Source organism: Lysobacter enzymogenes, from assembly GCF_023617245.1.
Classification (GTDB): domain Bacteria; phylum Pseudomonadota; class Gammaproteobacteria; order Xanthomonadales; family Xanthomonadaceae; genus Lysobacter; species Lysobacter yananisis.
Genome location: NZ_CP067396.1, coordinates 5,491,546 through 5,549,216, shown reverse-complemented (window position 1 = coordinate 5,549,216; position 57,671 = coordinate 5,491,546). Strand labels below are relative to the sequence as shown.

46 protein-coding genes and 1 pseudogene (2 of these 47 only partly in view) are annotated in these 57,671 nt (G+C 63.9%); 15 read left to right on the top strand and 32 right to left on the bottom strand.

Annotated features, from left to right (window positions below):
* The 11 genes from JHW41_RS23010 to JHW41_RS22965 all read right to left on the bottom strand — a co-directional run.
* Window positions 1-397: the 5' portion of a hypothetical protein gene (locus tag JHW41_RS23010; RefSeq protein WP_250447739.1), read on the bottom strand. The gene continues 74 nt to the left of window position 1, outside the view; 397 of the gene's 471 nt are visible here — the first part of the coding sequence; its start codon is at window positions 395-397; the stop codon falls past the left edge of the window.
* 33 nt (window positions 398-430) lie between these two features.
* Window positions 431-5,089, bottom strand: coding sequence for an RHS repeat-associated core domain-containing protein (locus tag JHW41_RS23005; RefSeq protein ID WP_250447737.1), 4,659 nt, complete (start codon window positions 5,087-5,089; stop codon window positions 431-433).
* Between the two features lie 454 nt (window positions 5,090-5,543).
* The gene (locus tag JHW41_RS23000) at window positions 5,544-6,122 is read right to left on the bottom strand and encodes a DUF416 family protein (RefSeq protein WP_250447735.1); all 579 of its coding nucleotides are present in this window, start codon (window positions 6,120-6,122) and stop codon (window positions 5,544-5,546) included.
* A gap of 77 nt (window positions 6,123-6,199) precedes the next feature.
* Window positions 6,200-6,433: a carbon storage regulator gene (locus JHW41_RS27640; RefSeq protein WP_428995419.1), complete on the bottom strand. Its 234-nt coding sequence runs from the start codon at window positions 6,431-6,433 to the stop codon at window positions 6,200-6,202.
* Window positions 6,434-6,439: 6 nt separating this feature from the next.
* Window positions 6,440-6,769, bottom strand: coding sequence for a hypothetical protein (locus tag JHW41_RS22995; RefSeq protein WP_250447733.1), 330 nt, complete (start codon window positions 6,767-6,769; stop codon window positions 6,440-6,442).
* Window positions 6,763-7,377, bottom strand: a complete 615-nt coding sequence (locus tag JHW41_RS22990; RefSeq protein WP_250447731.1) for a hypothetical protein — start codon at window positions 7,375-7,377, stop codon at window positions 6,763-6,765. Before JHW41_RS22990 ends, JHW41_RS22995 begins: the two co-directional genes overlap by 7 nt.
* A 114-nt stretch (window positions 7,378-7,491) precedes the next feature.
* Entirely contained in the window at window positions 7,492-7,986 is a 495-nt protein-coding gene (locus JHW41_RS22985; RefSeq protein ID WP_250447728.1) for a DUF4189 domain-containing protein, read from the bottom strand.
* Window positions 7,987-8,000: 14 nt separating this feature from the next.
* Window positions 8,001-9,110, bottom strand: coding sequence for a type IV secretion system protein (locus JHW41_RS22980; protein ID WP_250447725.1), 1,110 nt, complete (start codon window positions 9,108-9,110; stop codon window positions 8,001-8,003).
* 37 nt (window positions 9,111-9,147) lie between these two features.
* Entirely contained in the window at window positions 9,148-9,843 is a 696-nt protein-coding gene (locus tag JHW41_RS22975) for a hypothetical protein (RefSeq protein ID WP_250447722.1), read from the bottom strand.
* A 74-nt stretch (window positions 9,844-9,917) separates the two neighbouring features.
* Window positions 9,918-10,244, bottom strand: coding sequence for a hypothetical protein (locus JHW41_RS22970; protein ID WP_250447718.1), 327 nt, complete (start codon window positions 10,242-10,244; stop codon window positions 9,918-9,920).
* Window positions 10,245-10,256: 12 nt separating this feature from the next.
* Window positions 10,257-10,892, bottom strand: a complete 636-nt coding sequence (locus tag JHW41_RS22965; protein WP_250447716.1) for a response regulator — start codon at window positions 10,890-10,892, stop codon at window positions 10,257-10,259.
* 496 nt (window positions 10,893-11,388) lie between these two features.
* Here JHW41_RS22965 and JHW41_RS22960 point away from each other — a divergent pair, with 496 nt between their 5' ends.
* Both JHW41_RS22960 and JHW41_RS22955 read left to right on the top strand, forming a co-directional pair.
* Window positions 11,389-11,718, top strand: a complete 330-nt coding sequence (locus JHW41_RS22960) for a helix-turn-helix domain-containing protein (RefSeq protein ID WP_078995465.1) — start codon at window positions 11,389-11,391, stop codon at window positions 11,716-11,718.
* Window positions 11,719-11,842: 124 nt separating this feature from the next.
* Window positions 11,843-12,580: an EAL domain-containing protein gene (locus JHW41_RS22955; RefSeq protein WP_250447713.1), complete on the top strand. Its 738-nt coding sequence runs from the start codon at window positions 11,843-11,845 to the stop codon at window positions 12,578-12,580.
* A 265-nt stretch (window positions 12,581-12,845) separates the two neighbouring features.
* On the opposite strand, the gene JHW41_RS22950 is transcribed toward JHW41_RS22955, so the two are convergent.
* From JHW41_RS22950 to JHW41_RS22880, 15 genes are all read right to left on the bottom strand, one after another.
* Window positions 12,846-13,691 carry a TIGR03915 family putative DNA repair protein gene (locus JHW41_RS22950; protein WP_250447710.1) on the bottom strand — a complete coding sequence of 282 codons (846 nt, stop codon included), beginning with the start codon at window positions 13,689-13,691 and terminating at the stop codon, window positions 12,846-12,848.
* Entirely contained in the window at window positions 13,688-14,950 is a 1,263-nt protein-coding gene (locus tag JHW41_RS22945) for a putative DNA modification/repair radical SAM protein (RefSeq protein WP_250451197.1), read from the bottom strand. The genes JHW41_RS22950 and JHW41_RS22945 overlap by 4 nt, the downstream gene beginning before the upstream one ends.
* A 144-nt stretch (window positions 14,951-15,094) precedes the next feature.
* A complete protein-coding gene (locus JHW41_RS22940) occupies window positions 15,095-16,660 on the bottom strand; it encodes a cryptochrome/photolyase family protein (RefSeq protein WP_250447708.1) in 1,566 nt (521 codons plus the stop codon).
* A gap of 22 nt (window positions 16,661-16,682) precedes the next feature.
* A complete protein-coding gene (locus JHW41_RS22935; RefSeq protein ID WP_250447706.1) occupies window positions 16,683-17,195 on the bottom strand; it encodes a lipocalin family protein in 513 nt (170 codons plus the stop codon).
* Between the two features lie 349 nt (window positions 17,196-17,544).
* Window positions 17,545-18,108: a lipocalin family protein gene (locus tag JHW41_RS22930; RefSeq protein ID WP_250447703.1), complete on the bottom strand. Its 564-nt coding sequence runs from the start codon at window positions 18,106-18,108 to the stop codon at window positions 17,545-17,547.
* 9 nt (window positions 18,109-18,117) lie between these two features.
* Window positions 18,118-19,197 (bottom strand): SAM-dependent methyltransferase, encoded by a 1,080-nt coding sequence (locus JHW41_RS22925; protein ID WP_428995592.1) that lies wholly within the window; start codon window positions 19,195-19,197, stop codon window positions 18,118-18,120.
* A gap of 8 nt (window positions 19,198-19,205) precedes the next feature.
* Window positions 19,206-20,012: a DUF1295 domain-containing protein gene (locus JHW41_RS22920; protein ID WP_250447696.1), complete on the bottom strand. Its 807-nt coding sequence runs from the start codon at window positions 20,010-20,012 to the stop codon at window positions 19,206-19,208.
* Window positions 20,009-20,554, bottom strand: a complete 546-nt coding sequence (locus JHW41_RS22915; RefSeq protein WP_250447694.1) for a DUF2878 domain-containing protein — start codon at window positions 20,552-20,554, stop codon at window positions 20,009-20,011. Before JHW41_RS22915 ends, JHW41_RS22920 begins: the two co-directional genes overlap by 4 nt.
* Window positions 20,551-21,840 carry an SAM-dependent methyltransferase gene (locus tag JHW41_RS22910; protein ID WP_250447692.1) on the bottom strand — a complete coding sequence of 430 codons (1,290 nt, stop codon included), beginning with the start codon at window positions 21,838-21,840 and terminating at the stop codon, window positions 20,551-20,553. The genes JHW41_RS22915 and JHW41_RS22910 overlap by 4 nt, the downstream gene beginning before the upstream one ends.
* Window positions 21,837-22,625: a DUF1365 domain-containing protein gene (locus JHW41_RS22905; protein WP_250447688.1), complete on the bottom strand. Its 789-nt coding sequence runs from the start codon at window positions 22,623-22,625 to the stop codon at window positions 21,837-21,839. Before JHW41_RS22905 ends, JHW41_RS22910 begins: the two co-directional genes overlap by 4 nt.
* The gene (locus tag JHW41_RS22900) at window positions 22,622-23,929 is read right to left on the bottom strand and encodes an NAD(P)/FAD-dependent oxidoreductase (RefSeq protein WP_250447686.1); all 1,308 of its coding nucleotides are present in this window, start codon (window positions 23,927-23,929) and stop codon (window positions 22,622-22,624) included. The genes JHW41_RS22905 and JHW41_RS22900 overlap by 4 nt, the downstream gene beginning before the upstream one ends.
* A 2-nt stretch (window positions 23,930-23,931) precedes the next feature.
* The gene (locus JHW41_RS22895; protein ID WP_250447683.1) at window positions 23,932-24,885 is read right to left on the bottom strand and encodes an acyl-CoA desaturase; all 954 of its coding nucleotides are present in this window, start codon (window positions 24,883-24,885) and stop codon (window positions 23,932-23,934) included.
* A gap of 155 nt (window positions 24,886-25,040) precedes the next feature.
* Window positions 25,041-25,781, bottom strand: a complete 741-nt coding sequence (locus JHW41_RS22890) for an anti-sigma factor (protein ID WP_250447680.1) — start codon at window positions 25,779-25,781, stop codon at window positions 25,041-25,043.
* Window positions 25,778-26,353, bottom strand: coding sequence for a sigma-70 family RNA polymerase sigma factor (locus JHW41_RS22885; RefSeq protein ID WP_250447677.1), 576 nt, complete (start codon window positions 26,351-26,353; stop codon window positions 25,778-25,780). The genes JHW41_RS22890 and JHW41_RS22885 overlap by 4 nt, the downstream gene beginning before the upstream one ends.
* Window positions 26,354-26,478: 125 nt before the next feature.
* Window positions 26,479-27,252 carry a hypothetical protein gene (locus JHW41_RS22880; RefSeq protein WP_250447675.1) on the bottom strand — a complete coding sequence of 258 codons (774 nt, stop codon included), beginning with the start codon at window positions 27,250-27,252 and terminating at the stop codon, window positions 26,479-26,481.
* 173 nt (window positions 27,253-27,425) lie between these two features.
* On the opposite strand from JHW41_RS22880, the gene JHW41_RS22875 reads away from it, so the two are divergent.
* On the top strand, window positions 27,426-28,265 hold the full coding sequence (locus JHW41_RS22875; protein WP_284499513.1) for an outer membrane protein: 840 nt from the start codon (window positions 27,426-27,428) through the stop codon (window positions 28,263-28,265).
* 672 nt (window positions 28,266-28,937) lie between these two features.
* Window positions 28,938-31,190 carry a di-heme oxidoredictase family protein gene (locus JHW41_RS22870; protein WP_250447673.1) on the top strand — a complete coding sequence of 751 codons (2,253 nt, stop codon included), beginning with the start codon at window positions 28,938-28,940 and terminating at the stop codon, window positions 31,188-31,190.
* Between the two features lie 129 nt (window positions 31,191-31,319).
* Here JHW41_RS22870 and JHW41_RS22865 read toward each other — a convergent pair whose 3' ends face one another.
* Entirely contained in the window at window positions 31,320-32,276 is a 957-nt protein-coding gene (locus JHW41_RS22865) for a YrzE family protein (protein WP_250447670.1), read from the bottom strand.
* 241 nt (window positions 32,277-32,517) lie between these two features.
* Between JHW41_RS22865 and JHW41_RS22860 the strand changes: the two genes are divergently transcribed.
* The gene (locus tag JHW41_RS22860; RefSeq protein ID WP_250447667.1) at window positions 32,518-34,029 is read left to right on the top strand and encodes a helix-turn-helix transcriptional regulator; all 1,512 of its coding nucleotides are present in this window, start codon (window positions 32,518-32,520) and stop codon (window positions 34,027-34,029) included.
* 122 nt (window positions 34,030-34,151) lie between these two features.
* A complete protein-coding gene (locus JHW41_RS22855) occupies window positions 34,152-34,334 on the top strand; it encodes a CsbD family protein (protein WP_250447664.1) in 183 nt (60 codons plus the stop codon).
* Window positions 34,335-34,504: 170 nt separating this feature from the next.
* Here JHW41_RS22855 and JHW41_RS22850 read toward each other — a convergent pair whose 3' ends face one another.
* Window positions 34,505-34,879 (bottom strand): hypothetical protein, encoded by a 375-nt coding sequence (locus JHW41_RS22850; protein ID WP_250447661.1) that lies wholly within the window; start codon window positions 34,877-34,879, stop codon window positions 34,505-34,507.
* Between the two features lie 148 nt (window positions 34,880-35,027).
* Here JHW41_RS22850 and JHW41_RS27635 point away from each other — a divergent pair, with 148 nt between their 5' ends.
* The 5 genes and pseudogenes from JHW41_RS27635 (at window position 35,028) to JHW41_RS22830 (ending at window position 39,096) form a co-directional block, all read left to right on the top strand.
* A complete protein-coding gene (locus tag JHW41_RS27635; protein WP_428995418.1) occupies window positions 35,028-35,213 on the top strand; it encodes an EAL domain-containing protein in 186 nt (61 codons plus the stop codon).
* 367 nt (window positions 35,214-35,580) lie between these two features.
* On the top strand, window positions 35,581-36,009 hold the full coding sequence (locus JHW41_RS22845) for a hypothetical protein (RefSeq protein ID WP_250447659.1): 429 nt from the start codon (window positions 35,581-35,583) through the stop codon (window positions 36,007-36,009).
* Window positions 36,006-36,635 (top strand): annotated as a pseudogene (locus tag JHW41_RS26095) (RAD55 family ATPase); the annotation flags it as partial. The gene JHW41_RS22845 and the pseudogene JHW41_RS26095, both read left to right, overlap by 4 nt.
* Entirely contained in the window at window positions 36,609-37,481 is an 873-nt protein-coding gene (locus JHW41_RS22835; protein ID WP_428995591.1) for an ATPase domain-containing protein, read from the top strand. The pseudogene JHW41_RS26095 and the gene JHW41_RS22835, both read left to right, overlap by 27 nt.
* 67 nt (window positions 37,482-37,548) lie before the next feature.
* Window positions 37,549-39,096, top strand: coding sequence for a diguanylate cyclase domain-containing protein (locus JHW41_RS22830; RefSeq protein WP_250447652.1), 1,548 nt, complete (start codon window positions 37,549-37,551; stop codon window positions 39,094-39,096).
* Between the two features lie 186 nt (window positions 39,097-39,282).
* Here the strand turns inward: JHW41_RS22830 and JHW41_RS22825 are convergent, their stop codons facing one another.
* Both JHW41_RS22825 and JHW41_RS22820 read right to left on the bottom strand, forming a co-directional pair.
* Window positions 39,283-39,798 (bottom strand): fasciclin domain-containing protein, encoded by a 516-nt coding sequence (locus tag JHW41_RS22825; protein ID WP_250447650.1) that lies wholly within the window; start codon window positions 39,796-39,798, stop codon window positions 39,283-39,285.
* A gap of 562 nt (window positions 39,799-40,360) precedes the next feature.
* The gene (locus JHW41_RS22820) at window positions 40,361-40,603 is read right to left on the bottom strand and encodes a hypothetical protein (RefSeq protein ID WP_250447647.1); all 243 of its coding nucleotides are present in this window, start codon (window positions 40,601-40,603) and stop codon (window positions 40,361-40,363) included.
* A 273-nt stretch (window positions 40,604-40,876) separates the two neighbouring features.
* On the opposite strand from JHW41_RS22820, the gene JHW41_RS22815 reads away from it, so the two are divergent.
* A complete protein-coding gene (locus JHW41_RS22815) occupies window positions 40,877-41,182 on the top strand; it encodes a hypothetical protein (protein ID WP_250447645.1) in 306 nt (101 codons plus the stop codon).
* Window positions 41,183-42,876: 1,694 nt separating this feature from the next.
* Here JHW41_RS22815 and JHW41_RS22810 read toward each other — a convergent pair.
* Window positions 42,877-43,194, bottom strand: a complete 318-nt coding sequence (locus tag JHW41_RS22810) for a YkgJ family cysteine cluster protein (RefSeq protein WP_250451195.1) — start codon at window positions 43,192-43,194, stop codon at window positions 42,877-42,879.
* Between the two features lie 105 nt (window positions 43,195-43,299).
* Here JHW41_RS22810 and JHW41_RS22805 point away from each other — a divergent pair, with 105 nt between their 5' ends.
* Together JHW41_RS22805 and JHW41_RS22800 are read left to right on the top strand one after the other, a co-directional pair.
* The gene (locus tag JHW41_RS22805) at window positions 43,300-52,002 is read left to right on the top strand and encodes a glycoside hydrolase family 94 protein (protein WP_250447642.1); all 8,703 of its coding nucleotides are present in this window, start codon (window positions 43,300-43,302) and stop codon (window positions 52,000-52,002) included.
* Between the two features lie 956 nt (window positions 52,003-52,958).
* Complete coding sequence (locus JHW41_RS22800) at window positions 52,959-53,420, top strand: fasciclin domain-containing protein (RefSeq protein ID WP_057948726.1); 462 nt, start codon at window positions 52,959-52,961, stop codon at window positions 53,418-53,420.
* A 1,315-nt stretch (window positions 53,421-54,735) separates the two neighbouring features.
* Here the strand turns inward: JHW41_RS22800 and JHW41_RS22795 are convergent.
* A complete protein-coding gene (locus JHW41_RS22795; RefSeq protein ID WP_158229740.1) occupies window positions 54,736-55,962 on the bottom strand; it encodes a DUF4189 domain-containing protein in 1,227 nt (408 codons plus the stop codon).
* A gap of 1,418 nt (window positions 55,963-57,380) precedes the next feature.
* On the opposite strand from JHW41_RS22795, the gene JHW41_RS22790 reads away from it, so the two are divergent.
* On the top strand, window positions 57,381-57,671 hold the 5' portion of the coding sequence (locus tag JHW41_RS22790) for a GNAT family N-acetyltransferase (protein ID WP_158229739.1). 489 nt of this gene lie beyond the right edge of the window; only the first 291 of its 780 coding nucleotides appear in the window; it begins with the start codon at window positions 57,381-57,383; its stop codon lies off the right edge, out of view.

Genomic DNA, 57,671 nt, shown 5'->3' with positions numbered 1-57,671 from the left:
ACTCGAGACGCCAGCCGCTGATAGCAGTGGCGGATGGCGGGTTCTCTTCTGTCGGAAGCGGGGACGGAGTCTTGCTATCGGCTCGGTCCCATTTGACGGTAGTTGAGGGTCTGAGCGGCACGACCGCATTGAACAACTTGTCGTCGCCCTGGATGGCGTGATCATCCGTTGAAAAGTGGGCGTTGAATAACTGGTTGATCGTCTCAAGATCGCAGCCTTTGCAGATCAGACGCCTATTAATGGCCTCAATGCACGTCAGTAGTCGCTTAGCCTCGGTCGGAGCTTTGGCGTACTGAGATTTCAACTCGGCTATGTCCGCCTTGTTTGTGGAGGGTTGTGCGGAAGCGTCGTAGCCAATCGCGCACATGATCAGGCAGGAGAGAGCTAGGTTCTTCATTATGCGCCTCTAGCGACAGAGTGAATGGACAGGCTACTTGTTGTTCACTGAGCAAACTGTACAGAAAATCTGGTTGGGGTATGTGCTGTTAGGCGTGATCTGAGAATTATGTGAGGATCGAACTTCGATTAGCTGCGGACCATTGGCTGGTACATCCTCGATTCTGTAGTTCATGATGACGTACAATTCTTCGTCGGGCAGCCAAGTAATGTAGTTGAAAGCCTCGGATGGGTTGTTAGGGTCATTTCCCTTCTTTCCCATGATTGAGTGAGGGGTGATAGTGCTTTCATTCTTGTTGCGCCAAATGCCTTGCTTCACCCACACCATATCGCTTTTGCATTCCTTCGCCTTGCGATCAGCTTCATCTTGCGTCTTGAAGCACTGTGCTCCCGGCGCATTCTCCGGCATGTTGAACCCCATATTCTGATAGATCGAGGCCACGCCGACGCACCCGCGATCTAACTGACGCTCCACTTCACCAGTAAATGGGCCGAAACGCTCTGTAAATTCCTTTCGCGTGTAGATACGGCTAGCGCCAGGCGCCATTCGATCGAGAACCGGCGGTCTCGGGCGAGTCGGTGTGGCGGTGCGACCCGGCGGAGCTAGGCCGTAGGGATCGTACTCGGTAGCAGGTGCATTGAAGGCATAGGCGTAGGTGCTGATGCCGCCTTGAAGCCCGATCGGATCGCTCTGCAGGTAGCGGCCGACGCTCGGATCGTAATCGCGGAAGTAGTTGTAGATCAGACCGCTCGTCGCGTCATACCGCTGACCGGGGAAGCGCATATTGAACTCGAACGCGGTGCCATCCAGATCCGGGTCCTGATTCGGCGGGCTATTGCCGAACGCCTCGCTCTTGGCGTCCCAGGTCCAGATCGCGACGTTGCGGTTCGGGTCGATGACCGCTCGCGGCGTGCCCAAGTGGTCTGGCTGCACATATTGCAGCGTTTGCGTACTACCGCTGCCGACGACCAAACCGACCGGCGCGCTTCCGAACCACACGGCTTGTTGCTTGGCCGCGCCGGCGCTGTCGTAATCGCCGATCCAGTTGCCGCTCTCGTCGTACAGCGTGTAAGTGTCGATGGCGGTCGTCGTGGCGCCCGTCGTCGCCACCCGCTCGCTGATCGCGTTGTAACGGTAGCTGGCCCTGATGGCGCCAGCCTGCTTGAACTGGCTCAATCGGTCGTTGGCGTTGTAGACGTACTGCTTCGCCGTTCCCCCGACGCTCGTGGTGTTGCCGACCGCGTTGTAAGCACGCGCCACGCCGGCCACGCTGCTCAGCCGATGGTTGGTGGCCGGGTAGACGTAAGCATCGGTGATGCCGCCGTGCAGCAGGCTCTTGCGATTGCCGGTTTTGTCGTAGCTGTACGTCTCCATCGGATTCACCCCGTCGAGGGTCTTCGTCAGGCGGCCTAGCGTGTCGTACTCGTAGCCGGCGAGGCTGGCGCTTTGCAGGCCGTCCTTGAGCTCGATCAGCTCACCGATCGTGTTGTAGCCATAGCCCAGGGACAACCCGCCGCTGGCGGCGTCGAAGATGGTCTTCGGCCGATAGTCCAGGTCGTAGGTGCGGCTGAGGGTGCGGCCGTTGCCATACGTCCAGCCGGCGACCGGACCGAACGGTTCATAGGCCGCGTTGTTGAGCAGCACCGTGCGGGTCCCGCCGTACGGCCGGACACCGATCTCCTTGATGCGCGCCTGCGTATCGCGGGCGTAATCCACCGTGGTGCCGTCGGGGTAGGTGACGGTGTAGAGGTGGCCGCCGATGGTGTAGGCGTACTTCAGGGTGAAGCTCTTGCCGGAGACGATCTGCACCTTGCGCACGACCTGGCCGAAGCGGTCGTAGCAGTACTTCAGCTCGTTGCCTTCGGTCCGGCTCGCGGTCAGGCGCCCCAGGGCGAACGTCTGCCCCGCGGTGCATTCGGCATTGACCGTGTCGTAGTCGTACTCGACATCGGCCGGGCCGGCCGCGGTGTAGAAGATCGCTTTCGGGCGACCCAGCGCGTCGTAGGTGTAGCGGTTGGCCGCCGCGTCGTTGGCGTCCTTCTTGGTCGCCAGCAGGCCGGCTTCGTTGTAGGTGTAGTTGGTGATGCCGGTGTCCGGGCTGGTCAGCTTGGTCCGGTCGCCGAAACCGTTGTACACGTAAGCCGTGCTCAGGCCGTTCGGGTCGGTGACCTTGGCGATCTGATCGAGCGCGGTGTACTGCAGCTTGGTTTCCGCCGCCAGGCCGCCGGCGTCCTGCAGCGTCGTGCCGAGGCGGTCGAGCGGGTCGTAGGTCTGGGTCGTGACGCGCCCCAGCGCGTCAGTGGCCTCGCGGGGATTGCCGTTGTTGTCGTAGGCGAACCCGGTGGCGTTCTGGGCGGAATCCTTGAGCGTTTGCAGCTGTCCCAGCGTGTTGAACACCCGCGACAACGTGTGCTTAAGCGCACCGCTGGCGGTCTTGGTGTCCTGCTGCTTGATGTTGCCGGCCAGATCCAGGGTGTAGTGGATCGTGTTGCCGGCGTTGTCGATCACATCGGTGAGCTGACGCGCGGCGTTGTACGTATAGCGGGTGTACACGCCGCCGGGCAGCGTCACCTTCTTCACCAAGCCGTCGGGCTCGTGCTCGATGCGGGTGATGCGGTCGTCGGTCTCGACGGCATTGTCGGCACCACGCACCTTCGTGGCGGTCAGCCAGCCGCGCGCGGTGTACTCGTAGTCCGTTACCACGCCATTGGCATCCAGCACCGACAGCGGGCGGCCTTGCGGGTCGTACCCCAGCACTTCCGTCGCCCGGCCGAGCGCGTCGATGGTCTTGCGCAGGTCGCCCTTGCGGTAGGTGCACAGCGCCGGCGTGGTCGCGCAGGTGCTGTCGTCGCTGCCGTAGTACTCGAACGTCGTGACGTCGCTGACATCGGTGCGCGGTCCGTCCACGGATTTCAGCAGGCCCAAGATCGGGCAGGCGCTGTTGGCGGCGGAAACATCGGCCGATTCGCAGTACGCGTACGTGGTGGTGCGCGCCGCGTTGGTGGCGGTATCGCGCACGGTCACGGTGTCCGGCTGCATCCGGCTGTTGCGGTTGATCCGGGTCAGCCGGTTGCCGATCGTGGTCTGGCTGAGCCGGTTCGACTTGGTGTCGGTGACCACGGTGCGGACGCGCTGCTCGGGCTTGCCGTACGCCTCGGTGATGGTTTCGATCCGGTTGGGATCGTAGGTGTCCGGATCCAGGCCCTCGGCATAGGCGTAACGGGTTTCGGTCCCTTTGCGGTCGGTGATGCTCGCCACGCGCCGGCGGAAGTCCGTGGCCTCATCGTTATAGGTGGTGGCCGCGGTTCCGCTCGTGTTGTTGATGCCATTGATCTTGGGCGGTGCGGTGGTGTCGCCGGTCAGCCCGAAGGTCGTCACTTCGCCGAGGGCATCGGTGACGACGGTGCCACCTGTAGCGGGATAGCTCAGGGCGACGCCGTCGGCGCCGCCGGCATGCTGGCTGGAAATCACCCGGCCCTTGGCGTCGTAGGCGAAGGTGCTGTAACGCTGTTCGTCCTCGCCGGTGACGCCGGTCAGGTAACGCGGGAAGCGGGTGTCTTCGTAGTGGTAACGGCGGGTCTTGGCGTCGGCGTAGGTGACGGTCTCGACCTGGCCGGCCGTGGTGTAGGTGTAGGTCGCCAGGGCGGCGCCGGCCGAGCGGATCGCCGAAAGCGGCGCGACGCGATTGTCGCCGGCGTACTCGAACGTCAGGCTGCGGCCGCTGCTGTGGGTGATGGCGCTGAGGCGCGACATGCCGTCATAGGCATACGTCAGCCCGGTGCCATCCTCGAACTGCTGCTCCTTCAGGCGGCCGTCCGCATCGAACAACAGGACGCGATCGCCGCGATACAGGTACCAGAGGCCGCTGTCCTTCACCACGCGGTCGCCGCTGCCGTTATCGGCCTCGTACGCATTGCCGATCTCGGTGAACGACAGCTGCGAGCCGTCGGCTTCGATCAGGCCGACATGGATCGCCCCGCTGGAACTGGTCGGGTCCTCGCCCGCGGTCAGCCGCAGGTTATGCGAGTGGGTCCAGCCGTCGCCGAAGCTGCTCATCGGCGTCGTGGTGAGCGAGTGGAAGTAGCGGGTGAAGCTGATCCAGCCCAGGTCGAAGTCCGGCTCCGGCTGCATCTTGTCGCCGGTCGAGGGGTCACAGGGATTGCCGACGTCGCACTTGCTTGTGGGCAAGATTGGGCCGGAGTAGCGCTTGCGATGATCGAACGCCGTGCTGACGATGCCGACGCAGGCCTGCTGGCTCGCGTTCCAGATTGTGGCCATGGTGTTGGGGCAGGCGATGTCCCGACCCCGCATGATGTAGGTCAGGCTATTGCGCAGGGTGGTGCTCTTGCAGACGGTCCCGAAGTCCTTGACCTGGTACTTGACCGTGTACTTGCGCTCTTCCAGGGTAGTGTCGCCGTTCGGGCCAAAGGCCTGCGGCTGCCAGGTTTCCCAGACGAAGCTGGTGTTGGGTGCGCAACCGGCATCGGTGCTTTGCTTGTCGTACTTGGCCTTCTCGCGCGCTTCGGCTTCCTCGAACGTCGTGCCGCCGCCGATGTAGGTCCACGAGCCGGTGACGATCTTTTCCGGGCTCAGCTCGTACTTGTAGTCGACCCGGTTCTTGAAGACCACCATGCCGGCCACGTGATAGTTCAGCGGTCGGCTCTCGCGAACACCGGGCAGCAGATTGTCCAAGATCGCCTGCTGCGCCGCGGCCTCGCTTTGGTACGGGCCGTCGGGCGCGTCGTTGGTGCTCCAGACCTTGTTTATCTCCGCAGCGGAAGCCGCTAACGGAGCCGTGGCGGCGAGCAGCGCGAGGGCGAAGGGCCAAAGACGGTTTCGCCGGGGTGGACTTTGGCTGGGCGATGGTCTTTGCGCGATAGGGCGCTTCGATCTTGTGGTCACGAGACAACTCCTTTTGGCACGGTGCAGCAGCACAGGCAGGGGCCTGAGCTAGGGAGGAGAAAAAGAGAGGTACGGCGATGCGCCCCATAAAGTGAGGGGTGGTCGTAGATGAGGCCAAGATGGAGCATAGGACCGTTCCATGTCTAAGCTAACCGGCCGCCTGATCCGTGGAGCCATAGAACAATGCCTCGCAGGCACTGTCCCGAATAGGCATCTCGTACCACGAGATAGTGGCGGCCACAAGTCATGCCCGAACCAAAGTGGAGGGCACGCGCTGGGCGGAGCGGCGCAGCCGGGCAACGGCCTTCAGACGGTCGGATTCGGATGCCGCGCTCAAGCGCTCCAGGCTGTGCGCAAGGCGCATGATCTCAGTGCGCCGCAGGAACTCGCGATCCGACCTGGTCCGCTTCGTAAGAAATAGTTCGTTCCGGTAGTGCAGCTCAATGGCGTAGATCGCGGCGTCTGCGACGTCCAGCGCGTCCAGAATGTGAGGGCCGCGCAAGCTCCGCAGCGTATGGGAGATTGCGAAACAGGACTGGATCGCGGCTTGGGCGAACGAGTGCCCTTCGTCATGCCGAGACGGCGGTTGCAGGCGGCTCTGCTTGACCAACTCGTCGGCTTCCCCGTCGACGGTATCGTCGCTGGCGGTCTGCCAAACAAAGTCGAGTCCTCGCCGAAGCAGATCGGGCAAGCCCAACCGCGAGGCTTCGTGGTAAAGACGGAAGTTCAGCAGCATGGGCTCACAGCAGGGCGCCATGAACGCGAGGCGCTTCCATTCGCTCGCCGAGCCCAGGTGTCGGCAGATCAAGGGTTCGATGTTCATGGGACCGTCTGCTGTGGAAGGAATACGCGGAGCGCTGCCCGCCGGCCCCATTGCCGGCGGGCGCTGCCGCCACCGCCTTAGCGCTCTGCCGATTCAGGGGGGAAGCGGCGAGCGGCCGTCTCTCCTTGCGACTTGCCACACGGGTTCTCCGCTCGACGGAGGAGGTCCAGTAGCTCCGAACGGAAGATCAATACGTCGCGAGGGGCGGTGAAGCCAAGGCGCACGCTACCGTTCCGCACACGGAGTACGCGTACCTCGACGTTTTCGCCGATGTAGATGGCTTCGGAAGGCCTACGAGAAATCACTGGCATAGCTTGTCAACGCGTCGCCGGAGGAAACAGCGGGCCATAGGCGTAGCTGGCGCCGAGAAGATTGGAGTCCGGCGCCGCCAGTTGCAGAAGGTGCTCAAGGGCTTCCGGCTTCATGTAACGGATCTCGCACACATGCTCCCCGCCCAGACCGGGCGCCCAGACCTCAGTCGTTGAACCGCTGCGGGTATGTCGCTCGCGCGCGCGATTACACGCTGCGGCGACGCACGCAGCGCGAGTCGCGAACGCTGCGGGATCGTCTGCACCGTCTACGTAGATGCGCCAATCCAGGACGCCGCGGTACTTCACGTCGTAACGGACCACCACGGGAGTCACCATCCTTCGTACTCCTTTAGTAGCCCAAGGCTCCTGGCTACCCCTTCGCCGAGCCACTGGGGGTGGTAGCTGCGAGTCCCACCAAATGCCGGGTCGAGTAGGATGCCGTACGTCGAACGCTCGTCGCCTACTGCGAGCTTGGGAAACAGAGCCCAGAAGGTCGCATCAACGATTTCGTGGCTAGGGAGCGTGATCCAGACATGGAGTGGAAAGTCCGCATGCACGACGGTACCGGCACGAAGCAGCCTCTCCACCTGTTCGATCGGGGTGTAGTTGAGGCGCTCGCCTTGCTGGTAGACAAATCCCGCGGTCAGCAGTGCCGGTATTTGGAGCTCGCGCACAATAAGGTCGCGGATCAAAACGGTGAGCCCGAAGCGGTGGTCCGCCACCGTTCTGCGATCCAGATGGCCGAGCGTCCGGCGGAGGTGCTCGGAAACGACAGGCAGCGCAGCCTGCCTCAGCTTCGTAGGCGATGTCTCAAATCGGGGCAGCTTTGCCCCCCAGGCCAAGCTCAGCGTTCGTGCGGCCAGGAGCTTGGTCTCGTAGTTGAGAGCGCCGTAAGGCGCTGGCCTACCGGGTGTAAAAAGCCGGCGTAGCCAATAGGGCAGCATCCGTTGCATTGCCGGTGTATGAATTGGGGACACAAAGCCCTCCTGACCGCTCTTTCGAGAGCAGTGCGGCTGTGGTCTGGTTGAGGGGACTGCTTGGAGAATCTGGTAGAGCGGCTACCGAACTTGCTCTGGGTAACTGCACGCTTCGTAGAACACTTCGCAGGCTTGGTCGTGCTGGCGACAGTCATCCATCGCCAGTCGTGTCGCCTCGTCCTGGGTCGGGGCGGTCATGGACCGGGTGTAGTTGCTACCCCAGGCCGTCGCGACGCACTGGTTCTTGAACGAGATGGTGACCGCGCACGTCGGGCCGCCGCCGGTCTCCTTGCACTTCGCCAGCGCTCTCCTTTCGGCGGCGCGTTTGCTGGCTTCGCCGACCACGAACCCGGCGCCGCCGCGCGACGCCGTGGGATCGATGGCGATCGCGCCCCATCGGGTCTGCCAGCGATCGGGCTGCCGCTCCGCGGTCGCCGGCATGGGGACGCAGTGGCCCGGCTGGCCAGGGTTGGAGTACCGGAAGAAGCCAGCGGGGCAGTCGCCCTCCGCGCGCGCGGGTCCCGCGAAGCTCAACGACAGGGCGCCGAGAGCGCAGAAGAGGAGTTTCGGAGTCATAGGCATTCCTTGCGTTAGCCTGCGGAGTCGGGCCGCGGTCGGCTGGCGGCCTGGCCCGCGATACGAGTATGGTCGATGGGGGTTTGGGCGCCTTGGGGCGCGGCACCGGAATACGGTGCCTTGCCCAACGGCGGGGCCGATCCGGCCCGACCGCTGGAGGCAGCGCCTGGACCGGCCATGACCGAGTACGGATTGAAATTGGCCAGCAGTCCCCTGAACAGCATGGCCGCCGCGGGCGGAGCACCCATGATCAGGGTCGACAGAACCAAGCCCAGCACGCCCTGCATTTGCACGACGCTGCTGATGCCGTCCGACGCTGTCCCCATCCCGAGCAGCCGCGACAGCCCCTCTGTCGCCCAGAAGGCACCGGCGAGCGCGAGCGTCACATCCATCGCCAGCGTCACAGCCACGCTCAGAAACGCCATTGCCATCAGCGACCCAATCAAGGAGTTGAGCCATCCTTTGAAGAGACCGTCGGTCTGCTTGAAGATCAAGCACAGGATGAAGAACGGCCCCACGCCCAGCAGCATGGCGATCACGAACTTGTTCAAGATCAACATGCATCCACCGACCACGGCGGGTCCGCCGACGCCGAGTCCCGCCATCAGGCTGGCTTGATCGCGCTTCTTGAGCGCGGCTTGGTTCTCCCCGACGTCGAGCAGGTCAATGCTGCTCATGGCGAGCTGCGTCAGCGCGAGTGCCTGGTCAATGTCGTCGTAAACGCTTGTCTCGTCGTTGCTGCTGATGGAGTAGTTGATGACCTGACTCATGCCATCGGTCATGCTCTTGTACAGGGTGGGCTGGAAGCCAGCGGAGACGCCCGCTACCGCGACAATCAGCACCAAACGAGCAGCGTCGACCTGGAGAGCGGCCATCGACTCCTGGGATCGGCCCGTCACCCGCAAAAAGCCCTGATAGATGATCCACAAGATCACAACCGGCGTGATAGCGAATGCGCACAGCGTGCCGACTCGACGCAGGAGGTTGCGGGAGTACTCGGCGATCTCGCCGTCCAGAAAATCCTTGAACAGGGCGAAGAACCCGAGGCTGTCCACGCCGTCCGGAATGGCGGCCTGCTGGAGGCTGGGGAGGTGGGCGAGGCCACCGGCGAACAGGTCGAACATAGAGAGGTCCGTTGGGTAGTAGGTGAGCAGCTGACGATCAGCGCTCGCGCCGTTTCGCGATGTCGAAGGCGGTCTTCAGCGCAGTTGCCCGCATTCCGCCTTGTCCCAGCCGCTTCAGGTCGAGCTTGCTGCCGGTGTGCTCTCCGTCGATGACTGCCTGCGCAGCCTTCGAGTGTTCCTGTTCCAGCACGCGCACTTGCCCGTCATACGCTTCCAGAAGGTTCTGGGCGTTCTGGAGGTCGACCTGCGTGCGGGCCTGAAACGAGAGCAGGCGATTGCTGTTGGCCTGCAGGCGACCCGCTTCGTCGGGCTTGATCTCCGAGCGCTCTTTGTAGATGTCCTTCAGCTCACCCTCCCGGGTCTCGGTCAATTCCTGCAGGTCGACCATCGCATTAAACTGCCGGTTCTGAGTCTGCATCAGTGCGGCGCACAGTTCCTTTTGCTTCGGCCCCGGGTTCTTGACGTCCGTACAGCGTTCGGCGACCCCGAAACCGAGAGGGCGGCGATCGAGTTTGACCTTCACGCCGTCGCGGCCGAAGTACGACTGTCCGCTGACCAACTGCTGGTTGTACTGCTTCTGCAGTTCCTTGTACTGGTCGTTCAGCTTGTCGTAGGAGCGCTTCATCTCCTCCAACTGCTTCATGCTCTCAGCAGTGTTTTTGGGGTCGAAAACAATATCGATCGCCCAAGCCTGTTGCATGCTCGCAGCCGCGAGAACGATGACTGTGGTCAAGGTCGAGATCCGGCGGAAGCTAATGAAGTTCATGCCACAGACGCCCGTTTTTGAGGTTAGACAGCGAGGTTTCGTCAGTCAGACACTGATTCGATGCGGTGTTTAAATATCCGCCTGCGCCCTTCGTCTATGACGGTCAACACCAGGCGGCTGCCGTCGTATGGATGAAATCGCCACTCCATGACGGGAAAGCGCCAAGCGCGAGATTCGCTTTGAGCTGCGCCGGGCTCCGCAGCCATTCGCTTGGCGATTGACTCGAGGGGCTCGTCGGTAATTTCCATATCGCGCAATGACACATCCTCGCCGACATGGACACGCATGATTATTTCTATAGCATCCACATCTTCCGCTGCGATGCCGTTCCGGCGAAGAGCGATGACGTTGTTGGCACTGCCTTCCATTTGTCGTAGCTCCTATTCGTCAAGCAGGTAGTCCAGTCCTTGCTCGTAGAGGTAGGCCGTGAGATGCGTCTCCCGGCTGATCGCGAGCTTAAGCATTGCGTTTCGCTTATGAGCGGAGACCGTTTTCGGACCAACCCCATGCAGCTTGGCGATCGTCTGGTTCGACAGCTGTTTGCAGATGGCGATGGTCACTTCCATTTCGCTCGGTGTGAGGTCGTACCAGTTCGCCAGAGCGGCAGCGCTCAGGTTCAAGCTCGGATCGGTGAACTTTTCCCCCGAGAGACCCGCGCGTGTTGCAGTGATAAGTACATCTGGGGCACTACCCTTCGTTACGTATGCGGCGACGCCCTGTTGCAGCAGGTCCTTTGCGAGGTGTGCACTGTTGTATGCGGTGTAGACGACAATCTTGAGCGACGTGTTGCGGCGGAACAGCTCTTTGACCAGTACCAGTCGCCGGTACCGCCCGGGCATCGACAGGTCGAGGAGCAGGAATGCGTTTCTGTACTCTTCTTTTCCAACTAGGCTGAGAAGGTCATCGCTGTTGCCTACCGATTCGATGTCCTTCGGGTCGACGCCAATCCTCTCGACCAAGAGGTGCTTCAAAAAGAAGACGACCGAGGGGAAGTCTTCTGCCAAGACGTACTTCATGCAGGTTCCCTGTGTTCTTGGACACCTCGGCTTCCGTGCCGGACCGCTAGGCTGCCTCAACTCGGTGTCGTTGTCTCTGCGAAAAATCCAAGGAAATCCACAGCTTCCACTCCAAAGGCTCTGTTGCACGCGAGCCTGGAGTTCGTTCGGGGTTTGGGCCGAGCCTTAAAACAAGGTGTTTTCCTATTGCTGGCCCCTGCAGTTACCGTTCGTCCGATGTGCGCTATCAGATTTTTCTGACACAAGAATCGGCAACTTCTGACAGGGAATTCGGCTGCTCCGTTCGTATCGAGAGTTGCGCGTACCGGGCGGCGCACTCGGCGCTTTTTGGGATAGCCCAATGGATTGGACGGGTCGGATATGGCCATCCAATCCAGTCAAAGTCAATGCAGATCAATAGCTTACAAAATGATGGGGGACTCCAGACGGGCGGACTCCTGAGGTGGAATCGCCCGTCTGGGCATAGCTTTCTTGGAAAAATCCAAGAACGTTGGAAATGTCCAAGAAGACCGCCTCGGCGACCCGTCGTCTGCCTCGCGCAAAGACGAAGCCGCCTTCGAAGAAGCGACAATCTCCCCCGTCCGAGTTGTTGCAGGCTGTGGGAGCCCGAATTCGCGAGGTTCGTAAGCAGCGCGGGTACAGCCAGGACGATCTGGCGTACGGTGTTCCGATGGATCGCGCTTACATCGGCCTGATCGAGAACGGGAAGTCCGCAGCTTCAATCATCACCCTCGTCAAGCTGGCCATTGCGCTTGAGTGCGAGGTCGGCGACCTCTTTCCCTATATCGAGGACTTGCGGCCATACGCTGGCTGGCTGGACGAATAGGGACGAGGGAGCTCGGCTCTACCCCTAGCGACGGACAGAAATCCTGCTACGCTCGCCCGGGCGGTTGCACGGCCGCCTCAACTGGCGGATCAACTGTCGATCCACACGGACGGCGGAGGCGAGCATGGCCGATTTAGGGGAGCTGTCGCGCGCGACGCATCCGGTGGAGGCCGGGGGCGAGCTGAGGATGGCGTTCCAGCCGATCCGGGATGTCGTGCGCGGCAGTGTTTACGCCTATGAGGCGCTTGCGCGCCGTCCCGGTGGCACGAGCGCGACTGAGGTCTTCCTGAACCTGGAAGGGCAGGAACTCAGCCGCATGGAGCGGCGGCTGGTCTGGGAGGCAATGGCGGCCGCGGCGAGACACCGGCTTCCCGGCTATCTCTGCATCAACCTCGGCAGCACCCTGCTCGGAAACGAAGCAGCGCTCAACTACTTAGCGGACATGGCGGCCCGTGCTGGGCTGTCACCAAGTCGAATCATTCTGGAGTTCCCCGAACACTTACCAATCGATGTGCCTGCATGGGTTGCGAGCCATATGCTGCTGCGCGCCGCGGGCTTTCGAACTGCGTTGGACGATCTGGGCGCTGGTTACGCCAGCCTATCGGTGCTGGCCGCTTACGTGCCCGACTTGGTTAAGCTGGATATGCGGTTGGTGCAGGGAGTCTCGGACTCGGCGCAACGGGTCCGTCGAAAAGTGGTTGCGTACGCCGCGGCGATGGCGTTGGATCTGGGGGCAGAGGTCGTTGCCGAGGGAGTGGAGACGGCAGCCGATGCCGAGGCTCTACTGAAGCCCGGAATCTATCTTCAGCAAGGTTACTTGCATGGCCGGCCGACAATCCTGATCGATGCAGACGGAGACTAAACTACTGGCCTAGCGGAGCGGGCGGTTCGGTCCCGTGATGGGCAAAATCTCGTAGCCATTGTCCCGCGCCGCCTTGATAGAGAAGGCGCCGCTCGTTGAGCGGATACAGGCCGTTTCGCGGTATTGCAAGATTAGTTTCATGAGCCGTTTGGATAAGGTTGGGCTGAAGGCCCGGTGGCGCTGATCTCGCCACTGGCGATAAGATTTCGTGATCGAGGGCATCGACCGCGCTGCGGTGCTGGAGCATGTGCGTGACGCGGGTGGCTCATGCGCCTCCGGCTGGGTCTTTGTGTCCTCTTTGGCGCGGAGCGGCCTCAGCTTTCGCAGCCGAGCGCAGCATCTTCTCGACGCGCGCGCCCGAGTCGCGCGACAACTGGCTCAATAGTCGGGCTTCAGGCAGATTCTTCCAGTAGCGCTTGGGCATTTCCTGCTGCATCGCCCGCTCGTTGAGTCGCGCAGGATTGAAGATGCTGGTGTAGTAGAGCCGCCACAGATCATCGTGGTCGTCCTGCGACGGCGCTTCACCGCGCTGTGCGCCGGCGCCGAAGCGCAACTCGACGCTGTCCCAGACCGCACGCCGGTATGGGGTCAGGATCGCCCAGCGCATTGCGTGGAACCGGCGTACGAAGAACGGTGCGATCCGGTCGAGGATGCAGTACTGCGGCTCGAACCACGCGATGAAGGCCTCGTCCGGCCCAGGCAACGCGCGAAAGCGCACGAACGCCTTCATCTTGTGGGTATCGCGCGCGACGGCTCCGGCGAGGCGTTCGGCCGCATCGATGTCGGGGTCGGTTGGCTGCAGCAGCAGTTGACGCTCGCCACCGTGGGTCAGGCGCCAAGCGATGCGGTACATCAGGGCATGGCGCAGGGGATCGGTGTGGCACACGACACGGCCGGCCAGTTCGAAGAATCCTGCAGGAATTGTCGGCGGCGGCTGCAGCGACGGGGCGCCGGCGAGGTCCGCGTTGGCCAGCAGGCAGGCCTGGGCCTCGCCCGACCAGAACACCGCCTCGGGCGCGACGCGCGCGCTTAAGCCTGCGCGGGCCAGCCTACGCCATGCGTCGAGGTCCCACGACGGTACGACCGCCGCGCTGTACAACGCGGTGTTCATGAGGCGAACAAGTCGAGTTGGCGCGCGCCCGGCGCCAGCGACTTGCGCAGCGCGTCGGGATCATCCAGGCGTTGGCCGGGGTGGTGATCCAGCACGCACACGAACGGCAGCAGCTTGGAGACCGGCGCACGCAGCCGGCTCAGGTCGCCCAAGCGCAGCCGGCGGTAGCGCCGACCTGAGACGATCTTGTCGACGTTGCGAACGCCCAGACCGGGGACGCGCAGCATCGCTTCGCGCGAAGCCTTGTTGAGGTCGACCGGGAAGAACGTGGGATGCCGCAAGGCCCAGGCCAGCTTGGGGTCGATATCCAGGTCGAGCATGGCCGCGGCGCCAGTAGCCTGTGCCGGCGCGATGTCTTCGAGGCTGAATTCGTAGAAGCGCAGCAGCCAGTCGGCCTGGTAGAGGCGATGCTCACGCAGCAGCGGCGGCGGCTGCGCGGGCAGGCGGGCCGAGGCGTCCTGGATCGGGCTGTAGCCGGAGTAGTAGACCCGGCGCATGCCGTAGCGGCGGTAGAGTAGATCGGACTTGTCGAGGATGCTGCGGTCGTCGGCGTCATCCGCGCCAACGATCATCTGAGTACTTTGACCGGCCGGCGCGAATGGCGCGCGGCGAGGCCGGCGCTGGCCCGCGACCGCCGACTTACGACGTTGCTCGGCGCTATCCTGGATCCGCCACGACACTTCGCCCATCGCAGACTGGATCGAGGCCGCGTCCTTTTCCGGTGCCAGCGCCTTGAGCCCACCTTCGGTCGGCAGTTCGATATTAATGCTGAGCCGGTCCGCGTAGAGTCCAGCGCGGGCGATCAGCTCGCGCGAGGCATCGGGAATCGTCTTGAGGTGGATGTAGCCGCGAAAGCCGTGGTCCTGGCGCAGCGAGCGCGAGACCTCGACCAGTTGCTCCATCGTGTAGTCGCTGTTGCGGATGATGCCGCTGGACAGGAACAGGCCTTCGATATAGTTGCGCTTGTAAAACTCCAAGGTCAGCCGCACTACCTCGGCGGTGGCGAAGCGCGCCCTGGGGACGCTACTGGACGAGCGGTTGATGCAGTAGGCGCAGTCGAAGATACAGAAGTTGGTCAGTAGGATCTTCAGCAGCGACACGCAGCGGCCATCGGGCGTATAGAAGTGGCAGATGCCCATGCCTTCGGTGCTACCGATGCCGCCGCCGGTGGAGTCGCGCCGCTTGCCGCCGCTAGACGCGCAGGACGCGTCGTACTTGGCGGCGTCGGCGAGGATCGCCAGTTTTTTTCTAAGTTCCATGATGGCATGTAGGGCGTGTTTTGCGCATGCAGCGCAGGTTCGCGAAGTGTCCGCAGGGTAGGGCGGAACCGCGGGCATGATGATCGCATGCCGGGTTCGTGGCCATCGCTGATTCGCGCCGGCAGACCCGCTGCATCGCGGCAGTCACGACCCGGCGTCGGCGGCCAGCGCGTCCCGCAGCCGCTGCGCCTGCGCGCGGATCTCGTCTAGTTGTGGCACAGATAAACGGTTCAGGCTTTTCCATTGCAAGGCCGCGCGCGGGTGGTGTTCGAATCGTCCGCGGTGACGATCGAGGAAGTCCCAGTACAACGTCGTGAACGGACAGGCCTTCTCGCCGGTGGCGCGACTCGGGTCGAACGGGCAGCCGTCGCAGTAGTTCGACATGCGCTGGATGTACCGGCCACTGGCCGCGTATGGTTTGGACACCATTCGGCCGCCGTCGGCGTACTGGCTCATGCCGAGGACGTTGGGCAGTTCGACCCATTCCACGGCGTCTACATAGACCGCTAAGTACCAGGCGTGGATCTCGCGTGGACGAACCCCGAGTAGCATTGAGAACAGGCCGGTGACCATCAGCCGCTGGATATGGTGGGCGTAGCCGAGCTCAAGCGTCTGCGACAGCGCTTGGCGCAGGCACTGCATGGGGGTGTTGGCGGTCCAGTAGAAGCCGGGCAGCGGCGCCTGCGCCTGCAGCTGGTTGGCCTCGGCCAGTTGCGGCATGCGCAGCCAGTAGTAGCCGCGCACGTATTCGCGCCAGCCGATGACTTGACGCACGAACCCCTCGACCGCTTCGATGGGCGCGTGGCCGGCGCGATGGGCTTGGACCGCTGCCGCGATCACGCGCCGCGGCGACAATAGTTTGAGGTTCATCGCCGTCGACAAGCGCGCGTGGTAGAGCCAGGGCTGATCGCTCCACATAGCATCCTGGTAGCGGCCGAACAGCGGTAAGCGATGTTCGATGAAATCCGCCAGCGCCTGTTCGGCTTGCCCGGGCGTCAACGGCCAATCGAACTGGGCCAGTGAGCCAGGGTGACCGGCGAAGCGTTCCTCGACAAGGGCGATGGCCTCGAGCGTGGTCGTATCCGGTGTGAAACGCCGCGGAGCGGCCAGCAGGCCGGGGCCGCGTCGGTCGAAACTGGCGCGGTTGTCCTGATCGTAGTTCCAGCGCCCGCCGGTGGGTTCGCCGCCGTCCAGCAGCACGTTCTCGCGCTTGCGGATCCAGCGGTAGAAATGCTCCATGCGCAACACTGACTTATCTTTAGCCCAGTCGGCGAAATCGTGCGGGTCGCAATAGAAATGCAGGTCTGGCCGTTCACTCCAGGCCACGCCGGCGTCTTGGCAGGCCTGCCGCAGCGATTGGTCGAGACGCCATTCGCCGGGACGCACCGCGATCACCCGCTCAGGACGATAGTGTTCGAGGTCCGCAGCCAGGGCGTGTTCGAGTTGAACGAATTCGTGGCTGCCTAGCGCTCGGTAGGCGACCGGTAGCCCGCGCCGCTGCAACTCGTCGCGGAAGTGTCGCATCGCCGCCAGGAACAGCGCCAGACGCGGCTTGCCGTTCCAGACATGGGTCGCTTCGCCGTCGACCTCGGCCATCCAGACCAGGTCGAGGGCGGGATCGAAGCCTTCAAATACTGACGAGTCGATATCGAGCTGATCGCCGAGGACCAGGACGAGGTTGCGGATCGGGGTGGGTGTTGACGGATGCATGCGGTCGGGATCTGCAGGCCGATCAATCCTGCACGCCGGTCTCCACCAGACGATCCACGTCGTAACCACGATCCTTGGCCCGTTGGACGATCTCGCGGTAAAGGGCGCGCTGCATGCCTGGCTCACGCGACAGCACCCACAGGTACTTTCGGGAAGGCGAACCGACCACCGCCCATCGGTAGTCTTGATCGAGATCCACAACCCAGTAGTCGGCCCAGATACCGGGCACCCAGCTCAGCCACGCCGGGGCAAAGCGGACTTCGAGTGCAGCGGGGCGCGCAGTGGCCCTGGCCCTTCCTACGGCCTCCTGGATCTCGCCGGACCGGGTACGGCACCGATTCCTGACTTCGATGCTCCCATCCGCCAGGCGGCTGTACTGGGCCGTGGTCTGATCCTTGCAGTTGCGCTGGAAAAACATCGGCAGGTGCGCCGCTTCGTGCCAAGTGCCCAGGTAGCGATCCAACGCGAATTCGGCGACCGGCGCGTTGGCGGCGGACGAGGAGGCGAGTGCTGCGGCGATAACAATGGATTTCATGAATGTGCTCAGTGGAACGAAACGGGGGCGGCAGGCATCGGACAGCTAGCGGGGCGGTCAAGGAGCGGCGGGATCACGATAAAGGAACACCTCATTTACTTCTTCGCAGTACACGCCCTTCGAACGTATCCTCAGTAGCGCGCCGTGATTGTCCTCTGCAAGTGCTCCTAGGTATTTCCAGTCGTCCTTGTTCCCTGGGTGCAAGAACACGTAGCGCTGTGCGGAAACAAGGGACACGATCTTCCCATCCTGGCGCGCAGCCAGGATGGTGGGGAACAGTTGCTGACATCTCATGGGGTTTAAGGCTGCACATCGAAGGGGCGACCAAGTGTTGCTCAATGGCATGTTGTTACTTTGAACCCTGCTTGGGCGAATCCTGCGATGATCGGGCCTGCGGCACCTTGCGCAGGTCCGTGGTCGAATAGCCGAGTTCGCGCAGGCGCTCCACCAGCTGGGCGTAGTCCTGCTCCGGAATTTGCGGCGAGCGGGCCATGATCCAGGCGTAATCGCGCTTGCTGCGGGCGACGATGGTGCGGGTGTAGTTCTCGTCCAAATAAGCAATGACGTACTCGGCCTTGATCGGCCAGATGAACTGCATACCCCACACCGCGTTGCCGGTGCCCGGCTTGACGAAGCCGGTCGGGTGCATGGTTTCAATGGGCGCGTCATGGCTGCCCTTGCGGAACGTGAAGGTGGTAAGTACGCGACCCTTCTCGTCCAACCGGTACGACTCGACCGCATCGAAAGCTTCGCGCTCCGGGCGCGAGGGAATGTGGGCGATCACGTACCAGTCTCCCATGAACCGGGGCAGGTCGACCGATTCGACCGGCGGCATCGGTCTGGCTTGGCTAGCGCAAGATCCAAGCGCCGGAATCAAGATCAGCACGGCCAAAAAACGCAGTGAAGAGTTCATGGAGAATCCTCAACGCTTAGAGAATAGGTAGTGAGCGACGCCCCATTGCTGGCCGCGGTCGTAACCAAACAGCTCGGCGCACGCCATCCAGAACATGCGCCAGCGCTGCCGCCACAGGCGGTAAGCGTCACCATACGCCGCCTCAAGTGCGTCGTCGGTGGCGCCGCGGTGGGCGTCCTGGTTGGCCAACCAGTGGTTGGCGGTACGTTGGTAATGGCTGCCGTCGAGCAGCCAGCGCTTGTCGATGCGCAGGTCGTTCTGGAACCACAGCAGGGTATCGGCCGCGGGCATCAGGCCACCGGTGAAGAAGTGCCGGCCCATCCAATCGTCATCGCCTTTCGTTTCGAACGGGTACATCAGTTCGCGATGACAGAAGATGTGCACGAACAGTTTGCCGTCCGGCTGCAGCCAGCCGGAGACGCGTCGCAGCAGATGCTCGTAGTTGCGCATGTGCTCGAACATCTCAATAGAGACGCAGCGGTCGAAGCGCATCGGATCGAGGTTCAGGCGGTTGGCGTCGGCGGTGATCACCAGAACGTTCGACAGACCGAGTTCGCGGCAGCGCCGCTCGATGTGCTCGCGCTGCGGCTGCGAGTTGGACACTGCGACGATCTGCGCCGACGGATAGCGCTGCGCCATCCATAAGGTCAACGAGCCCCATCCGCAGCCTAGCTCGAGGATGTGCTGTCCGTCCTTGAGCTGAGCGCGCCGCCCGTAGAGTTCCAGCATCGCCTCTTCGGCCTGGGCCAGAGTTTCCTCGCCGGTGGGGTAGTAGCAGCACGAGTACTTCATGCGTGGCCCTAGGCAGTGGGCGAAGAACTCCGGCGGCAACTCGTAGTGCTGGCCGTTGGCCGCGTCCGTGTGGATCGCGATCGGGCTTTGCCGCAGCAGCTCGATGCGCACGCGGTATAGATCGTGCTGGCCGCCCAGGCCGTCGGCATACTCCTCGCGTAACCGCTGCATGCAAAGCCGGCGAATGCCGTGACGGATAGCGGCATCCGGCAACCAGCCACGTTCAGCCAGGCCGAGCAGTCCGCTGGCGGGCTGGCGGTCGGGCGCGTAGACGGGCGGGGAAGACGGCTCGGACACTAACGAATTCATCGATTTTTCTCCTGTGCTTGACGCTCTCGCGGTGCGCGGGGGAACCAGGGGAAGAACATAGGCGTGCGCTGCTGGTAGCGGCGGTAGTCCTCACCGCGAGTGCGCAAGGCTTGGGCCTCGGTGAACGGAACGCCGCTGAGGTAGCGCACAAATGCGTACATCGTCACCGGCCCGGTCCAGGCCAGCCACGCCAGCGGCGAACCGACGGCAAACAAGGCGTAGGCGAACCAGTGCAGCCATTCGAAGAAGTAATTGGGATGGCGCGAATAGCGCCACAAACCACTGTCGCAGGTGCGGCCGCGATTGCCCGGGTCCGCGCGGAAGCGCGCGAGCTGTCGGTCCGCGAGCGCTTCGCCGGCCCACGCCAGTGCCCACACGGCCACGCCGGCTACCAGCCACGGCATACGCGCCGACGCGTTGGCCGCGGCCGCGGCGAACGGCAGGCAGAACAGCGGTACCAGCAGCGCCTGGAAATGGAAGAACAGGAAGAATCTGCCTTGGTGCCCATGCCAGTACTCGCGCAAGTGACGGTAACGGCCGTCCTCGTCCTCGCTGCGCACGCGGCGCCACAGGTGCCAAGCCAGGCGTAATCCCCACAGTCCGCCGCAGACGGCCACCGCAACGCGCACGCGCATGTCGCCTGCGCCAAACGCGGCGCAGACGACTGCACCCGAACCGACGCCGGCCGACCACAGCACATCGACGATGCCTGCGTTGTCGCGCCTGCGCTGCCACTGCCAGCCTGCGGTCATGACTAGAGCCATCGTCGCCCAGATCGCTAGCAAGGTCGCGGTCCAGCTCATGCGATTGCCCCCCTTGCGGTGTTACGCGGCGCCTGCGTAAGCCGCCGCGCAGACCATGCAAGTATTGGCAGCGCGAGCGCCCAGCCCGACGCCAGCAAGGCCAGCCCAGGCCAGGCCGGTTCGGCGAACACGACCGAACCCCAGCCGCGCGCCGCACCCAGATACGCCAGCGGCGCGCCGATCGCGCCGAGCGCCGCAGCCGTGCCCAAGTGCGTCTGCAACAGCCGCAAGCTGCCGGTCAGGGTAGTCGCGAACGCACACCACAAGCCCAAGATCCATATCGGTGCAGCATGCGACGAAGGCCACGCCGCCGCATAACGTGCCCATCCGGTTAGCGCCAGCGCCCCATCGACGAGTGCGCCGGCCAACAGCGCCAAGCTCAGCAGAATCGCCAGACCCGTACGCCGCGGCGACAACAGCCACTGCGCCAGCACGAACGCCGCGGCAGCCAGTGCGCCCGGCCACGCGTAACCATTGCCGGCGGCGATGACCGCGACGAACCACACGGCCTGGTAAACGGAAAACTCGACCCAGGCGTTCACGCCAGCAGCTCCACTTCCGGCAGACGCACCGCGCGCCGGTGGCCAGGCTTAGCCAAGAGCATCTGGGCCACGCCGATCGAACGTTCGCGAAAGCCGCCCTCGCAGTAGCACAGATAGAACTCCCACAGTCGCAGGAAGCGGCGGTCGTAGCCCAGCCCCTCGATCCGCGCACGTGCGGCCACGAAACGCAGCCGCCAGGCCTGCAGGGTCAGCGCGTAGGACGGGCCGAAATCGTCGAGCTGCACCAACGCCAAATCGCAGGCGCGGGTCTTGGCATCAAGCAGGGCGGCGACCGACGGAATGAAGCTGCCGGGAAAAACGAAGCGCTTGATGAAATCCACTTCGCGCAGAGCGCGTTGGTAGCGATGGTCTTCGATGGTGATCGCCTGCAGCATCGCCAGCCCGTTCGGCGCCAGCAACGCGCCTACCCGTTCGAAGTAGCTAGGCAGGAAATCCGCGCCGACGGCTTCGACCATCTCGATTGATACCAGCTTGTCGTATTCACCGCGCAGGTCGCGGTAATCCTCCAGCAGCAGAGTCACCCGGTCTTCCACGCCGGCTTCGCGCACCCGCATGGCAGCCGCGGCATGCTGCTCGCGCGAGACCGTGGTGGTGGTGACGTGGCAGCCGTAGCGGCCCGCCGCGTGGACGGCGAAGCCACCCCAGCCGGTGCCGATCTCGATCACCCGGTCGCCTGGACAAAGACCGAGCTTGCGGCAGATACGGTCGAGCTTGCGCTGCGAGGCCACCTCCAATGTGTCGCCTTCCTCCGCATAGACCGCGCTGGAATACATCAGGTCCGTGGAGAGGAACGTGGCGAAGAATTCGTTGCCCAGGTCGTAATGGGCGGCGATGTTTCGGCGGCTCCCGGCGCGGGTGTTGCGTCGCAGGCGATGCCACGCGCGCAGCGCCCAGCCGCCGATGCGAGCCCAACCGCCTTCCATCGAATCAAGCAGGTCGCGGTTGCGCACCAGCAGGCGAACCAGTGCGACCAAGTCGTCGCAGTCCCACAACCCGTCGATGAAGGCCTCGCCGGCGCCGACGCTGCCGTTGGCGGCGAGCGCGCGATAAAAGCCCGGATCGTGCACGGTTACTGTGGCTTCCAAGCGCTCCGGATCTTCGGTCTGCGCGGCACCGAGGGTGAGCTCGCCGAACTCGTCACGCAGGCGGATGTGGCCATAGCGCAACGCGGCGAGCGTCTCAATCAGGCGACGCCGCAGCAGGGCGTCGAGGCCGGTGTAGCTGGTGCCGCTGCGTCTCGCATTAGGTGCGGAGCTCGGGTTCATGCGTGACCTCGGGTGTTTCCGGGATGGTCGTAAACAGGATTGCGCTTGAGCCAGAGTCGGAAGGCCTGCCAATGGATGGCGCCCATTACTTGCGCAGTCATCAGCGGGTAGCGCCACAGCAGCCGGGCCAGCCCGGCCCCGTCACAAGCCCGGCGGCGCAGGTGCAGGGTCGCGTCGAAATCACGCTCGTCGCGGTCATAGACGTCCATGTGCACGAAGAGGTCCTCACGCGGCTCAGTGAAGCGCCAGCCGTAGCGCCGGGTCATCGGCATGAAGGGCGACACATGGAAGCGCTTATCGAAGTCCCATCCCAGCGCACGTCCGCGTCGGTGCGCATGCTCCGCGTCCAGCACATAGGAGTGGCGCTCGCCCCAGGGGGTGTTGGTAATCTCGGCCACGACAAACTCCAGCGCATGGCCGTCGGCGCCGAAGCAGTAGTAGAAGCTGACCGGATTGAACACGTAGCCGAAGTAGCGTGGATGGGTCAGCAGCCGGACTGGGCCATGCGGGCGTCGCCCGCAGGCGCGTTGCACGCGCTCACGAACAGCCTCGGCCAAGGGCATGCGCACCGGGCCCAGGTAGTCCTCGCGGCGGAAACGGGCGAGGCTGGGACGGCGCGCCGACCACAGCCAACGGCGTTCGAACACGCGCTCGACTTCGTCCAGGTCCAGGTAGAGCTGGGCCATGCGATAGGCGAAGGCATGCGGGCCCGGCCGGTGGCGGCGATGTCGCACGCTGCCTTCGTAGACGGCGCTATACAGGGCCGTGTCGTCGGATCCGTTCATGCCGCCACCTGGGCATCGCAGCGTGGCCCCGGATCGCGATGCGGCGCCAGCGCGAAGCGCGCACCCGCGGCGACGCCCAGGCCTTGCGCCACCTCGACCGCCGAGCGCATGCCGTCTTCGTGGAAACCCCAGCCCCAGTAGGCGCCAGCAAACCAAGTGCGGCGATGGCCCTGGATCCGCGGCTTGAGCTGCTGCGCCGCGACTGCGGCCGGATCGTGCACCGGATGCTCGTATCGCATACGCGCCAGCACCTTCGACGGGTCGATGTCGTCGCTGCGGTTCAACGTGACCACCACCGGCTCGGGCGTATCCAGGCCCTGCAGCAGGTTCATGCAGTAGCTGACCGTGCAACCGGCGGCCGGATCGGCGGGTACGTAAGCGTTCCATGCCGCCCAGGCCTTGCGCCGGCGCGGCAGCAGGCGCGCGTCTGTATGAAGCAAGACTTCGTTGGGCTGGTAGCCGATGGCGCCGAGCACCTCGCGTTCCTCGGCGCTGGCATCCTCAAGCAGAGCCAAAGCTTGGTTGCTGTGGCAGGCCATCACAATCTGTTCGAACGGCTCCATACCGTCTTTATGGCGCACCCACGAGACTTGCGCGTCTCGTTTAACACTCAAAACGCCACAGTTCGTTCTCTCACGTACATTCCAACGCGCTCGCATGGCGGTGATGTACCGGTCGGAACCTCCTTCGACTACTCGCCATTGCGGCCTGCCAGAGACTTGCAGCATCTGGTGATTGGCCATGAACCGCACCAAGTAGCGCGCCGGAAACTCCAGCGCACGCTCTACCGGTAGCGACCAAAGCGCACAGGTCATCGGTATCAGGTGCAGGTCACGAAAGGCCGCGCCGTAGCGCTCACGGCGGAGGTACTCGCTTAGGCTGGGGCCGGGGCCGTAGTCCTGCAACAGTTCGGGCGCGTGGCGATAGAAACGGTGTAGGTCACGCACCATGCTCCAGAAGCGAGGTGACAGCAGGTTCCGTCGCTGGCAGAACAGTGAATCCAGATCCGTGGCGTTGTACTCCAGGCCGCTGCGCTGGCATTGGACGGAAAAGCTCATGGACGTCGGCCGCGAAGCCACACCGAGTTCTTTGAACAGCTGGCTCAGTAGCGGATAGTGCTCAGGATTGAACACGATGAAGCCGGTGTCCACGCGACAGTCACGTGCGCCTATGCGCACGTCGTGTGTTTGAGTGTGCCCACCCAGGCGGGCATCGCGTTCGAACAGCACGACGTCGTGCTCGCGATGCAGCAGCCAGGCGCTGGCCAGTCCCGCGATACCTGACCCGATGACGGCGATACGCATGTTCAATTCCTCCCTCGTTCGAGCACCCAGGCCGGCACCGGCTTGAGGTCGCGAACCAGCCCAACGGCGGCGAGCGCGCGCAGACCGTAGTAGGTCAGGTCGATTTCCCACCAGCGAAAGCCCTGGCGGGCGCTGCCTGGAAAGAAATGGTGGTTGTTGTGCCAGCCTTCGCCGAAGGTCAGCAGCGCCAGCCATAGGTTGTTCCGGCTACTGTCGCGGGTGTCGAAGCGGCGACGGCCGTACCGGTGCGCGAGCGAGTTGATGGTCACGGTGGCGTGGAACAGCGCTGTGGTGGAGATGAAAAATCCCCACACCAGCATTTGCCAAGCGCCGGTGCCGAGCTGCGGCGCGACGGCCTGCAATGCGGCGCCCAGTGCGAACAGGCCGAGCGCGAGCAGCACCGGCACCAGCGTATCGAAGCGGTCGAGCCAACGAAGTTCCGGATACACGGCCAGATCGGGCACCCGGCTCAGATCGGTCCGGAACGCTTGCGGCGTCAGAAACCACAGCATGTGGCTGCGCCAAAATCCACGTTCGACAGGCGAATGCGGATCCTGGGCGGTATCGGCGTGGCGATGGTGATGGCGGTGATGGGCAGCCCACCACAACGGCCCGCGCTGTACGCTGGCCGCGCCGATCACGGCGAAGACGAACTGGACCGTGCGCGAGACGCGAAAGGTCCGGTGGGAAAAATAACGGTGGTAGAACCCGGTGATCGCGAACATGCGCAGCGCATACAGCGCCGCGGCCACTGCCAGCGCGACTGGCGATACGCCGGTCCAGATCACGCCGAGGCAGCCCAGGTGAAGCAGCGCGAACGGCGCCGCGCGCAGCCAATCCACGCCGTCGCCGCGCCCGGCGTCCGTTGGCGCGGCCGAGGTATCGACCCAGCGCCGGAGCGTGTTCAGCCAGCGGCGGCGCGAAGCGGGGTGCGGCGAGGGATGAAGCGGCGGCATCGCGAAGTCCGGTAACGGTGCTACCCGGACCTACGCATGGGCTTTGAGCGCGGATGCACCGCGCGGAAAATTTTTTTCGCCCGGTTCTGCGCGGACTCTTCACGCCGCGTGCACGAGCGACGCGCTTATGCAAGCGCCCCGCCCCGCCGTGGCGATCAAATCGCGCCGATGTCGCCCTTGGCCACCACCGGTCCGCTCGGCGCGGCATGGGGGATGCCTTGCGCCGGTTCCAGGGTGATCGCGAAAGTGCTGCCGACCACCAGCTTGGACAGCAACGCGGCCGGCACAGCGACCGAATGCGCCTTCTCGTTGGAGACGAAGCCGAGCGAGCGCGGCGCCTCGCCCTTGGCGATGATCCACAGTTCGCCGACCCGCCCTTGCGCATCGGCGGGCGAGGGGATCGGAACCATCAGCACCTTGCCGGCGCGCTTGTCGATCGAGGCCAGCCAGCCGGGCCGGCCGTCTTCGCGCGCGAGCGGCGTGACCGGGCGCGCGGCTTCCTCTTCCTGCGCGATCGGCGGGATCGACGGCGGCGCCACTTGCGGCGCGCGCCCTATCCAGAACAGCGCCAGCGCCGCGATCGCGGTCGCGGCGGTTAGGCCGCGCCACAGGCCGACGCGGTCCCACCACGACAAGGGGCTCACCGGGTCCCAGCCGAGCCGGGTGCGCACGCCGCGCCACAGCGTGGGCGACACCGGCACCGGCGGCAGCTCCTGCGCCAACAGATTCAGGCGGCGCTCCCATTGCGCCACCAGCCGGCCGAATGCCGGGTCGCTGCGCATGCGCTGGCGGGTCTGCGCGCGGGTGTCCTGGTCCAGGACGCCGAGGACGTACTCGCCCGCGCGCACTTCGGCGCTGGGCGGCTCCTGATCGGGTTGATGATCGCGGATGTTCATTGTTCCAGGCACGCTCGAAGTTGCAGCAGACCGCGGCGAATCCAGCTCTTGACGCTACCAATCGGCGAACCGGTGCGCTGAGCCAGCTCTTCGTAGGTCTCGCCGTCGAAGAACGCAGTACGGATGAGTTGGCGGCGGCGCGGTTCCAGCGCCTCCAGGCAGGTGCGCAGCAGTTCGGCGTCGCTGACCGCCTCCGCGTGCGCGGCGGGCGAGGGCGCGTCGTCACCGAGTTCGTCGACAAGCTCGACGCTGGCACGCTTGAGCGCATGGGCGCTGCCGCGCAGGCGGTCGATGGCCTTGTTGCGCACGATTGCGATCATCCACGTCATCGCGGTCGCGCGCTGCGGATCGAACTGATCGGCCTTGTGCCAGATCGCGACGAAGGATTCTTGCAGCACGTCCTCGGCCTCGGCTCGGTCCGGAATCAGCCGCAAGCACACCGCGAGCAGCGCGCCGGAGACGTTGCGGAACAGCGCTTCGAAGGCTGAACGATCGCCCAGCGCGGCCCGCAGCAGTTGGGCCTGGGCCTCGTTGGCTGGCGCGGACGATGGATCTGCGGGCGATTCGGTCATGGAGTCGGTTGCTGTAAGAGCCGCGTCGACGGCGAGCGCGCCATACACTACGGGAACGCCACCGATCCGGCAAAATCGCAGGCGTCTGCCGGCGAATCGTCGTCGGCGCGGTTGGGCAGGGGCGGTCAACGGCCGCATCGGCGGCCCAACGGCGCGGTGGCGGCAGCGTCGGCGGACATGGGCGCCGACGCCGGCCGGTCTGGAAACGAAATTCGCACCTTGCGGTAACGACCGCGATCGTCGCGGATGGTGCTCAGGCCGGAAAATTCGGCCAGACGGCGGTCTGCCGTGTCGTAGACCAGTCGGATGTCGGGCGCGACGAACGCGTACCACGCATCCATGCGCAGACGCACGCGTAGTTGCGTCGGATTGGGTTGCGGCCGTTCGGGCTCGACGTGAAAGTCGTAGAACGCGAGGCGGCTCGGAATCAGGAAGGCGACGTTCGCCGCGCGCCCAGCGGCGAGCTGCGGCCACAGCTCGCGCATGCGCGCATCGAATCCCGCGTCGGCGACGCCGCCTTGGGGCACCTGGACCACGGCGCTGCGTTCGCGCGCGCCGGGCGCCTGGGTGTACGCCACGCGCTTGCCGCCTTCGCTGCGCAAGCCTTCGCGGTAGCCATCGCGCGCGTCTTCGAAATCGAAATCGGGCGCAGCGGCGCCGGCGCCCTCGCGCAGGATACGCCGTGCGAACGGTCGTCCGTCGGGACAGGCGAACAAGGTGATGCGTCGCATGGATCCTGCTTGACGCTGCGCCCAATGCCGTTCGTGATAGAGCAGGCGCCCGTCGTCCGGGGAGAACGCCTCGCCCTCGTAGTAATCCGTCGCGGCCCGCGCCACGCAGGGCACGAGGCAGATCAGCGCTAAGCCGGCGAAGACAGCGAAGATCGGGCGATTGGTCATAAGAGCGTCTGTAGTGTGACGACGCACGGACTTACGGGGTTGAAGCGTGCGCGGATGCAACCAGTGCGCTGAATTTGCTGAACAGGGGCGCTGCGTACGCCTGCATCCGCGTGAGCAGGCGCCGCGTAGGTCGGTTGGCTGACCCGGCCTCCCACCTATTCAAGGAGTTCGTCATGGACCTGCGTCGTCTTCTGCTGATTGCCAGCGCCAGCGCGTTACTGTCTCCCGCCGTCGTTTACGCCCAGGAAATGGGCGACTGGTCCGGTTTCTACCTGGGCGGCAATCTCGGCGGCTCCGAACCCGACAGTCGCGGCGCCAGCCGGCTCGACTTTGATACGGGCCTCGACGGACGCTACGGCGACACGGTGCGCACGGCCGCCGGGGCCGATGCGTTCTCGCCGGGTTTCTGCGACGGTGCCGCCGGCGGCCGTACGCCCGGCGCAGGTTGCCGCGACGACAAGGGCGGCGCTGAGTACGGTATACGCGGCGGATACGACTGGCAGAGCGGTCGCTGGGTCCTTGGCGTCGTGGTCGAATACACCCAGAACGATGCCCGCGATAGCGTCAGCGGCTTCAGCACCACGCCGGCGTTCTACACCATGACCCGCGATCTAGACAACACCCTGGCGTTGCGCGGACGCGTGGGCTGGACCGCCGGTGAGCGCGGCGACTACCTGTTCTACGCGACCGCCGGCGCGGTGCGCGCCAAGATCGACCACAGCTTCGCCACCAGCAACGCCGCCAACGCGTTTACGCCCAGCGGCGACGACCGCGCCGACGGCTGGCAGGCGGGCGTGGGCGTGGAGCGTAAGGTACTCGACAACTTCTCGGTCGGCCTGGAATACCTGTATACCCGCGTCGGCGACGACGATTACCGCGTGCGGGTGAGTCGTGGCGCTGCGCCTGCCAACAACCCGTTCCTGCTGGTCAATGCGAACGGAACCGAGATGCGCCGTGCGGACGAGGACTTCGAAGTGAGCAGCGTACGGCTGACGGCGACGTTCCGATTCTGAATCAACCTTACGCCGCGCGCACACACGCGCTCGTGCGCGACCGGCGCCGCTTGCACGGCGCCGGTCCCGGCGAACAGGTTGGCCAGGGCCTTAGAGCTCTGCGCATGGGGAGTCAACGCCGAGCACGCGCTCGCGAGCGGCACTGCCGCCAGTAACGGCAACACCAGCTCGCGGTTGTCGGTCATTTCCATGCAGATCACTGCAGAGGTCAGTGATGTTGTCATGGGCGCAGACGACTGGCGCGCGGGCCGGACAGAGTAGGGCAGCGGCATGCGCGCACCGAGGCATCCAGGCGGGGCAAACCCCATGTCACGCACTCGGTCCAACCCTGCCGGGGCGTTCGCCCTCCCCGGATGCGACGTTCGCAGAATACTGCTGCGCGATATCGGACGCAGCGCACGTCCTGCATCGCTCATGCCGTAGCCCGATGTTCCGCAACCGATAGCGAAGGCACGGAACCGCAGTGACGACGTTTCGAAAAGCAACCCTGACGCGATTGCATTTCTTCAATCACGCACGCTGCAGTACGGCGAATACCGAAGAACTGCGACGTGTGTCCGACACCGGTACGTGGGTGTCGCCGCAGCGGCTGCTAGGCTCGATTCGCCCGTGCTCCAAAGCCATACCGAGCGCGGCAGCGTCCTTCCTCAGCCGTCGCCAAGGAGTCCGCCCATGCGTCCGCCCCCCGACGTTCGTCTGCCGTCGCGTGAAACTCAATCCGAGGGCCATCGATGCGCATCGTCCCGTAGCAAGGTGCGGCCGCTACGCGCTCTCGCGGCTGCAGCGCTAGGTGTACTGCTGTCGGCCTGCGGCGGCAATGACCCGGCATCGACGGAATCCGCGGACCGAGCCGGCGCGACGCTGGCTTCGGCGCACGTCCCCTTGTCGGCGCACAATCCCGCCCGTGGTGCGCTGCCGGCGTACTCGGAGCTGTTTCCACAAGGTACGCCGATAGTCGAGCAATTGAGCTATACCGAGGCCGACGGCACTCTCGTGACGCTGATGGGGATGCGGCCGACCGAACGGCATGCGCGCGAACGCGGCGAGGACTGGTTCGCGCCCGACAACGGACCCGGACGCTACTTCACGTTTCCGACCTTCTATTTCCAGAACCGCACCTTCGGTCTGGAAATCCGCGACGGCGTGCCCGCCGGCCGCCAGCGCATCGAGGTCTATCTGCGTGTCAACGACGGCACCTTCGACGGCACTACCTTCAGCCTGTTCCGCAACATCAACAATCCGAATGTGCGCGACTACGGTTGGTCGCTGAATTACGGTTTCAATAACCCCAAGGAAGGAAACCTGCCGGTCTGCCACGCCGGGCAGCCGCGCGAGGACTGCATGATGGTGTTCCAGTCCAACTGGCGCACCAGCCCGCACAGCCCGCTGAAAATCGGCGACAAGATCGAACTGGCGCCCGCGCCACGTCTGAAACGTCCGACCGTCGACGGTGGCGGCGACCGCTACTACTCGTTCGAGCAGTTGTACATCGTCGGCGTCGGGTTGCGGCCTTGGTACGGCATCGCGCCAAACCTCGACTCGCATCCGCTGCCCGATGAAACCCTGCTCGGCGGACTGACCAGCGTCTCCTACAACTATTCCGACGAGCCGATGCGGATGTTCCAGCAGATGGCCAACAACATCGGCATCGGCAACGCCAAACGCTTCGTCGAAGGGCGGCGGCTTTTCCACACCTCGTTCCAGGATGGCCGGCATTCCGAGCATCCGACGGTCAATCCGGTGTTCGCTGCGCACATCGGTCAGCGCGGTCCGCGCTACAACCAGAGCAGCTGCATCGCCTGCCACACGGCCAACGGCCGTGGCGCGGCGCCGTCGGTTGGCGTTCGCCTCGATACCTTGTCGATCCTCGCCGCAGCCGGCGATCCGGACGCAATCGCGCTGCCGGATCCGACTTACGGATTCAACGTCCAGCAGAACGCGCAGGATGCGGCAGCGCCCGACTACGGCGTCAGCGTGGGCTCCTACGAGGTCGCCACGCGCACCCTGCACGACGGCGAGACGATCGAGCTGCGCAAACCGGTGTACTCATTCAAGGGGCCCGTGCCGGCGCGCTACTCGGCACGTCAAGCGCCCCAGGTCATTGGCCTGGGGCTGCTCGAAGCAGTGGCCGAGACGACGGTACTGGCCTTGGCTGATCCGGACGACGCGAACGGCGACGGAGTCAAGGGCGTTCCCAACTGGGTCGATGATCCGGAAACTGGCCGCACCTTGCTTGGCCGGTTCGGGTGGAAGGCGGCCAAGGCCAGCCTGCGCCATCAGGTCGGCGACGCCCTGGTGAAGGACATCGGCGTGACTTCGCCGGTATTCCCCTCGCGCAGTTGCCAGCGCGGCGCCGCCGACTGCCGCATTCCGACCGCGCCGGTATCAGTCGCCGAGACTGAACTGCAGCGAATCGCCGAGTACTTGGCGCTGATCGGCGTACCGGCGCAGCGCAGCGTGCGTAGTGACTATCCGGCGGGCATGCGCGTGCCGCTCGAACACCAGATCGAACCGGCGCGCATTGCCAGCGGCGCGGCGCTGTTCGAGCGCGTCGGCTGTGCGGCCTGCCACGCGCCGACGCTGAAGACCGGACGCACCCACCCGTTCGCGGAACTGCGCGACCAGACCATCCATCCCTACACCGATCTGCTGCTGCACGACATGGGGCCGGGGCTGGCCGACACCCTGGCCGAAGGCCGCGCCCGCGCGGAACAGTGGCGTACGCCGCCGCTTTGGGGGCTGGGTTCGCTGCGCTTCGTGCAAGGCGGTGCGCAGAACGTACGCTATCTGCACGACGGGCGGGCGCGCAGCCTGGTCGAGGCAATCGGTTGGCACGGCGGCGAAGGCGAGAACAGCCGCCGCCGGTTCGAAGCCCTGAGCCGCGACGAACGCGCCGACGTTGTGGTGTTCCTCGAGTCTCTGTGAACGCAGAGATCATAGCGGCAGACGTGCGGCGGGTGGAGCTCAGCCCCAACGACGACAGCCGACGCCCCGAGGAGCGTCGGCTGGCCTTGATTGCACGGAACCCAGCTTGCATGTTCCGGTGAGCTCAGATCAGCGCACCTGGCGGCGATAACCCAGGCGACCGGCGAAGAACGCCAGCAGCCCGCCCAGGATCAGCACGATCAGGCTGCTCCAAGCGGCCTTCGACACGCCCGACGAGGCGGACTGGGCCGCTTCGCGCGCCTTCTGCTCGGCCTGCACCTTGAGCTGCTGGTACTTGGCCATCGCCTGGTCGTAGGTCTGCGCATAGCGGTCAGCGGTGACGCGCGCCTGGTCGAGCGACTGACCCGTGCGGGCTGCGATCAAATGCGCGAGCGCGTCCTTGTCCGCGGCGGCCAAGGCCGGCTCACCGCGCTCGCGTACCTGGGCGAACCAGTCGCTCAACTCGGCGTTCGCCGCCTGCGGGTCGAGCGCGGCCTCCTGGGCGACGCCCTTGGCCTCATCGGCGCTGCGCTGCGCATCCTGGCGAAGGTGCTGCGGATCCAGCTCGGCTTTGCCGGTCTGGCGCAGGGCGGTATCCAGCTCACGCTTAAGATCGTCCCAGTCCAGGGAGATGCCGCTCTCGCGCAGTTGCGCCTGCACACTAGAGGCCAGCTGCGGTGCCGCCGCGGCGGCGCCCTGGCCGGCCAGGCTCAGTCCTTTGCCGACGGTGTTGGCGGCTGCGCCGGCCAGGCCCGCCGCCAGCGAGGCCAGCAGCCACACGGTGGCCAGTGTGGTCGCCGCCCAGGTCAGTACGCCGTGCAGCGCGCCCTGGCTCGGCGCCGAGCGGCCGGCGATATAGGCGCCGGCGAAGATGGCCAGCAACGTCGTACCGGTCAGCCAGACGCCGGTGCCGGTGCCGAACCCGGCCAGCGGGTGCGCGTCGCCCATGGGGTCCAGCGCGGAAGCGCCGATCGCGGTGCCGAGCACGCTCAGCACCAGGTACACGATCAACGAGATCAGGCCGCCGGCAAAAACGGCGCCCCAGGAGATACGCGCGGGGCGCGAATCGGCGAGAACGGTGTTCATGGATTACCTCGAATTGCAGTGGGGGGCAGGTTCGGACGGCTCGGCGCTGATGCACGCGGTTTATATCGAATGGGACCGCGTAGCGGGGTTGCGCCGGCGACCGTGGTCCTGTGCATCAAGTCTGCGCACGGAAGTGCGTCTGGGCGTCTTTCAAATGCACTACCGGGATTGGTGCATTCGTCTCATCCGGCGATCACATCCTCTACACGATCATCGCCGCTCCCCCGATCTACGACCTGCCATGAACGACCCCGTCCTGCAACGCCAGACCGACCGACAGCAGCTGCAGCAGATCATCCGTGGACTCAGCGACGGTGTGATCCTCGTCGAGCCCGATCAACGCATCGTCTGGGCCAACGACGCGGCATTGAAGATGCATGGCGTGGAGACGATCGAAGGCCTCGGTGCGACCGTGAGCGAGTACCGCGACCGCTATGAGCTGCGCTACCGCAATCACCATCGCCTGAGCGAAGGTAGTTACCCGATCGACCGGGTCGTCGCGGGCGAAGCCTTCAGCGACGTGGTCGTCGAAGTCGTTCCGGTCGCGGATGCGGACGCGCGCTGGGTCCACCGCGTGCGCAGCTTGGTGCTGACCGATACCGACGGCGCGCCGGACTGCTTGGTGCTGATCCTCGCCGACGCCACTGACTGGGCGAGCGCCGAGCAGCGCTTCGAAAAAACCTTCAACGCCAATCCTTCGCCCGCGGTCATCTGCCGGCTCGGCGACTTGCGCTACATCAAAGTCAACCAGGGCTTCCTGGAGATGACCGGTCACGAGCGCGACCGAGTCATCGGTCGTTCGGTGTACGAACTGGACGTGCTTGAGGGCGCGCAGAATCGCGAACTCGCGATCCAGCGGTTAGGGGAGGGCGCCACGATCCCGCAGATGGAAGCGGAGCTGAGCCTGCCAGAGGGCGGCAGCAAGCTGGTGATCGTCGCTGGACAGCCCATCGAAGTAGGCGAAGAAGCCTGCATGCTGTTCACCTTCATGGACTTGGAGCCACGACGGAAAGCCGAAATCGCGTTGCGCCAGAGCGAAGAGCGCTTCGCCAAAGCGTTCAAGCTCACGCCAGTGCCCACGTTGGTGTGCAGCGCCGATCGGTTGGCGATTCTGGAGACCAACGAAGCTTTCTTCGCAGCGACCGGGTACGGCGCAGAGGACGTGATCGGCAAGACCCTAGCCGGTTCCGGCCTGTTCGAGCGAACCGCCGATGCCTTGCAGGTCGGCAACGTTCTGGCCAATCAGGCGGCGCTTCAGAATCTCGAATTCCGCATCGCCCGTAAGGACGACGGTGCGCTGGATTGTCTGGTGTCGGCCGAGAGCGTGAGCATTCACGGCGCCGATTGCTACCTGCTTGTGCTGATGGACATCAGCGATCGCAAACGCAACGAACTGGAGCTGGTGAGCGCCATCGAGACGGTGATGCAGGACGCTTCGTGGTTCAGCCAGACGCTGATCGAAAAGCTGGCCAACGTTCGCCGCAATGGACAGTCGACTCCGTCGGCTGAGCTGGGCGAGCTGACCGCGCGCGAGCGGGACGTTCTCGGCCTGATCTGCGAGGGTCTGGCCGACAAGGAAATCGCCGCGCGCCTGGAGCTGGCGCCGAACACTGTTCGCAACCATGTGGCGGCGCTGTATTCGAAGCTGGGCGTACACAGCCGTAGCGAAGCCATCGTGTGGGCGCGCGAACGCGGGTTCTTCGGCAGCGCCGGCGCATCGCCGGTGCGGGCGAAGAAGCGCGGCCGTTCCTAGCGGCGCAAACGCACTAAGTGGATTGGTGCATTAATCGCTGTCGCGGCAGCCCTCCGATGCGCACAGTGGAGTCGTCCTAGGCGTCGCCGACGTCCGGACTATCCCCCATCACGAGGTGCAGTATGGACAAGAACCGTATCGAAGGCATGGCGAAGCAAGTCAAGGGCTCGGTCAAGGAAGCCATTGGCAAGATGACGGGCGATACCAAGACCGAACTTGAAGGCATCGCTGAGAAAAACATCGGCAAGGCGCAGGCCAAGGCGGGCGAACTAGCCGATAAAGTGCGTGACAAGATGGGCAAGTAAGCCCAGTTGCAGATCGTCTGCCTTTAGTCGATGGCGCACCGTTGAGGTGCGCCAGTCGATCGCCCTCTGTATGGGTGAGAAAATTGTCGTGTCTCCAGAAGTCCTGTTGAAACTCGATCAGAGTTTCTTTGTAGTTACCTTTAGTGCGTTGTTGGAAGGTGCGGCGCCGACTAGAAGAAGATCGTCAGCTTCTTCTTTGGGCTTAGCTGCGCACGCCATGTCCCGCTTGGGTAAGCCCGCAATTCGTACAAGCCATACGGCGTGACCAACGCGGCGCGCGCAAGCGAGCCGTCAGCGTCTAGAGCGACAATACGCAGCCGGCGATCGGGCCAAGCGGTGGCGCCGGCGAAATGCGCGTGCAAGGCCCCGTTGGCGTTCAATTCGCCGACGCAGCGCCCGCGCTCCAGGCGGAAGCGTGCTGCGCCTCGCAGCGGCGTGTTGTCGAACGAAGCGCGATAGTGCGCGACGCGTGGGCACTGAGCCGAGACCAGCCCTGCGGGGCGCGCGCGGAACGGCGCTGACAGTACCGACACGGTCGGCTCCATCGACGCCACCCATGAGGCGTTGGACAGCAGGGCGGCGGCGGTCGCCTGTTGCGGCCAGAGCGTTAGCTGGCTGCGCGCGCCTGCGGTGCAGGGGGCGTCGGGGGCGACGCAACGGGTCCGTCGGAAGGTGGTTGCGCACGTCGCAGCGATGGTGCTGGATCTGGGGGCGGAGGTCGTTGCCGAGGGCGTGGAGACGGCGGAGGATGCCGAGGATTTGCTGAGCCTCGGTATCTGCCTTCAGCAAGGTTACTTGCATGGCCGACCGACAGTCCCGATCGATGCAGGCGGAGATGAAACTACTGGCGCGACGGAGTCGGGGGCTTTGGTCCCGTGATCGGAAGCCTCTCGTGGCCGTTATCCCACGCCGCTTGGATCGAATATGCACCGCTTGGGGATTGGATTTAGGCTCTCTGGCAGACCCCCGCAATCAACTCCAATCTGCAGCATGGTTCCTTCACGGGGGAGGCCAGCATGGTCATCGGCGGCCCGGTCAAAATTGGATGCGTCGCATCTGCCGGACTGCCGCCCGCAGCGATTATCAGGTCTATCGACGACGTTTACAGGCGATAAGTACTTTTAGTGCCATCTAAGGAATCCAACGCCACGCCTCCCGTATTGCTGAACAGACGACGTTTTGGCTCAGACGGAAGAAATAGGAGTAGTGTAGGTTTCTTCGCGAGACTGGTCCTGTGGTTCATGCGATGGACGATCAGGAAAATCAGGGAATCGACTGTCGATTGGCGCAGGCCATCGATAAAAATGCGGATGCGGTGGCGATAGCCGAAGCGGTTGCCTCTCTCTGGCTGGAGTTCGAAGCGGCCTTGCGGCCCATCGTAGGATCCGCCGCCGTCACTGCGCTGTACAGGCGCAGCCTCAATCTGGCGAGTGCTACGACTCCCGGGTTCAATCGGGTGTCGACTTCCTCCGCGCAGGGAAACGACGTAGACGGACTTCGCGAATACCTCATGCAATGCAGCGCAAGCGACGCATTGACGAGTGGGAGCAGTTTCCTGCGCACCTTCCATGAGTTGCTCGCCAGTCTGATCGGCCCTTCATTAGCTCAGCGGCTCTTATGCCCCGTGCCGATGGATCCTCTTAGTGATTTACCGCCGCAGGATGTCCCCCCATGAGCAGCAAAGTGACCATTACCCGTTTGGCCACTGGGGTCCCAGGCTTGGACGCAGTCTTGGGCGGCGGCCTACCCGAGTACTCCTTCAATCTCATCGCCGGCCCTCCCGGATGCGGGAAGACGACGCTTGCACATCAGATCATGTTCGCCTTGGCGACGCCGCGCCGTCCGGCATTGTATTTCACGGTTCTTGGCGAACCCCCGCTCAAGATGCTCCGCTATCAGCAGCAGTTCGGGTTCTTCGACGACACGGCGATCAATCGCTCTGTGCGGTTCGTTAACCTCGGCGAAGAGATCCAGGCCGGAAGTCTCGATCGCGTACTTTAACGAATCGAAGCTGAGGTCGAGAAATCCGGTCCCGCCCTCGTTTTTGTTGATTCGTTCCGGTCCGTAATGCTCGCAGGTGTTTCGGCAGGCGATCGGATCGCCGATCTGCAGCACTTCGTCCAGCGGCTGGGAGTCGCAATGACCGGCTGGCAGGCGACTACCTTTCTGATCGGAGAGTACTTCAACGACAGCGAGGCCAACCCGGTGTTCACCGTGGCCGATGGATTGATCTGGTTGCGGCAAAGCGTGCAGCGCAATTCGATGGTACGGAAAATGGAGGTGCTGAAGATGCGCGGTCAAGCCACCTTGCCTGGCCTGCATACCTTCCGCATCGGCCCGGAGGGCATCGAAGTATTCGCGCCGGCCCTGATCGCAGCGGCTATGGACCGTGGCGCCGGCACCAAGCCGCGGCTGGGGATGGGCGATGCGACTCTGGACGAAATGCTTGGAGGTGGCTTGCCCCAGGGATACTCGTTGCTTGTCGCGGGCCCCTCCGGCTCGGGAAAGAGCATCTTGGCCTCGGCGTTCCTGAGCGAGGGGGATCGCGTGGGAGAGCGGGGTGTGATCGCCGTGTTCGAACAGCAACCCAACCGTGGTCGTAACGAACGACTGATCGAACTGATCGAGACTGGATGCGTGGGCCTGGTCGATAGCCGTGCCAGCGATCTGTCCATAGACGAGGTGATTCTGCTGTTGCTCAAGGAGGTGGAACGTCTCGGTGCTACGCGAGTGGTCATCGATTCGCTCTCGGCGTTCGAACTGGCGCTGGCGCCGACATTCCGCGAGGATTTTCGTCAGTCTCTGGCGCGCTTAGTTTCCGCGATGGCTAAGGCTGGTGTAAGCCTGCTGATGACATCAGAACTGGAGGACCGCTATACCGACTTGCGCTTTAGCCCCTATGGCACTGCATTCCTGACCGACGCCATCATCGTGCAGCGCTATATCGAGATCGATAGTCGCTTGTTGCGAGTTATCGCGGTAGTCAAAGTTCGGGCCAGCGCCCATTCAAACGACTTGCGGTTGTATGAAATCGATAGCGATGGTCTACGGATTGCCGGACGACTGGACGATCGCGAGGGCCTTCTCGGGGGGCGACCTACCCGCAAAACCGGCACGCATGGTACTTGCGATGACGGTCGTGGCTAGATTCGGATCTGGGCTCCGCCGCCGCGGCAACCGCAAAGCGGTTCGAGGCGGTTGCGAACAGGCAAAGATGCAGAAAGCCGCGAGGGTACTGGTGGCTCGGATTAAAAGCGTCTCGAGCGCGTATGCCCGTCGCAGCGCGGCCCCAGCCGATCTGGTGGCGGTCAATCAGCAGCTCGTTATCGCCGCCCTGCAAGCACGGCAGGAGTCCGATGCCGCCGCCTACAAGCTCGACGAGGCGGTTCGGTCCGTGGGCATGGATTCCCTCACCTTGCTGCCCAATCGCGAGCGCCTATCAGAGCATTTCAGTACTGCGATAGCGAACTCTCGTCGTTATGGTGGGCTCGTCGCATTGCTGTTCATAGATCTGGACAACTTCAAGTGGATCAATGATACGCTCGGCCACGCCGCCGGCGACGAAGTATTGCGGATGGCCGCGCATCGGCTCGCGGCCGTGACGCGGGAAGGGGACATGATCAGTCGCTACGGCGGAGACGAGTTCCTGATCTTGTTGAGCAGGATAGGAGACGCGTCAGACGCCGGCGCAACCGCCGAAAAACTCATCGATGCGCTGGGAGTTCCGTGTCGAATGGGGGCGCATGTCCTGCGTTTAACGGCGAGCATCGGCATCAGCCTTTTTCCGGCCGATGGAGATGATGTCGAGAGCTTGATCGGCCGGGCTGATGCCGCGATGTATCGTGCCAAACAAGGACGAAAGGGGCGGGGAAGGTATGCCTTTTACCGGGATCACGCGGTGCGCGAAAGCCTGGGCGATAGCCGTTTCGAAAGGCAGAAGATCCGGCCATTTTCCCGCTATCAGGCGGCGATTGCTCGACCCGGTATGCGTATCGATCAGCTTCAGGAAGCCAACGGCGAGTTGGTGCTGGCCGCGTTGAGTTCCCGTCAGTCGCAAGTCGCGGCCGAAGCTGCGTATCAGCATCAGCAACAGGCGATGGCAATGGTTGCTCATGAACTGCGCAATCCTCTAACGCCGATTCTGATCGCCGCGACCATGCTGAAGTCGGAGAGCGTGAGCGAACGGATTGATATGCAGCGCATCATCGAACGCGAAGTCATGCATATCTCACGATTGATCGGTGACTTGGTCGATGTGGCGCGGGCGAAAAGCGGAAAGTTTCAACTCGATCGACGTCCCGTTGACATGGTTCTGATCGCCGAACAGGCCGCCGAGGCCTGCCGTTCGGCTATGGAGGCACGTCAGCAGCGTTTCTTCATCAGTGTCCCGACGGGGCGGCTCATTGTCGACGGAGATGCGGGCCGCCTCACCCAAGTGCTGCGTAACCTGCTGGATAATGCCTCTAAGTACACGCCCGAACAAGGCGAGATCGTCTTGTCGGTCCGTCTATTTAATACCCAGATCGAAGTATGTGTCGTCGACAGTGGGATAGGCATCGCGCCGGAGTCGCTGACGAGTGTCTTCGAGCCCTTTGTTCAGGAGGTCCGCGCTGTCGGAGTCAACGGCACAGGACTGGGGATCGGGCTTACCGTTGTGCGCGAACTGGTGCTCGCGCATGAGGGTCAGGTCACTGTGGAAAGCGGCGGCTTAGGCGCAGGAACGCGCTTTGTCGTCACGCTGCCTTCAATGGGGCCGTTGTGAGGAAGGGGATATGAGCTGTACCGTGACTGCTGCTTCAATCGTACGCGGCATGACGAAGTTTCCGTTCTCTCGCCGCTGAATCGCAAACCTTGGGTTCTGTGGCACGGTACTCGACCCCTCGACCCCTCGACCGCGAATGCCCCTTGCCGACTCAAAGAGCGGTGCAGGATGGTGTCCCTGCGTCGACTATCCGGCGACCGGAGGAGGGGCAAGCCCCTGTGCACTTGGCGGGATATTGACCCGATCTATTCCGTGTATAGCCGCGTTGACGGCGTACAAGTCAGGCAACACGACCTTTCCAACACCGACAATCACCTGCTTGTTCACGGATTGGACGGATAGGGTATTTCCGTCCAGGGTCTTCAACGAATCCCAACGTTCAAATTCCACGACCGTCTTTCGCTTCGGCACGATGTGATAACTGATCAAGTCGATCAGCTGCTTCTTGTTCTCTGGCAAAACAAGTGCATCAAGGTAGCCCTTTGGCAACTTTTCGAATGCGGCATCGGTGGGAATGAATGCCGTGAAGGGGCCTTTCCCCCCCAGGGTTTCTTGGAGTCCCGACTGTCTGACCGCATCGCAAAACAGAGCGAATGAGCCCTGTTCCGCGGCCACTTCAAGGAGCTTCTTAGGGGCCTCTTGCGTAATTGTGTCGCCCGATATTGGGACCGGTATGCATAGCAGCGATTGGGTGAAGTTCATCGGTGGACTCTTGGTGATCGGGCGCCATCGGGAAATGCAGCTGATCTATAGTCGATGGCGGCTTAGGTCAGGGTATAGGCTGTCGGCAATGACTGGGTATCAGGTGAGGCAGTCACTAAGCCATTAACCGACGGCCTGCCGTTCAGAGGCGCGCGGCGGAGTGCGGTAGGTGACAGAGCCCACGGCACCGCGAACTGCGTAACTGGCGATACGGTGGCGATGTGCCTAGGCTCGGGGCGCTACCAACCGCGTAGAACGACGGTGGTGAGGAGGAGGCAGCCTGTTATGACGGTAGCCCAATATGAAAATATCATTGAGCAGCGATTGTCGTTGCAGTGCCCGGCGCCATTGTGATCCAGGCTGAAACGGAAATTTTTGTCACGCAAGTAGAGCATCGTAGCGCGCGCGCTGAAGCGGGCCAGGGGCGCCCCAGCTTCGGCCTTGAAGTGCGCGAGTTGGGTCGGATGGCGGTTTCGCATCAGCCGCCAGAACCTGGCTTGCATGAAAGACTCCGCGGACAAGGCGACTACGAAGCCGCAAAGGGCAATAATCGTAAGAACGTTCATGTTGAACTCGGTAGCAGCGAACTTCGCAGCCGCGCTGTGCGAGCGTCCTGAACGCTGTCGACGGGGTCGGTGTGGAAGTACCAGCGCCACGGCGTCGCGTAGAACAGGACGGGAGGCGCGATCGCCGCTACGGGCCAGCCCTCGTTCTCCGCCGCCTGTTGGGCGAGCATATCCAGACACGGCGCCGCGTCTGCGCCGGCGTGCGCGAGGGAGGCGGATGATCGATTGTGCGTCTTCACGCTGATGCTCCTGTGTGGATAACATCGGCCATTGGCCAAAGCCTCCGAATTGCCGGAGGCGGAACTCAATGCGGAGACAAGGATAAGTGCAGCGCGGCTTGAGCAGCCGTTGCGGCATTGCGCCGCAGCACAAGGAGCATGGGCTTTCCGTCGTTACACGTGCGTGATCGCCGGCCGGCAGGTGGCAGATCGCTTCATGGGGTTGCGGTGTGTCAGCAAGCGATCCGCCAACGGATGGCGGCAGTGGGCGCTAGCCCGGTCTTCGCGAGGTTCATGCGCACTGTTAACGCCAAGGCTGCGAGCGTATTGTCTTCGCTGTACACCGATATGGGAGATCGCGATATGAGCAAGCTACGCGGCAACGCGCCTGCGGACGAAGAAGTCTGGACAGCGCGCGGCGAGTTGCGCAATCCCGCCGATCGTTCGGATCAGCCGGGACAATGGGCGCCTGAGCGCACGGGAGAAGCAGCGCCCGCAGCGTCCGTCGAAAAACCGGTCACTATGCCCGCACGCCTGCGCAAAGTGCCACTCGAAAGCCAGGCGCAGGACGTCGGCAATTCGCCCAGAAGGACGACATGAGCGGAGGTGGTTATGAGTGAGAATCGGTACACTTATGAATTCAAGATCGAAGCGGTCCGGCAGATCGCGGAGTGCACCACGAGAGTGTCCCCAAGGGGCGAAAGGATCCGTAACTCTCCATCAAGAAAAGATTCATTGGCCGCATAGGGCGCGCCGCGAAGGGCGCCATGTAAACATTGCAGATAACATCGCCTGTCATTCAATGTCATCGCTTTGATCAGCCAAGAGTAGAAGTGGATCTTCACAGCATGCGACCTTGAGTCCCCGTATTGCTGTACACGCCCGAACGGCAGCATTGTGCTGCAGAATCATGCGATGTCTTAGGCGATCTATGCGGCCAGGGCAGGAGGGGCGGGGGTGGACACTCTGCGGTAGCGGTGATCGTGTATAAATCAGTGGAGCACGGTTTGCTGCCTTCGGCTTGCGCGTTCCCACGCGATCCATACGATCGGAATCGCGCCGTCCCATGACAGGGAAGAGTTCCCTCGTATGTCAGCGTACCTCGCGCGAAGATTGGGAAGAAGATGCTCGAAAGAGATTTCCGGGCAAGTGATATAGCCGAAGATACCCAGGTACAACGCAGGCGCGAATTCGCTGAAGAGCAAGTCGTGACGGAAGAATGGGGCGTCTTGGTAGTGTGTTGCCCAGTAGGCTAGGCCGCCACGGCTGGTGGCGCAGGGAAGCGCGTGCATGAAGTAAGCCCCGACAGGAGTAGATGGATGCACAAGCTTGCGCTGCTGAGCCGTGATACGCGATATGGCGCTTCAGTCAACTGACGAGTGGTCACCAACATCCTCGTAGAGTTGATCGCCCTATCAATAGCTGTTACACCGTACACCCCTTCTAGGGTGAATGCCAGCTATTTATTTTTTCGTAATGCGGCTGGTTAAATGCGCTATAGCGCATACTCGTGATCCTGCTGCACAGGGCGAGGGGCGATGGATCGGCATATCGAGTGGTTCCAGTACACCCTGTCGAACGAGCAGACGACCAGATGATCGCGCTGGACGCATTGCATGAATGTGGATGCCGGCGTGTGGATCGAGCACTGTCTCCGTTCAGAGAAGCAGTTGAACGATCCTTGGGCAGAGAATTTCTCTCTATTCATTGCATGCTTCGCCGTGAATTTTTGGGCTTCCAATGATCGAAGCTCGACTACATAAGCTGATGCAACAAACCAAGTGGCATGGCAAGCTCAACCCTGTGAATCACTAAGGTGCTCATGCAGCAGAGTTTTGACATCGCCATTGGGCGATGTGGTCGGTCGATGGGAACGAGGTGATCGTACAACTGGACACGGCGATGGTTAGTCGCTTGGTATCAGGACACTCCTGGAACAGAAACGGGGCTATTAGACTGCGATTTTCACCGGCCCTGTGCAGCGCATCGCTGCCGCCGCAGGCGGGACGCGAGGCATTTCTCGATCGAGACGCCATCCTCAGAAGCCCGTCGGGGCGCTTTGACTTGCTCGGTGACGGCCAATACATAATGATTCGACTGAAGGCGCTAGCGGCGAATACGGAGCCTCAGTCTTTGGTACCATCGGTCACGCTGACTTGGTCGGAACGATCTCAGCGTCGGCGATCCAGGGCTTAGCTCTTTTGTTGAGCGACCAATGTGGGCTGTCCGCCGCGGGTGGGCGTTAGTCGCGATGCTCTGCGGCGCATCAACACAAACACGTTTCCCGGAATTGGCTAGTACAGTTTCAACGGAATGCCACTAACTGAGCGCTCTCGATAGTCTTCACGCACCTCTCGGCAACAAGGCCCCGACATGGCGAACCGACGACACACTACGGGGCGGGCGTCATAGATAGCGCAACACATGCGTGCCGGGTCGATGGCGACGCACCAACCTTCTTCGTTTCGTGCCATGACCGTAAGTCCACTGAACGTATGCGTCGTTAGATGATCCGGTATCCGATCCTCAGGTTGGACGACTACCGTCAATCGGCAGCAGACTGCATCGCAACTTGCGCACAATGATTTCTTCGAGGTGGTTGGGGTGTTCAGCGCCTAATCCATGTTGCGGGGGGTAAGAGAGATTTCACTTAGCGGTAGCCTAGCACCTGCGAGTATGAGTTTCCGGCGATGGCTCGCCGCTGATTTTGGCCTGCGATGCCTCAGCTTTGGACGATACTCAGCCGCTGGCTGCGCCTGCACAGGCGCTGGTGGCGCCGGCGCCGCGTCGCCGTCCACGCCGCGGTGCAAGTCGAAGGGCCGCTGCGGTCGCAGTTGTTCAGCGTCGAACAGATGGAACGGCATGGCGAGGCGTTGGCGCGCCAGCATCAGCTGCGCGCCCGTGCCGGACCAGAACGGCTGCTGGCCCGGCTGGGGCAGAACGCGAGTCTATTGGATGACGCTTACTTGTTACTTACGCGGATGGTCCGTGACGATATGCGCGTCACGCCAGCCGCCGAATGGCTGCTGGACAATTACTACCTGATCGAAGAACAAATTCGTACCGCGCGCCGGCATTTGCCGAAGGGCTATAGCCGCCAACTGCCATGTCTGAGCCGGGGCGAATCGTTCGGGCTACCTCGCGTCTACGACCTCTCGCTCGAAGCCATCGCGCACGGCGACGGCCGCGTCGACGGCGAAACACTCAGCCGCTTCGTCGCCGCCTATCAATCGGTCGCGCCTTTGAAACTAGGCGAGCTGTGGGCAATCCCGATCATGCTCAGGCTGTCGTTGATTGAGAATCTGCGCCGCATGGCGGTGCGGGTGATGCGCGATGGCGCCGATCATCGGCTGGCGCGCGAGTGGGTTGACTTGCTTGACAAGACCGCCGCTGAAAGCCCTAAGGACGTCGTTCTGATCGTCGCCGACATGGCACGTTCGCAGCCGCCGTTGACCGGCGCGTTCGTGTCCGAACTCACCCGCGGCTTGCAAGCGCGCAGCTCGGTGCTGTCGATGCCGGTCGCGTGGCTGGAGCAATGGGTCGCCGACGGCGGCCACAGCATCGAGGGCTTGGTGCATCTGGAAAGCCAGCAGCAGGCGGCGGACCAGGTGTCCATCAGCAACAGCATCGGCAGTCTGCGCTTCCTGGCCAAGATGGATTGGCGCGAGTTCGTCGAAGACAGTAGTTGGATCGAGCGCCGCCTGCGCGAGGATCCGGCCGGCACTTACGCGCGCATGGACTTCGGCACCCGCGACAGCTACCGCCACGTGGTAGAAAAGCTGGCGCGGCTGGGCGGCGTCAGCGAACAGCAGGTGGCCGACATCGTGCTGCAGCTGGCGCAAACGGGCGCGCAGGTAAGGGCGGCCGACGACAATCTAGGGCACGTGGGCCACTACCTGGTCGACGAGGGATTGGTGCGGACCCGGGCCCAGGTCGCCGTCGCTGCGGGGCGGCCCCAGCCGAGCTTGCGCTGGCGTCCGGCGAGGATTCCGCTGCCGGTCTATCTGATACCGATCACCGCGATCGCCGGCTTATTCGCCTGGGGCGTGCTGTCGCAGTATGCAGCCACTGTCGTACCTGTGTGGTTGCTGGCGATCCTTGCGGCGATCGTGTTCAGCGAGCTCGGCATCGCCCTGGTCAACTGGGCCGCAACCTTGCTGGTGGCGCCGCGGCCCTTGCCGCGCATGGATTTCTCCAAGGGCGTTCCGGAGCACTCGCGCACCCTGGTGGCGGTGCCGTGCATGTTCGGCAGCGCGCAGGGCGTGGACAGCTTGGTCGAAGGCCTGGAAGTCCGCTTCCTGGCCAATCGCGACCGCCACATCCACTTCGCGCTGCTGAGCGATTTCCTCGATGCCGACCGCCAAGAACTGCCGAGCGACGACGCGCTGCTGGCGCGCGCCGCGCAACAGATCGAAGCGCTGAACGCGCGCTATGCCCCCGACAGCGGCGACCTGTTCTTCCTGTTCCATCGCGCGCGCCAGTGGAACCCGCGCGAAGGCTGCTGGATGGGCCACGAGCGCAAGCGCGGCAAGCTGTCGGCGCTGAACCGGCTGCTACGCAGCGGCCGCCACGCCGAGTTCGCGCGTGTGGTCGGCGACACCGCGCCGCTGCGGCAGGTGCGCTACGTCATCACCCTGGACAGCGACACCCGCTTGCCACACGACGCCGCGCGCGCCTTCATCGGCACCATGGCGCATCCGCTCAACCGCCCGCACCTGGACGCCGGCCAGGGCCGGGTGGTGCGCGGCTACGGCATCCTGCAGCCCAGCGTCGGCACCATCCAGAGCGAGCGTCGCGCGACCCGGTACGCGCGCATGTTCGGCAACGAGCCGGGCATCGACCCATACACTCGCACCGTATCGGACGTGTATCAGGACCTGTTCGGCGAAGGCTCCTTCGTCGGCAAGGGCATCTACGACGTGGATGCGTTCGAAGCGGCGCTGGCGGAACGGCTGCCGGACAACCGCATCCTCAGCCACGACCTGTTGGAAGGCTGCTACGCCCGCGCTGGGCTGGCCAGCGACGTGCGCCTGTTCGAGGACTATCCCTCGCGCTACGCCGCCGATGCCAAGCGGCGCTCCCGCTGGATACGCGGCGACTGGCAATTGCTGCCCTGGCTGCTGCCGTGGGTGCCGCGCGCGCAAGGCGGCTACGAACGCAATCCGCTGACCTGGCTCTCGCGCGGCAAGCTGCTGGACAACCTGCGCCGCAGCTTGGTGCCGCCGGCGGCGACCGCCTTGCTACTGATCGGCTGGTTGGCATCGCCCAATCCGCTGGCCTGGACCGCCTGGCTGCTGTGCCTGTGGTTCCTGCCGGTGCTGCTGCCGGCGCTGCGCGATGTGGTGGCGGTGCCACCGGACGTGCCGCTGGAAACGCATGCGGTGCGGGTCGGCAAAGCCGCCGTGCGCCAATCGCAACGCGCCGCGGTCGGCTTGGCCTGCCTGCCTTACGAAGCCGTGCTTAGCCTGGGCGCGATCTCGCGCACGCTGTGGCGTTTGACGGTCAGTCGCCGCCATCTGTTGCAATGGAATCCATCCAGTGAAGTCGAGCGCAGCCTGGGCCGGGTTGCCGACGCCGAACTACGCAGCATGTGGGCCGCGCCGGTGTTCGCGCTGGCGGTGGCGGCGCTGTTGGCCGCGCTGCGGCCGCAGTCGCTGTGGGTTGCGGTAGCCTTGCTGGGCCTGTGGCTGGTCTCGCCGGCGCTGATGGCGTGGCTCGGTCGGCCGCCGGCGGAGCGCGACGCGGATCTATCCGCTGCGCAATTGGCCTTCCTCGGCCGGCTGGCGCGCCGCACCTGGAATTTCTTCGAAGTCCACGTGAGTGCGCAGGACCACTGGCTGCCGCCGGACAACGTGCAGGAACACCCCAGCCTGGTGGTGGCGCGGCGCACTTCACCGACCAACATCGGCCTGTCGCTGCTGGCCAATCTGTCGGCGCACGATTTCGGCTACGCGCAGACGGATGCGGTGATGGAACGCACCCACGCGACCTTCACCACCCTGGACCAGCTGGCGCGCCATCGCGGGCATTTCTACAACTGGTACGACACCGAGACCTTGCAGCCGCTGCCGCCACGCTACATTTCGACGGTCGACAGCGGCAACCTCGCTGGGCATCTGCTGACCTTGCGGCAGGGCCTGCTCGGCCTCATCGACGCGCCGGTGCTAGCGCCGAGCACGTTCGCGGGTTTGGCCGACACCTTGGGCGTGCTCGAAGAAGTCCGCCGCGGCGCCAGCCGCGTCGACGGCGCCCTGGACGAAGCGGTGAGCGAATTTCGCGCCGCGCTCGAGCCGGCATCGGCGCAGTCGCCTGGCAGTGTGCGCGATGCGGGGCGAGTCTTGCGGAAACTGACCGAACGCGCCGACGCGGTGTCGGCGGCATGGCCGCAAGCCTCGTCCGCCGGCGACGGCCGCTGGGCGGTCGCGCTGGTCGACGCCTGTCGGTCCGCGCTCGCCGAACTGCAGTTCTTCGCGCCCGATTCGGACGCGCGAGCCGAGGGTGCCGACGGCGCCGAGCCACCGATCCCGACGCTGCGCGAACTCGCGATGCGGCCCGCCAGCGCGCAGGTGCAGGCCAGGGCACGCGAACGTATCGAGCGGCTTGAACGCCTCGCGCACGTGGCCGGGCAGTTCTCGCTGATGGAGTACGAGTTCCTGTACGACCGCCCGCGCCGGCTGCTGTCGATCGGCTACAACGTCGACGAACACCGCCTGGACGCCGGTTATTACGATCTGCTGGCCTCGGAAGTGCGGCTGTGCAACTTCGTCGCCATCGCCCAGGGCCAGCTCCCGCAGGAGAGCTGGTTCGCGTTGGGCCGGCTGCTGACCGAGGTCAACGGCGACGTTGCGCTGTTGTCGTGGAGTGGTTCGATGTTTGAGTACCTGATGCCGCAGCTGGTGATGCCCAGCTATCCGGACACGCTGCTCGACCAGACTTCGCGCCACGTGGTGGACGCGCAAATCGCCCACGGTGCCGAGCGCGCGGTGCCGTGGGGCGTATCCGAATCGGGCTACAACGCCGTCGATGTGCGCATGAACTATCAGTACCGCGCGTTCGGCATCCCCGGGCTGGGGCTCAAGCGCGGGCTCGACCAGGACCTGGTGATCGCGCCCTACGCCAGCATGCTGGCGTTGATGGTGGCGCCGGAAGCCGCTTGCCAGAACCTGCAACGGCTGACGGAAGCGGGTTTCGCCGGAGAATACGGCCTGTACGAGGCCATCGACTACACCGCCACGCGGGTGCCGCCCGGCCAGGACTGCGTAGTGGTGCGCTCGTTCATGGCCCATCACCAGGGCATGGGGCTGCTGGCGCTGGATCATCTGCTGCGCCAGCAACCCATGCAGCGGCGTTTCGTCGCTGATGCCGAGTTCCAGGCCACGCTGCTGCTATTGCAGGAGCGCATCCCGCATACCGGCGTGTTCCATCCGCACGAATCCGAAAGCACGGGCGCGCGCACCGCCAGCGCCGAGACCGAAACCCAGCTGCGCATCCTGCGCAACCCCAGCGCCGCGCGACCGTCGGTGCAACTGCTGTCCAACGGGCGCTACCACGGCCTGTTGACCAGCGCCGGCGGCGGCTACAGCCGGCACCAGGAGATGGCGGTGACGCGCTGGCGCGAAGACGCGACCCGCGACCACTGGGGCAGCTTCTGTTATTTGCGCGATGTCGCCAGCGGCGAGTTCTGGTCAGCTGCACTGCAGCCTACCTGCGTGCCGGTGGAGCACTACGAGGCGATCTTCTCCGACGCTAAGGCCGAGTTCCGTGGACGCAAGCGCGGCTACGACAGCCATATGGAAATCGCGATATCGGCCGAGGACGACATCGAGTTGCGCCGGCTGCGCCTGACCAACCGCAGCCGGCATGCGCGCACTATCGAAATCACCACCTACGCCGAAGTCGTATTGGCGCCGGCCATCGCCGATGAATTGCACCCGGCCTTCAGCAATCTGTTCGTGCAATCGCAGATCCTGCGGCAAAAGCAGGCGCTACTGTGCACGCGGCGGCCGCGCTCGCACGACGAGACGCCACCGTGGATGTTCCATCTGGTCGCCGTTCATGATGCCGAGATTGGCGCGATCTCCTACGAAACCGACCGCGCGCGCTTCCTCGGCCGCGGCAATACCCCGCGCGCGCCGCGCGCGCTGACCCTCGACGAAGCCTTGTCGGACACTGAAGGTTCGGTGCTGGACCCGATCGTCGCGATCCGCTGCCGGATTGAACTGGCGCCGGGACAGACCGCGATGATCGACACCATCCAGGGCGTGGCCGCGGACCGCGCCGCCTGCGAGGAACTGGTCGACAAATACCGCGACCGCCGCCTGGCCGACCGCGTATTCGACCTGGCCTGGACCCACAGCCAGGTAGTCCGCCGTCAGATCAACGCGTCCCAGGCCGATGCCCAGTTGTACGAGCGTCTGGCGGGCTTGATCGTGTACGCCAATCCCTTGCTGCGCGCCGATCCCGGCGTGCTGTTGCAGAACCAGCGCAGCCAGTCGGGCCTGTGGGGGCATGCGATCTCCGGCGACCTGCCGATCGTGCTGCTGCAGATCGCCGATGCCGACAATATCGAACTGGTGCGGCAGATGGTGCAGGCGCATGCGTACTGGCGGCTCAAGGGGCTGCGCGCCGATCTGGTGATCTGGAACGAGAGCACCGCCGGTTACCGGCAGCAGCTGCAGGACCAGATCTTGGGCATGGTCTCAGCCGATCCGGAGGCCAACATCCTCGAACGACCCGGCGGCATCTTCGTGCGGCCGGCGCAGCAGATCTCGCAGGAAGACCGCGTGCTGTTGCAATCGGTGGCGCGGGTGATCGTCAGCGACCAGCGCGGCACCTTGGCCGCGCAGATCGGCCGCCATGTGCCGACTGAGCAGGTCCCACCTGCGCTGGCGTTCGCCGGCGAAGCCGAGGCGGCGCCGGATCCACAGGACGCGACGGCGATGTGCGGCCTGCCGCCGCCGCGCGAGGATCGCGACGAAGACGATGCGTGGCCGTTCGGCGCGGTTGCCGACGAATTCGTGTTCGACAACGGTATCGGCGCCTTCTCCGCCGATGGCCGCGAGTATGTGATCGTCTCGCGCGAGGGCGCGCCAACGCCGGCGCCCTGGTCGAATGTGCTGGCCAACGCCAAGCTCGGCACCGTGGTCAGCGAGAGTTCGCCGGGCTACACCTGGTTCGAGAACGCGCACGAGTTCCGGCTCACGCCCTGGCACAACGACCCGGTCGCCGACGTCGGCGGCGAGGCGTTTTACCTGCGCGACGAAGACACCGGCCGGACGTGGTCGCCGATGCCGCTGCCGTGCCGGGGCCGCGGCAGCTACCGCACCCGCCACGGTTTCGGCTACACCGTTTACGAGCACGTCGAAGACGGCATCGCCAGCGAGCTGTGGGTGTATGTCGCGGTCGAGGATGCGGTGAAGTACTCGGTGCTCAAGCTACGCAACCTGTCCGGGCGCGCGCGGCGGCTGTCGGTGGTCGCCTACGTGGAATGGGTGCTGGGCGACCTGAGGGCGAAATCCCAGTTGCATGTGGTCAGCGAGCTGCACGCCGACAGCGGGGTGCTGATCGCGCGCAATCCCTACAACACCGAGTTCAACGGCTGCGTCGCCTTCTTCGACACCGACGCCGACGGTTGCAGCTACACCGCCGACCGCACCGAATTCCTCGGGCGCAACGGCAGCCTCGGCGATCCCGTGGCCCTGCGCCGCGAACGCCTGTCGGGCCGTCTGGGCGCCGGACTGGATCCGTGCGCGGCGATTCAGGTACCGATCGCCCTGGCTGATGGCGAGCAGGGTGAAACTGTGTTCCGCCTCGGCGCGGGCAGAAGCTACGCCGAAGCAACGGAACTGGCGGGCAGGGTGCGCGGCACGCAGCGCGCGCACGATGCGCTCGACGCCGTGCGCATCCACTGGCACGGTCTGCTCTCGACCGTGCAGGTGAAAACGCCGGATCCCAGCGTCGATGCGCTGGCCAACGGCTGGTTGCTGTATCAGACCCTGGCCTGCCGTTACCTGGCGCGCAGCGGCTATTACCAGTCCGGTGGCGCTTTCGGCTTCCGCGACCAGTTGCAGGACAGCATGGCGACGGTGCACGCCGCTGCGGCTTTGAGCCGCGAACATCTACTGCTATGCGCGGCGCATCAGTTCCCGCACGGCGACGTGCTGCACTGGTGGCATCCACCCCAGGGTCGCGGTGTGCGCACGCGCTGTTCCGACGATTATCTGTGGTTGCCGATGGCGGCCTGCCGCTACCTGGAAGCGACTGGCGATGCCGGCGTGCTGGACGAGGAGGTGGGCTTCATCGAGGGGCGCCCGGTCAATCCGGACGAAGAGTCCTATTACGACTTGCCGGTCGCGTCCTATCTACGGCAATCGTTCTACGAGCATTGCGCGCTGGCGATTCGGCGCGGCTGCGACCTGCTGGGCGAACGCGGACTGCCGCTGATCGGCACTGGCGACTGGAACGACGGCATGAATCGGGTCGGCCACGCCGGACGCGGCGAAAGCGTCTGGCTGGGCTTCTTCCTGTTCGATGTCTTGCAGCGTTTCGGCGAAGTGGCACGATCGCGCGGCGACGACGACTTCGCGCAATACTGCCGAACCCATGCGCAGCGCCTGCGCGAGAACATCGAAGCCCACGCCTGGGACGGGCAGTGGTACCGCCGCGCTTGGTTCGACGACGGCACCCCATTGGGCTCGTCGGCGAACGGCGAGTGCCGGATCGACTCGATCTCGCAGAGCTGGTCGGTGCTGTCCGGCGCGGCCAATCCGGCGCGGGCTTGGCAGGCGATGGACTCGCTCGACCGCCATCTGGTACGGCGCGACGCGGGCCTAGTGCAACTTCTCGATCCGCCGTTCGACCGCCTCGCCAAGGATCCCGGCTACATACGCGGCTACGTGCCCGGCGTGCGCGAGAACGGCGGTCAGTACACGCACGCCGCGGTGTGGGCGGCGATGGCCTTCGCCGAGCAGGGCGACACCGTGCGCGCCTGGGAACTGGCGCGCATGATCAATCCCATCGGCCATGCGTTGAATGCCGAGGACACCGCGCGCTACAAGGTCGAACCCTATGTACTGGCCGCCGACGTATACGCCGTGGCGCCGCATGTGGGGCGCGGCGGCTGGACCTGGTACACCGGCTCGGCGGGCTGGATGTACCGTTTGCTGACTGAATCGTTGCTTGGCCTGCAGCGCAGCGGCGACCGCCTGCGCCTGCGGCCCTGTCTGCCCGCCGATTGGCCCGAGTACCGGATGCGATACCGCTACGGCGCCAGCTTGTATTCGATCCTGGTGCGGCAGGGCGGGGCGGCAAACAAGAGCTTGACCCTGGACGGCGTGGAACAGCCGGGGTTCGAATTCGCGCTGGTCGACGATGGCGGCGTCCATCAGGTCGACGCGCATTGGCCGGGTGCGCCGGCATAATGGCGACGGCGCAACTGGACGCAAGGCTTGATCGTCTGGCGCGGATGCTGCCGCACTGGCTCGAGAACGCGCGGCATCGCGTGCAGTTCTGGCCTCAGTTTCATGCTTTAGCCATGGACATCCTGACGCAGGCCGACGATGGTGGCCGCGTGCATGTCTTGCACCGTCTAGACGCGATGCTTCTGGCTAACGGCGTACTCAGGAGGAACGCCGAGTGCAACGAACGAGTGCCGCCGTGCTTGCTATAGACATCAGGTGCGTGCGCTCAATGATCAATAAGCACAGAGCACGAACGACAAGCCTAAGACCGCAGTAGGACTCTACTGCGACTCAGCGTTTAGCCTATCGATGCCAAATGATGGTGGCTACCTAAGACCTGTGTACGATCGTCTCGTCGCATCGAGTGCCCGGAAATTTGCGCAATTTAAGAGCCGCGGTGGCATTTGCCGCCAGTATATGGGGCTGTGCACAGGCGTTTCGAATGCATGTGTTTCCGCTTTACGAGCAGGAATGCTGGGGCAACGATTTTGGTGGAAAAGTTGATGGGGCCATAGTTCTTGCCGCCGGTTTGGCTGCGCGGTGCATACCAATCTTGCGACTGCGAACTTCGTGAGTCACCACATTTAGACTTCGCTCTGACCATGCTTCTCGGCTTTGTTCCAGATGTGCTTGAGCTCTGGGGGATCTGCACGCTTTCAGCAGTTCAGCGGCGAGCCGTCTTGCGGCGGCGCTGACAGCCACCGTTTGGGCGGGCTCGGCTTGCAATGCGGTCGTCACGCTCACCTAACTCCAATAAGAGGATAGTCATAGAGCTGCGGTGCAATGCCGCAATGGCTACTCAAGCCGCGTCGCGCTTTCACCCAGTCTCCGCATTGAGCTCGCGCCTCTGGCAATCAGGGGCTATTGGCTACGGCCATCTCGGATTTGCACCAGCAGGTCCAGCTTAGGAAATTCTCATGAACGCGAATCAAGACTCCAGCCGCCCGGCGCTCAATCTTGCGGATACAGCCGCTACCAACGGTACCTTCAACATCTTCCTGCAGGCCGTCGACAAGGCAGGATTGAAGGAAGTGTTGAGTGGAGTTGGCCCCCACACCGTCCTCGCTCCCACCGATGCGGCATTCGACAAGCTGCCGGTCGGTAGGCTGGACGAGTTGTATCAGCCGGATAACCAAGCGGAACTGGCGGACATCATCAACTACCACGTAATCAGGGGACGCCGTACTTCGTCGGAACTGGGCAAGTGGTCGACGGCGCGGACAGCCCATGGCCAGGAGGCCCCCATCAGTCGAGATGGCGGGAAGGTGACGATCGACGGCGCCAACATCACCATGCAGGATATGGATTCGACTAACGGCATCCTCCATGGTATCGACAAGGTCAATATCCCGGACTCCAAGTCCAACGCATCGATCTAGGTGCGCGGAGTGGCGACGACATCATTGTCGCCGCCACGCGAGCCTGGTTTACAAAAAAGCCGGTGGGCCGAAACAGTCCATATTGGTTGCATCTTCGGTGGCAACGCTCATGAAGACGCACTTCATCCAGCCGCTAGAAGGAGGCGCGCGCACCGACGCCGAAGCGCGAGTCGCTCAAGCGGAGGCCGCCGAGCAAGTAGCGGAGAACGAGGGTTGGCCTTCTGTAGAATCTTGTCAGCCCGATTTGCCTGCGTCGGCCACTCCGTGGCGATAGCGCTGTTAACGCGAGTTTGAGGCGGAGAATAGTGCCAAATGAATGCTATTACAGTAATTTCATTGGTAGGCTTTGTCCTGGCTCTTTCCGCTGAATCAGTGATTCAATTTCGATTCTGGCGGATGATGCAGGACAATCACCCGGCCCAGCTGAAACACTTCAACGAAAGCTTAGGGAATGGATCTGGATACAGGGCGGCGAGGGTGGCCATGTTGTATTTACGAGACCGAAGCTTCCGGCTTAGCTTGAATGGCGCCGGGTCGGGCTATTGCAACGACAATCGGAGGTCGATGATCTTCTCCTACTGGGCCACAGCCATTACGGGGTGCATACTCCTCGTTGCACTGATCGTGTACGGCTGGTAGAGCACCGAATCGCACAAACTGCTGTGGGCCGCCGCCGCCCCCTTTTTTTGTGCATGCCGCTTTATGTAAGCAGCATGCATCAGAAAGACCCGATGTAGATCGAGATCCGCAATCACAGGGCGTCCGCCGCACTAAGTCCAGCAGTGGCGGCGCTGGGTTCAGCGGTTATAGAGCAGTCCCACCGAATGATTAATCCGCGCGAACGTCGGTGAGGTCTCCTTGCATGCCGTATCAGGTCCAGCAGATGGGAGCGCAGCCCGCGCGGTACGCGCGCGACTAGCACGGCCCAATGGCGCTCGAAGTTGGACGCGCGCTCGGCGTCGTGGGCGTCCAAGGTCTCACCGACCTCGAGGACGTCGAGCAGGGCGCCGGTGCGCGCCTTGGCGCGGCGGATCGAGAGGGGGCATGCGGACGGCTCAGGCGTGTGGGATGCGCGGTGACTGGGCATCGAGCGCGGCCGGCGGGGGCGTTGTGGCCTTGGGGACCGGTCCAGCTCGGCCAGGCCGGTGGGACGACCGCGGCGGTAGGGCCGCGGGACGGCCCGGTGTAGGCCAAGCGCGCGTCGACGGACGTGGCCGCAACATTGCGGCCTCAGGATGCGGACATGCCCATCGCTGAAGGGCCGTGTGTAGGGCGCAATGATTGGAGTCGCACTGTGGCGCTTAGACTGCGACCGTTAACGCACGACGTCCGCGCAAACGTCGCCTTCGGTGAGGTAAGAAAAAACCTTATACGCACGGGTAAAGACGGCCACCTTGCAGGAATGCTCCACGCCGCTCTTGCTGCGATAACCCTTCTCGTAGGTCAGTCGCGATTCGCCCTGCATAATGTCGGTGGTGGCTGACGGGGAGCCCCAATGGGCGCGGAACTCGGCCTCGGTACGGCCAACCCAAGCTTCGAGCAGCGCCGCGCCGGCTTGACGACTGCGCGAACTATCGGCCTTTGCGCCGGCGTGGATGCGCGCATAGTCGTAGTCGAAATATGCACGCCCGGAGCAATTTGGCGACGACACCAAGCAACCGGCGCCGTTCGCCGCGGCACACTGGGTCAGCGCGTCCACCCGCGCTGCTTCCGGATAGGGGCTTTCAGCCACGAACGGCGCGCCGCCTTTCTTCGGCCACGCCGCCACCAGACAGCTGTTGCTGTGCGCGGCGATCAGTTTGCACGCCGGCCCGGTGCAGCGCTCTTTTGCGGATTTCTCTGCATCGGCCTGCGACAGTGCATTCGCCGCCGAATACACGATCTTACCGTTGCCGGCCAGCGCGCCGAAGTACTGTCGATCATCGCCAGCAATTTCGAACAAATGCGTACGCTGCTGCGTGCTCATGCCGCCGGTTTGAAGCAAGCCGCCCGCGACGCCCGAGCACAGCGGCTCGCCGCGCAGATTGCAGATCTTGTCAGGGCTTTTGGCATTGCAACCGCTCAGCGCGCCGCGACTGGCGGCGATCTCGTCTTGGCCCACCGCGCTGGCGAACTGCGTGTCGGCATTGAATGCCAGCGCGATGCAGGCGTTGTTCGCGCTCGCCATCAGCGTGCAGCCTTGCCCACCCTGATCGGCGCACTGCTTCAGGGCCGCGCTTTCGGCTTTGCGTTGATTCCCAAGATCGCCGGCGAGGCCAACCTGCGCCAGTCCCGGCGACGCTGCGACAGCGCCCCAACCCTTGCGCGCTTGGGCGCCGGCCTTGGCCTGCATCAATTCCATCGGACTGTCCGGAGGCGGTAACGGCTGATTCTGCGCCGTGGCTTGCATTGCTTGCTGATAGGGGACGACCACGTTCTGCACGAAATTCTGCATGCACTGCTGCTGTTGTTGGCCGCCGGACACCGAGCATTGCGCGCTCGCCTGGACGCTCCAGCCTAGAAAGAGCAAGGCCGGCAGAAGGATTTTTCTCATCGAGTTCATGGGAAGGCCTTTGGGTGGGATAGTTCCATTTATGGTCACGAGCGATTTTCCTGATTGCATCGTCAAGAAAATCGCATGCATCTCGCCATGAACTACGGCATAAGTGATGCGATAAAACGCCCGTGCCACTCTGGGTAGGCGCTCTTACCTTCTTAGCTGGAGGTAGGAAATATGGCGAATATACAGAACGTCTGCTATCCGCGCAGCCCTCTGTGCTTAGGCTTCAACTGCGTGACCTGCTCGGCTCATAGTAGCGGCGGATAGATCGCCCATCGCTGCGCCGCCACCTAGACCGCGGCTTCGCCGCATTTGGCGATAGCTCGGAGGCATTGCTCAGCGAATCCGGGGTAATTCCATCAAGAGATGGAGACGCGCGAACGTTGGCGAGGTGTCCCGCGCGTCCCGTTCCACCTGCAGCAGCTGAGCATGCAACCCTGGCGGCGCCCGGGCCACCAGCGCGGCCCAGTGGCGCTCGAATTTGAACGCGCGCTCGGCGTCGTGGGCGTCCCAGGTCTCCGACCTCGACGACGTAAGTAGAGCGGCGGCGCGCGCTTTGGCGCGGCGGACCGAGAGCGGCATCGCGGCGAGCTCAGGGCTGGGGGCTGGGGGCCGCGGGGCGACCGGGCGCGCGTCGCGGCCGGTGGCGGCGGGGCAGCCTCCGCGTGCAGGCGGTCCAGCGCGGCCAGGCCGGCGGGGCGGTCGCGGCGGTAGGGGCGCGGCGTCGGCCAGGCGCACCTCACCCGCGGCCGCGCGCAGGGTCCGCAGCAAGGCGAGGGCGGTGTCGATTCGGGCGAAGCGACGACGAACGCTGCTGCGCTCGGCGGTCAGCACGGCATCGCGCAGGGCTCACTGCACCCACAGAATGTAGCCGTCGAAGCGGCTAGGCAAGATGTAGCCGCGCACGGCGCCGGCAGTTCGATCAGGATGGCCTGGGACAGCGCTTTCATCGTCGCGGGTCCCGACACTCGGCGGTTTGGGAGACGCTACTTCCGACTCTGGCCGCCGGTCGCCGGCTCGGCGAATGCGGGGTGGCTAACGTGGCGGCTGTTGTCGCCGCCGACCTCGTCGGCCACGGGCATTGCCGATTCCTGTGGCTCGACCCCGCCAAAATCCACCCCGTGCTGGCAGGGCGGTAGCCTGCATCGTGCGACTCGGCCCCTTCGTTTCGTCCCTTTTGTTCGGCAATCGGGCGACTACGACGCTCTCAAGGAGTACTTGCTGCAGCGATGAGAACGTCGTGGAAACACAGCTCCTTCGGCGTAGTCGCGTTGATGCTTGCGTAGGCTAGCGGGGTGAGATGCGCGAGTACCATCTTCTATCTACGGCGAGAGCCCTTTTCCGCCGCAATGTTCATACAAGCTTCGTTTCATACAGTGCGGCGTATCCTCCGCGCCCCGTCGCGACGAAGAAGTGCGACCATGAGTGCCGGACATTTGATCGAACTCGGGAACGACATCACTCAGTTGTTGAGGCGCGCTCATCGTTCCGACTGTCGTCGCTTCGCTCATGGCGCGATCGCTCTGTGTGGCGAGCCCGATTTGGGGCTCAACTTCGTCGTGCTTCGCTCGGGCGCCACGCCCGACGAGCTATCGCAAATCATGGATATCGTTCTCGCCCCGTCGATCAGGGTCCTGGTTGTCGTTGAAGAAGACGCGGTGGATGTGCTGGGCTACCTAGCTAAGATTAAGATCTTTTCGACCGGAAGGCTG

Bases quoted from the DNA above. Each gene is read 5' to 3' on its own strand.
- JHW41_RS22815 (WP_250447645.1), top strand. From the start codon at position 40,877: ATGCGCACTGTTAACGCCAAGGCTGCGAGCGTATTGTCTTCGCTGTAC.
- JHW41_RS22935 (WP_250447706.1), bottom strand. From the start codon at position 17,195: ATGAAATCCATTGTTATCGCCGCAGCACTCGCCTCCTCGTCCGCCGCC.
- JHW41_RS22800 (WP_057948726.1), top strand. From the start codon at position 52,959: ATGAACGCGAATCAAGACTCCAGCCGCCCGGCGCTCAATCTTGCGGAT.
- JHW41_RS22890 (WP_250447680.1), bottom strand. From the start codon at position 25,781: ATGAACATCCGCGATCATCAACCCGATCAGGAGCCGCCCAGCGCCGAA.
- JHW41_RS22955 (WP_250447713.1), top strand. From the start codon at position 11,843: ATGGCCGATTTAGGGGAGCTGTCGCGCGCGACGCATCCGGTGGAGGCC.
- JHW41_RS22870 (WP_250447673.1), top strand. From the start codon at position 28,938: ATGCGTCCGCCCCCCGACGTTCGTCTGCCGTCGCGTGAAACTCAATCC.
- JHW41_RS22805 (WP_250447642.1), top strand. From the start codon at position 43,300: ATGCCTCAGCTTTGGACGATACTCAGCCGCTGGCTGCGCCTGCACAGG.
- JHW41_RS22845 (WP_250447659.1), top strand. From the start codon at position 35,581: ATGGACGATCAGGAAAATCAGGGAATCGACTGTCGATTGGCGCAGGCC.
- JHW41_RS22875 (WP_284499513.1), top strand. From the start codon at position 27,426: ATGGACCTGCGTCGTCTTCTGCTGATTGCCAGCGCCAGCGCGTTACTG.
- JHW41_RS22825 (WP_250447650.1), bottom strand. From the start codon at position 39,798: ATGAACTTCACCCAATCGCTGCTATGCATACCGGTCCCAATATCGGGC.
- JHW41_RS23000 (WP_250447735.1), bottom strand. From the start codon at position 6,122: ATGAACATCGAACCCTTGATCTGCCGACACCTGGGCTCGGCGAGCGAA.
- JHW41_RS22960 (WP_078995465.1), top strand. From the start codon at position 11,389: ATGTCCAAGAAGACCGCCTCGGCGACCCGTCGTCTGCCTCGCGCAAAG.
- JHW41_RS22995 (WP_250447733.1), bottom strand. From the start codon at position 6,769: ATGGTGACTCCCGTGGTGGTCCGTTACGACGTGAAGTACCGCGGCGTC.
- JHW41_RS22835 (WP_428995591.1), top strand. From the start codon at position 36,609: ATGGAGGTGCTGAAGATGCGCGGTCAAGCCACCTTGCCTGGCCTGCAT.
- JHW41_RS22920 (WP_250447696.1), bottom strand. From the start codon at position 20,012: ATGAGCTGGACCGCGACCTTGCTAGCGATCTGGGCGACGATGGCTCTA.
- JHW41_RS22880 (WP_250447675.1), bottom strand. From the start codon at position 27,252: ATGACCAATCGCCCGATCTTCGCTGTCTTCGCCGGCTTAGCGCTGATC.
- JHW41_RS22945 (WP_250451197.1), bottom strand. From the start codon at position 14,950: ATGGAACTTAGAAAAAAACTGGCGATCCTCGCCGACGCCGCCAAGTAC.
- JHW41_RS22990 (WP_250447731.1), bottom strand. From the start codon at position 7,377: ATGCTGCCCTATTGGCTACGCCGGCTTTTTACACCCGGTAGGCCAGCG.
- JHW41_RS22850 (WP_250447661.1), bottom strand. From the start codon at position 34,879: ATGGAGCCGACCGTGTCGGTACTGTCAGCGCCGTTCCGCGCGCGCCCC.
- JHW41_RS22940 (WP_250447708.1), bottom strand. From the start codon at position 16,660: ATGCATCCGTCAACACCCACCCCGATCCGCAACCTCGTCCTGGTCCTC.
- JHW41_RS22980 (WP_250447725.1), bottom strand. From the start codon at position 9,110: ATGTTCGACCTGTTCGCCGGTGGCCTCGCCCACCTCCCCAGCCTCCAG.
- JHW41_RS22965 (WP_250447716.1), bottom strand. From the start codon at position 10,892: ATGAAGTACGTCTTGGCAGAAGACTTCCCCTCGGTCGTCTTCTTTTTG.
- JHW41_RS22895 (WP_250447683.1), bottom strand. From the start codon at position 24,885: ATGCCGCCGCTTCATCCCTCGCCGCACCCCGCTTCGCGCCGCCGCTGG.
- JHW41_RS22830 (WP_250447652.1), top strand. From the start codon at position 37,549: ATGCAGAAAGCCGCGAGGGTACTGGTGGCTCGGATTAAAAGCGTCTCG.
- JHW41_RS22855 (WP_250447664.1), top strand. From the start codon at position 34,152: ATGGACAAGAACCGTATCGAAGGCATGGCGAAGCAAGTCAAGGGCTCG.
- JHW41_RS22970 (WP_250447718.1), bottom strand. From the start codon at position 10,244: ATGGAAGGCAGTGCCAACAACGTCATCGCTCTTCGCCGGAACGGCATC.
- JHW41_RS22865 (WP_250447670.1), bottom strand. From the start codon at position 32,276: ATGAACACCGTTCTCGCCGATTCGCGCCCCGCGCGTATCTCCTGGGGC.
- JHW41_RS22930 (WP_250447703.1), bottom strand. From the start codon at position 18,108: ATGAACTCTTCACTGCGTTTTTTGGCCGTGCTGATCTTGATTCCGGCG.
- JHW41_RS22885 (WP_250447677.1), bottom strand. From the start codon at position 26,353: ATGACCGAATCGCCCGCAGATCCATCGTCCGCGCCAGCCAACGAGGCC.
- JHW41_RS27635 (WP_428995418.1), top strand. From the start codon at position 35,028: ATGGTGCTGGATCTGGGGGCGGAGGTCGTTGCCGAGGGCGTGGAGACG.
- JHW41_RS22860 (WP_250447667.1), top strand. From the start codon at position 32,518: ATGAACGACCCCGTCCTGCAACGCCAGACCGACCGACAGCAGCTGCAG.
- JHW41_RS22905 (WP_250447688.1), bottom strand. From the start codon at position 22,625: ATGAACGGATCCGACGACACGGCCCTGTATAGCGCCGTCTACGAAGGC.
- JHW41_RS27640 (WP_428995419.1), bottom strand. From the start codon at position 6,433: ATGCCAGTGATTTCTCGTAGGCCTTCCGAAGCCATCTACATCGGCGAA.
- JHW41_RS22900 (WP_250447686.1), bottom strand. From the start codon at position 23,929: ATGCGTATCGCCGTCATCGGGTCAGGTATCGCGGGACTGGCCAGCGCC.
- JHW41_RS22950 (WP_250447710.1), bottom strand. From the start codon at position 13,691: ATGAACACCGCGTTGTACAGCGCGGCGGTCGTACCGTCGTGGGACCTC.
- JHW41_RS22910 (WP_250447692.1), bottom strand. From the start codon at position 21,840: ATGAACCCGAGCTCCGCACCTAATGCGAGACGCAGCGGCACCAGCTAC.
- JHW41_RS22985 (WP_250447728.1), bottom strand. From the start codon at position 7,986: ATGACTCCGAAACTCCTCTTCTGCGCTCTCGGCGCCCTGTCGTTGAGC.
- JHW41_RS22795 (WP_158229740.1), bottom strand. From the start codon at position 55,962: ATGAACTCGATGAGAAAAATCCTTCTGCCGGCCTTGCTCTTTCTAGGC.